Annotated in this window: 49 protein-coding genes, 1 pseudogene and 1 other annotated feature; of the genes and pseudogenes, 9 read left to right on the plus strand and 41 right to left on the minus strand. The window is 35.8% G+C overall.

Annotated features, from left to right (window positions below):
- From HMPREF2597_RS08215 to tadA, 4 genes are all read right to left on the minus strand, one after another.
- On the minus strand, positions 1-3,540 hold a 3,540-nt coding region (locus HMPREF2597_RS08215), incomplete at its 3' end, for a Rib/alpha-like domain-containing protein (RefSeq protein ID WP_256337091.1).
- Between the two features lie 255 nt (positions 3,541-3,795).
- Positions 3,796-4,362, minus strand: coding sequence for an NADPH-dependent FMN reductase (locus HMPREF2597_RS08220; RefSeq protein ID WP_002459914.1), 567 nt, complete (start codon positions 4,360-4,362; stop codon positions 3,796-3,798).
- A 15-nt stretch (positions 4,363-4,377) separates the two neighbouring features.
- Positions 4,378-5,247 (minus strand): Cof-type HAD-IIB family hydrolase, encoded by an 870-nt coding sequence (locus HMPREF2597_RS08225; protein WP_002459915.1) that lies wholly within the window; start codon positions 5,245-5,247, stop codon positions 4,378-4,380.
- A 123-nt stretch (positions 5,248-5,370) separates the two neighbouring features.
- A complete protein-coding gene (gene tadA, locus HMPREF2597_RS08230) occupies positions 5,371-5,847 on the minus strand; it encodes a tRNA adenosine(34) deaminase TadA (RefSeq protein ID WP_002479449.1) in 477 nt (158 codons plus the stop codon).
- Positions 5,848-5,910: 63 nt separating this feature from the next.
- Here tadA and HMPREF2597_RS08235 point away from each other — a divergent pair, with 63 nt between their 5' ends.
- Both HMPREF2597_RS08235 and HMPREF2597_RS08240 read left to right on the plus strand, forming a co-directional pair.
- Entirely contained in the window at positions 5,911-6,528 is a 618-nt protein-coding gene (locus tag HMPREF2597_RS08235) for a deoxynucleoside kinase (protein WP_002479450.1), read from the plus strand.
- Positions 6,521-7,195 carry a deoxynucleoside kinase gene (locus HMPREF2597_RS08240; protein ID WP_002479451.1) on the plus strand — a complete coding sequence of 225 codons (675 nt, stop codon included), beginning with the start codon at positions 6,521-6,523 and terminating at the stop codon, positions 7,193-7,195. The genes HMPREF2597_RS08235 and HMPREF2597_RS08240 overlap by 8 nt, the downstream gene beginning before the upstream one ends.
- Before the next feature lie 188 nt (positions 7,196-7,383).
- On the opposite strand, the gene HMPREF2597_RS08245 is transcribed toward HMPREF2597_RS08240, so the two are convergent.
- On the minus strand, positions 7,384-8,076 hold the full coding sequence (locus tag HMPREF2597_RS08245; RefSeq protein ID WP_002459919.1) for an HAD family hydrolase: 693 nt from the start codon (positions 8,074-8,076) through the stop codon (positions 7,384-7,386).
- A gap of 599 nt (positions 8,077-8,675) precedes the next feature.
- Between HMPREF2597_RS08245 and HMPREF2597_RS08250 the strand changes: the two genes are divergently transcribed.
- The 3 genes from HMPREF2597_RS08250 to HMPREF2597_RS08260 all read left to right on the plus strand — a co-directional run bounded on the left by HMPREF2597_RS08250 (position 8,676) and on the right by HMPREF2597_RS08260 (position 12,278).
- Positions 8,676-9,794, plus strand: a complete 1,119-nt coding sequence (locus tag HMPREF2597_RS08250; RefSeq protein ID WP_002479452.1) for an alanine dehydrogenase — start codon at positions 8,676-8,678, stop codon at positions 9,792-9,794.
- A gap of 95 nt (positions 9,795-9,889) precedes the next feature.
- Positions 9,890-10,930 (plus strand): bifunctional threonine ammonia-lyase/L-serine ammonia-lyase TdcB, encoded by a 1,041-nt coding sequence (gene tdcB, locus HMPREF2597_RS08255; protein WP_002459921.1) that lies wholly within the window; start codon positions 9,890-9,892, stop codon positions 10,928-10,930.
- 28 nt (positions 10,931-10,958) lie between these two features.
- The gene (locus HMPREF2597_RS08260) at positions 10,959-12,278 is read left to right on the plus strand and encodes an APC family permease (protein WP_070817266.1); all 1,320 of its coding nucleotides are present in this window, start codon (positions 10,959-10,961) and stop codon (positions 12,276-12,278) included.
- An 809-nt stretch (positions 12,279-13,087) separates the two neighbouring features.
- Here the strand turns inward: HMPREF2597_RS08260 and HMPREF2597_RS08265 are convergent.
- The gene (locus HMPREF2597_RS08265; protein ID WP_002459923.1) at positions 13,088-14,164 is read right to left on the minus strand and encodes a branched-chain amino acid aminotransferase; all 1,077 of its coding nucleotides are present in this window, start codon (positions 14,162-14,164) and stop codon (positions 13,088-13,090) included.
- Between the two features lie 220 nt (positions 14,165-14,384).
- A complete protein-coding gene (locus HMPREF2597_RS08270) occupies positions 14,385-15,338 on the minus strand; it encodes an NAD-dependent epimerase/dehydratase family protein (protein WP_002479454.1) in 954 nt (317 codons plus the stop codon).
- Between the two features lie 699 nt (positions 15,339-16,037).
- Between HMPREF2597_RS08270 and HMPREF2597_RS08275 the strand changes: the two are divergent.
- Positions 16,038-16,662, plus strand: a pseudogene (locus HMPREF2597_RS08275) (LysE/ArgO family amino acid transporter).
- Positions 16,663-16,711: 49 nt separating this feature from the next.
- Here HMPREF2597_RS08275 and HMPREF2597_RS08280 read toward each other — a convergent pair.
- The 4 genes from HMPREF2597_RS08280 to HMPREF2597_RS08295 form a co-directional block, all read right to left on the minus strand.
- On the minus strand, positions 16,712-17,131 hold the full coding sequence (locus tag HMPREF2597_RS08280) for an NUDIX hydrolase (protein ID WP_002479457.1): 420 nt from the start codon (positions 17,129-17,131) through the stop codon (positions 16,712-16,714).
- A 10-nt stretch (positions 17,132-17,141) separates the two neighbouring features.
- Entirely contained in the window at positions 17,142-17,648 is a 507-nt protein-coding gene (locus HMPREF2597_RS08285; RefSeq protein WP_002459927.1) for a GNAT family N-acetyltransferase, read from the minus strand.
- Between the two features lie 118 nt (positions 17,649-17,766).
- Positions 17,767-18,729 (minus strand): ornithine cyclodeaminase family protein, encoded by a 963-nt coding sequence (locus HMPREF2597_RS08290; protein WP_002479458.1) that lies wholly within the window; start codon positions 18,727-18,729, stop codon positions 17,767-17,769.
- Between the two features lie 102 nt (positions 18,730-18,831).
- On the minus strand, positions 18,832-20,022 hold the full coding sequence (locus tag HMPREF2597_RS08295; protein ID WP_002479459.1) for a glycine C-acetyltransferase: 1,191 nt from the start codon (positions 20,020-20,022) through the stop codon (positions 18,832-18,834).
- Between the two features lie 569 nt (positions 20,023-20,591).
- Here HMPREF2597_RS08295 and HMPREF2597_RS08300 point away from each other — a divergent pair.
- Positions 20,592-21,758, plus strand: a complete 1,167-nt coding sequence (locus HMPREF2597_RS08300; RefSeq protein ID WP_002479460.1) for a M20 family metallopeptidase — start codon at positions 20,592-20,594, stop codon at positions 21,756-21,758.
- Positions 21,759-21,872: 114 nt separating this feature from the next.
- Here the strand turns inward: HMPREF2597_RS08300 and tuf are convergent, their stop codons facing one another.
- From tuf to HMPREF2597_RS08435, 28 genes are all read right to left on the minus strand, one after another.
- Positions 21,873-23,057, minus strand: a complete 1,185-nt coding sequence (tuf, locus tag HMPREF2597_RS08305; RefSeq protein WP_002459931.1) for an elongation factor Tu — start codon at positions 23,055-23,057, stop codon at positions 21,873-21,875.
- Positions 23,058-23,275: 218 nt separating this feature from the next.
- Positions 23,276-25,357, minus strand: coding sequence for an elongation factor G (fusA, locus tag HMPREF2597_RS08310; protein ID WP_002479461.1), 2,082 nt, complete (start codon positions 25,355-25,357; stop codon positions 23,276-23,278).
- A 119-nt stretch (positions 25,358-25,476) separates the two neighbouring features.
- Positions 25,477-25,947 (minus strand): 30S ribosomal protein S7, encoded by a 471-nt coding sequence (rpsG, locus tag HMPREF2597_RS08315; RefSeq protein WP_001137495.1) that lies wholly within the window; start codon positions 25,945-25,947, stop codon positions 25,477-25,479.
- Positions 25,948-26,017: 70 nt separating this feature from the next.
- Positions 26,018-26,431, minus strand: a complete 414-nt coding sequence (gene rpsL, locus HMPREF2597_RS08320; protein WP_002459933.1) for a 30S ribosomal protein S12 — start codon at positions 26,429-26,431, stop codon at positions 26,018-26,020.
- A gap of 89 nt (positions 26,432-26,520) precedes the next feature.
- Complete coding sequence (locus tag HMPREF2597_RS08325; protein WP_002479463.1) at positions 26,521-26,781, minus strand: ribosomal L7Ae/L30e/S12e/Gadd45 family protein; 261 nt, start codon at positions 26,779-26,781, stop codon at positions 26,521-26,523.
- Between the two features lie 261 nt (positions 26,782-27,042).
- Positions 27,043-30,639 (minus strand): DNA-directed RNA polymerase subunit beta', encoded by a 3,597-nt coding sequence (rpoC, locus tag HMPREF2597_RS08330; protein WP_161510814.1) that lies wholly within the window; start codon positions 30,637-30,639, stop codon positions 27,043-27,045.
- Between the two features lie 185 nt (positions 30,640-30,824).
- Positions 30,825-34,379: a DNA-directed RNA polymerase subunit beta gene (rpoB, locus tag HMPREF2597_RS08335; RefSeq protein ID WP_002459936.1), complete on the minus strand. Its 3,555-nt coding sequence runs from the start codon at positions 34,377-34,379 to the stop codon at positions 30,825-30,827.
- 201 nt (positions 34,380-34,580) lie between these two features.
- Positions 34,581-35,189 carry a class I SAM-dependent methyltransferase gene (locus tag HMPREF2597_RS08340; RefSeq protein ID WP_002479464.1) on the minus strand — a complete coding sequence of 203 codons (609 nt, stop codon included), beginning with the start codon at positions 35,187-35,189 and terminating at the stop codon, positions 34,581-34,583.
- A gap of 275 nt (positions 35,190-35,464) precedes the next feature.
- Positions 35,465-35,833 (minus strand): 50S ribosomal protein L7/L12, encoded by a 369-nt coding sequence (gene rplL, locus HMPREF2597_RS08345; RefSeq protein WP_002459938.1) that lies wholly within the window; start codon positions 35,831-35,833, stop codon positions 35,465-35,467.
- Positions 35,834-35,870: 37 nt separating this feature from the next.
- Complete coding sequence (gene rplJ / locus HMPREF2597_RS08350; protein WP_002459939.1) at positions 35,871-36,371, minus strand: 50S ribosomal protein L10; 501 nt, start codon at positions 36,369-36,371, stop codon at positions 35,871-35,873.
- Between the two features lie 39 nt (positions 36,372-36,410).
- Positions 36,411-36,559 (minus strand) — a sequence feature (ribosomal protein L10 leader region).
- A gap of 86 nt (positions 36,560-36,645) precedes the next feature.
- A complete protein-coding gene (gene rplA / locus HMPREF2597_RS08355) occupies positions 36,646-37,341 on the minus strand; it encodes a 50S ribosomal protein L1 (RefSeq protein WP_002479465.1) in 696 nt (231 codons plus the stop codon).
- Positions 37,342-37,556: 215 nt separating this feature from the next.
- Positions 37,557-37,979, minus strand: a complete 423-nt coding sequence (rplK, locus tag HMPREF2597_RS08360) for a 50S ribosomal protein L11 (protein WP_002459941.1) — start codon at positions 37,977-37,979, stop codon at positions 37,557-37,559.
- Between the two features lie 200 nt (positions 37,980-38,179).
- A complete protein-coding gene (gene nusG, locus HMPREF2597_RS08365) occupies positions 38,180-38,728 on the minus strand; it encodes a transcription termination/antitermination protein NusG (protein ID WP_002459942.1) in 549 nt (182 codons plus the stop codon).
- 17 nt (positions 38,729-38,745) lie between these two features.
- On the minus strand, positions 38,746-38,940 hold the full coding sequence (gene secE, locus HMPREF2597_RS08370; RefSeq protein ID WP_002459943.1) for a preprotein translocase subunit SecE: 195 nt from the start codon (positions 38,938-38,940) through the stop codon (positions 38,746-38,748).
- A 93-nt stretch (positions 38,941-39,033) separates the two neighbouring features.
- Positions 39,034-39,177: a 50S ribosomal protein L33 gene (rpmG, locus tag HMPREF2597_RS12450; RefSeq protein WP_002459944.1), complete on the minus strand. Its 144-nt coding sequence runs from the start codon at positions 39,175-39,177 to the stop codon at positions 39,034-39,036.
- Positions 39,178-39,273: 96 nt separating this feature from the next.
- The gene (locus HMPREF2597_RS08375) at positions 39,274-39,816 is read right to left on the minus strand and encodes a sigma-70 family RNA polymerase sigma factor (protein WP_002479466.1); all 543 of its coding nucleotides are present in this window, start codon (positions 39,814-39,816) and stop codon (positions 39,274-39,276) included.
- Between the two features lie 110 nt (positions 39,817-39,926).
- The gene (locus HMPREF2597_RS08380; RefSeq protein WP_002459946.1) at positions 39,927-40,454 is read right to left on the minus strand and encodes an NYN domain-containing protein; all 528 of its coding nucleotides are present in this window, start codon (positions 40,452-40,454) and stop codon (positions 39,927-39,929) included.
- A complete protein-coding gene (gene rlmB / locus HMPREF2597_RS08385) occupies positions 40,454-41,200 on the minus strand; it encodes a 23S rRNA (guanosine(2251)-2'-O)-methyltransferase RlmB (protein ID WP_002459947.1) in 747 nt (248 codons plus the stop codon). Before rlmB ends, HMPREF2597_RS08380 begins: the two co-directional genes overlap by 1 nt.
- 2 nt (positions 41,201-41,202) lie before the next feature.
- Positions 41,203-41,598, minus strand: coding sequence for a Mini-ribonuclease 3 (locus HMPREF2597_RS08390; protein ID WP_012991025.1), 396 nt, complete (start codon positions 41,596-41,598; stop codon positions 41,203-41,205).
- 1 nt (position 41,599) lies between these two features.
- Entirely contained in the window at positions 41,600-43,000 is a 1,401-nt protein-coding gene (cysS, locus tag HMPREF2597_RS08395) for a cysteine--tRNA ligase (protein WP_002479468.1), read from the minus strand.
- Positions 42,984-43,631 (minus strand): serine O-acetyltransferase, encoded by a 648-nt coding sequence (gene cysE, locus HMPREF2597_RS08400; RefSeq protein WP_172412359.1) that lies wholly within the window; start codon positions 43,629-43,631, stop codon positions 42,984-42,986. The genes cysS and cysE overlap by 17 nt, the downstream gene beginning before the upstream one ends.
- Positions 43,632-43,987: 356 nt before the next feature.
- Positions 43,988-45,445 carry a glutamate--tRNA ligase gene (gltX, locus tag HMPREF2597_RS08405; RefSeq protein WP_070817267.1) on the minus strand — a complete coding sequence of 486 codons (1,458 nt, stop codon included), beginning with the start codon at positions 45,443-45,445 and terminating at the stop codon, positions 43,988-43,990.
- A gap of 323 nt (positions 45,446-45,768) precedes the next feature.
- Positions 45,769-46,836: a PIN/TRAM domain-containing protein gene (locus HMPREF2597_RS08410; protein ID WP_002459952.1), complete on the minus strand. Its 1,068-nt coding sequence runs from the start codon at positions 46,834-46,836 to the stop codon at positions 45,769-45,771.
- 34 nt (positions 46,837-46,870) lie between these two features.
- On the minus strand, positions 46,871-48,238 hold the full coding sequence (gene radA, locus HMPREF2597_RS08415) for a DNA repair protein RadA (RefSeq protein WP_002459953.1): 1,368 nt from the start codon (positions 48,236-48,238) through the stop codon (positions 46,871-46,873).
- A 230-nt stretch (positions 48,239-48,468) separates the two neighbouring features.
- A complete protein-coding gene (locus HMPREF2597_RS08420; protein WP_002459954.1) occupies positions 48,469-50,928 on the minus strand; it encodes an ATP-dependent Clp protease ATP-binding subunit in 2,460 nt (819 codons plus the stop codon).
- Positions 50,929-50,941: 13 nt separating this feature from the next.
- Complete coding sequence (locus HMPREF2597_RS08425; protein WP_012991027.1) at positions 50,942-51,955, minus strand: protein arginine kinase; 1,014 nt, start codon at positions 51,953-51,955, stop codon at positions 50,942-50,944.
- Entirely contained in the window at positions 51,948-52,505 is a 558-nt protein-coding gene (locus tag HMPREF2597_RS08430) for a UvrB/UvrC motif-containing protein (protein ID WP_002459956.1), read from the minus strand. The genes HMPREF2597_RS08425 and HMPREF2597_RS08430 overlap by 8 nt, the downstream gene beginning before the upstream one ends.
- 26 nt (positions 52,506-52,531) lie before the next feature.
- Positions 52,532-52,993: a CtsR family transcriptional regulator gene (locus tag HMPREF2597_RS08435; protein WP_002459957.1), complete on the minus strand. Its 462-nt coding sequence runs from the start codon at positions 52,991-52,993 to the stop codon at positions 52,532-52,534.
- 153 nt (positions 52,994-53,146) lie between these two features.
- On the opposite strand from HMPREF2597_RS08435, the gene HMPREF2597_RS08440 reads away from it, so the two are divergent.
- On the plus strand, positions 53,147-54,361 hold the full coding sequence (locus HMPREF2597_RS08440) for a NupC/NupG family nucleoside CNT transporter (RefSeq protein WP_002479471.1): 1,215 nt from the start codon (positions 53,147-53,149) through the stop codon (positions 54,359-54,361).
- Between the two features lie 230 nt (positions 54,362-54,591).
- Here HMPREF2597_RS08440 and pdxT read toward each other — a convergent pair whose 3' ends face one another.
- A complete protein-coding gene (pdxT, locus tag HMPREF2597_RS08445; protein WP_002479472.1) occupies positions 54,592-55,146 on the minus strand; it encodes a pyridoxal 5'-phosphate synthase glutaminase subunit PdxT in 555 nt (184 codons plus the stop codon).
- 3 nt (positions 55,147-55,149) lie between these two features.
- Complete coding sequence (pdxS, locus tag HMPREF2597_RS08450; RefSeq protein ID WP_002459960.1) at positions 55,150-56,037, minus strand: pyridoxal 5'-phosphate synthase lyase subunit PdxS; 888 nt, start codon at positions 56,035-56,037, stop codon at positions 55,150-55,152.
- A 97-nt stretch (positions 56,038-56,134) separates the two neighbouring features.
- Between pdxS and HMPREF2597_RS08455 the strand changes: the two genes are divergently transcribed.
- Positions 56,135-57,517: a MocR-like pyridoxine biosynthesis transcription factor PdxR gene (locus HMPREF2597_RS08455; protein ID WP_014533365.1), complete on the plus strand. Its 1,383-nt coding sequence runs from the start codon at positions 56,135-56,137 to the stop codon at positions 57,515-57,517.
- Positions 57,518-57,671 lie beyond the last annotated feature (154 nt).

The raw sequence follows: 57,671 nt of genomic DNA on the forward strand, positions 1-57,671 counted from the left end.
ACCAAAGTCTTTTGTGATTGGTGTTACTTTTGGTTCGTGTCTACTGCTATCTGGATCACCAACATTAACAGGAACATTCACATGATCTTTCGAGCCATCTGGATATGTCACTGTCACTGGTACATTGTGTGTACCTGGGGTTTGACCATTTGGTATTTTACTTTGGTCATCAATTGTGACTTCTGGTGTACCTTTTGAACTTGGGTAATCTGGTACTGTTACTGCTTTTTTAACTTCGTCCGCTGTTGTTGGCGTACCAAATGGTTTGTTTATTGGTGTAACATGTGGTTCGTACGTACTATTTTCAGGGTTTCCAACATTAACAGTAACATTGGCATGATCTTTTGAGCCATCTGGATATGTCACTGTTACCGGCACTGTATATGTACCCGGTGTTTGACCATTTGGTATTTTACTTTGGTCATCAATTGTGACTTCTGGTGTACCTTTTGAACTTGGGTAATCTGGTACTGTTACTGCTTTTTTAACTTCGTCCGCTGTTGTTGGCGTACCAAATGGTTTGTTTATTGGTTTAGTAGATGGTTCATAAGCATCTTTTAAAGGGTTTCCTGTTACAACAGTAACTGTGGTTTTATCTTTTGAACCGTCTGGGTACGTTACAGTTACTGGAATAACTACTGTACCTGGGGTTTGACCATTTGGTATTTGATTTGGATTATCTACTGTTATTGTTGGTATACCAACACTTGTAGGATAACCCGGCACTTTAACTGAATTTTTAACTTCATCTGCTGTTGTCGGCGTACCATAATCATGATTAATTTGACCAGGCGTTGGTTCATATTTTTCTTTGTCTTGACGTTGATATTTAACTAATACTTCTGTTGAGATTGTAGAGGCATTAACACTTACTGCTGCCACTGAAGGTGTCGTTGTTTCATGATAACCTTGTTCAGTTAACTCATTTGCTTTTGGTGAAGTTTGTTCAGGCCAAGTTGTAGCTCCTGAATTTTCTGGAACCCAAGCATTCTCAGCTGATGTCGTATCAATTGTGCCATTGCCGTCTTCATCATAGCCAACAATGCGACCATTTACTACGTTAACAATTGGTGTGCGCGTAAATTTAACTGTTTGAATAACTGGTGCATGTAACACTTTACTTGTATTTTCAGCATCTACATATTTAATTGTTCGAGTGACTGATTTTGTTAATGATGCTAAATCTGTGTAACGTGGCCAAACGATACTAGGGTTATTTGGGTCAATCGGTTGACCTGGATGACCAGGATTTTCTGGTGTTACAGATACATATGCATTAGTGTACTTATAAACTACACGTGTCGGTGTTTCTGCGATTTGACCTGTTGCATTTGAAGGTGCATCAGCAGGAACTTTACTTAATACATAAAGGATACCGTCTTTTTCAATCGTATTTGGCACTTTATCACTTGGAACTGTGTATTGATTACCTACGATGTTAGTTAATTGAGCAGAACCATCACGAATGACTTCATCAGCTTTTAGTTTTTCATTTGAGTCTTTAATTTCATAACCTACTGATACTGTACCGAATTTTGCATTCGCATATTGTGCTACAACGTTCACTGGAGAATGTTCGATTGTACCAGAAGTTCTTGTGTTTTGATAATAATTACTTTTTGTTAAATATTGGTTAAACACATAATATTTACCATCTTTTTTAATAAGATAAGGTGGCGTAATATCTGTGACTTTTTTATTTGAACCGTTTGTAGTCGTAATTGTTGCATGACTATTATCAGGATTACCAACTTGAGCTTCATTAAAGTTTGGTTGTGGATTATGTGTATTAAACTCATCCACAGATGCTAAACCATGTTCAACAGCTGGATCAGCTGAAATTAATAGGTTGCCACTGCCATCAATATATCTTGATGTAACATCATAGAATGCAAGACTAGCTCCAGTATTCAGCTTAGTACGATCACCAACTACATTCCAGTTTACTCCTGCAGTTGTAGTGTATGTGTCTGTCAATCTTTGTCCATCTTTTGTAACTTCAAATGTTGCTCCCTGCTCACTAATTGAAGATTTGTCAGGGCTTAAATAGTTCAACGTTGTGCTGTTAACTTTTCGTTCTACACCCATATTTTTAAGTAGAAAAACATATACCTTGTTTGGATCTAATTGACCAGAAACAAGTTTAAATACTAACTTATTAGGTTGAACACTTTCTACACGAACTTTAGCAATTCGTGATGGATCCTCTTTAGGTGCTTTTAATACAACATCATTTTCATTGGCTACTGAATTGGAAGCATTGCTTGCTACCTCTACAATCATAACGCCTGTTTCATTAAAATCTCCAACCTTTTCAAATGAGTTCATACCTGTATCTGGTAATGTCACTGTAAACGTTGTATTTGTTGTAAATGTTTTACCATTAGTATTTAAACGTAAATTTTCCCATTTACTTTTAACGGTGCCATCTTTGTCAATGTTAATGTCACCACTAGTATCTATAACAGCTTTGTTTAAATTAACTGGTGCCGGTGAAATTGCTTGTCCGACCACTGTATAATCTTTAGATGCTATCACTTGATCATTAACTAAAATTGCACCTGTCACTCTTTTATCTTTAGTTACTTCTGGGAATCGTAATCCATCTTTATTACTAAATGAAAAGTGTAGATTTTTTAATTTTTCTACTTCTTTTGTAAATTTATAAACCCCTTCTAAAAATGTACCTCTACTTTGTAAATGCCAAGAGCGTTTTTCGTCGATTGTACCTGGGTTACGTTGAGAGAAGAATGGTATTTGATTCGTATTAGGGTTGTTATATAAGCTTTTGTATGAATCACGGATTGCAAAAGTAGTGCCATCATCTGCTTTTAATTCTTTAGGTAAACGTGTATCTTCACCTAATTCTTTAATACCTATTTTAAATGTGTCGCCTTCATGAAAAACGCCTTCTTTAAAATTAAGCGTATAGTCATAGCTGATACCAGTTGTCGTATTGACACGGTCGTCAACATTTACATGTCCACTAGCTGTAATTTTCCCACCATCAATAGACACCGTATTTCCTCCATCACGGAAGCTACTTGTGCCATATCCTGGAATTGCTTGTCCATTACGTGGATCGTGTTTACCGGTATTAGCGATAGCGTTAGTTCCTTTTTGTGGTTCTGTATTATTCGCTTTGTATCCACGTGTTTCTTTTTTGTCTTGCGTTGTTGCTTTATCGCTTACAACTTTGTCTTCTTTCGGTGCGGCTGTTGGTGTTATTGCTTCTTTATCAGTAACAGCTTTAGCAGTGTTTGGCGCTTCAGAAGTTTTCACTTCATTTTGTTGTGTACTTGCTGCTGGTGTTGCTTCTGTTGCTTTAGCTGTGTCTGATTTAGCTACATTAGCAACATGTTCAGCTTGTTGAGCTTTATCAGCACCATGTACTTCAGCTGCTTTAGCAACGCCTGCCGTACCAAAGATTAATAAAGATGCTACGGTTACACTCGCTGCACCTAATTTGAATTTACGAATTGAGTATTTATTTTGTTTTATCGGACTCAAACCTAAATTCTTGTTTGATTTGGACTTCATTGATGATCACTCCTTGTTGTTTAAGTCTAAAAGTCACTCTATTAATTATATTATCACCTAAATATATGCCAAACAATACATAATAGAATATTTTTATTTAATTTTTAATTAATATAGTATACTGTTGTTAACCAATCTATATAAAACTGTTCAAGTCTTCTAAAACAACCATTCCAATATAAAAACACACCCCTAAAAATTAGAAATTAAATCTAACTTTTGGGGTGCGTATCAAAACTGAAATGTTTTGTCTTATTATTTTAAATGTTCGTATGGGCTATTGTTAGCAAATGATACAATTTGATCAACAAATAATTTAGCACGTAATTGGAATTCATCATCTTGTAAATAGTATGTACCATCAGCTGCTGTTCCATAATCATGATCGTGTGTTGCAATTTGTGTTGGCACTGCAATACCTAGTAAACTGCGTACAATTAAACGTAGATGAGATAATGGTTCTGACGTTAAAATGCCACCACTATTGCCTATTAATCCAATTGGCTTCATTTTGAAGTGATCCATATTCAAGAAATCTAACGCGTTTTTTAAAATACCAGAATAGGAACCATGATACGTTGGTGTGCCTAGAATCATAAAATCTGCTGCCATAGCTTTTTCTTGTAACACTTTAGCATTTTCTTTGATTGTGTTAGCAGCTTGTGTTGTTCCTGAAAAGTCTAATTGATGTAATGGCTTTTCTGCTAAATCAAAGATTTCGCATTCTACCTGGTGATTATCAAAAAGCTGTTGTAAGTATTTTGCCAGTGCATTCGTATGAGAATTGACACGTGCACTACCCACAATAATTAATCCTTTCATTCTAAAAAACACTCCTTATTTATTTTCGCTTTGCAATAATTTCATTATGGCTTTACCTACACCACTTTGTTCATTGGTGTCTGTTACATATACTGCCGCATCTTTCACTGCTTGTGTGGCATTAGCCATCGCTACTGGATACCCTACACGTTCTAGCATTGACATGTCATTTAAATTATCACCAATTGCCATAACATCTGCTAAATCTATACGTAACTGTTCAGCAATCGTTTCTAATGCGATACCTTTTTGTGCATCAGAGTGCGTAATTTCTAAATTGCCTCTTGCTGATGATGAAACTGCTAAATTTGGTGATTGTGCTAATAATTGTTCTATCTTAGTTAATTTTTCTAGGTCTGGATTAAATGCTAATATTTTCATAATAATCTCGCCTGGAATTTCTTCGATATCATCATAATTTTTAACAATGTTAAGCGTACCATTATCGATGCGTTTTTGAATTCCCGCTCTAATCTTATCGATATCACCTTGTTGACCCGCATGCTTAGCTATATCCATGTATATTTCTAAATCTTTATCTGGATTTTCTGTATAAATCCCTCTATTGGTGTAGATTTGATAATACGTATCGTGATCTTTTAACACATTCTGAATGCGCTGTGTTAACTCATGATTAAGATGGGATGTATGCAAAATGTTAAATGTCTCATCTCGTACTTCTGCACCATTTAAACAAATAAATGGTACACATAAATCGGTTTCCGCAATTGGTGTACTTGCCTCATAGAAAGCTCGGCCTGTAGCAATCACCACAGTTACACCTTGTTGTTGCGCATATTTAATTGCTTTAATATTTTCTTCAGAAACTTCATGAGCAGCATTTAGTAGTGTGCCATCCATGTCTGTAGCTATTAACTTTATCATTCATTAACCTCATTTCATTTTTTGTAGTTAAGTTAATTTATGTTTTATATACTATAAAATGATGTCCAAAAATTGTAAGTATCTCTTACCCTTCTTATTCTAACAAACTTCACACACTTTGTATTATGACTTGAATTGTCTTCTCTTTTTTTCTCTAAGCCGTTGAAAAAATGATCGCAACAATTGACCACATTCTTGTTCAAGTACACCTGTTTTGACAATAGCTTGATGATTAAGTTGTGGTTGTTCTAATAAATTCATCAAACTACCACTACAGCCGCCTTTAGGATCAATCGCACCGTAGACTACTCGAGGTATACGACTCATCACAATCGCACCTGCACACATCACGCATGGTTCTAAAGTGACATAGAGCGTGCACGCTTCTAAACGCCAACTACCTAATACTTCTGAGGCGCGTTCAATTGCAATATGTTCTGCATGTGCAGTAGGCTGTTGTGAGGTTTCACGTAAGTTATGTGCACGTGCAATCACTTGTGTGTCTTTAACTATCACGGCGCCAATGGGAACTTCTCCAATAGCCTCAGCTTTTCGAGCCTCTGCTATAGCTATTTTCATGTAATATTCATCGTTTCTCATATGTCTGCTACCTCACTTATGATACAATATTCAATATCTATTTTAACATTTGGAGAAGTGATTATGAACAAACCTTTTATTGCGATTGAGGGGCCAATCGGCGTTGGTAAATCGTCTTTGGCTCATCAATTAAGCCAAACACTTGATTATTATGAAGAAAAAGAAATCGTTGATGAAAATCCATTTTTATCAGATTTCTATGAAGATATTAGTAAGTGGAGCTTTCAAACTGAAATGTTCTTCTTATGTAACCGATATAAACAATTAAATGATCTTAAAACATTACAACATGGTGTTGTCAGTGATTATCATATTTATAAAAATAAAATCTTTGCCCGTAATACGCTCAACGCTAGTGAATTCGATAAATTTGAACGTATTTACGACATTATTACTGAAGATTTAGTATTACCCAATATGATTATCTTTCTTGATGCTGAGCTAAGTGTATTGAAACAACGAATTGCGCAAAGACAACGCAGCTTTGAATCTCATATAGAAGATAATTACTTATTGACATTGCAACAAGAATACCACCACTTTTATGAAACGCTAAAAGCACAGGGTGCTCGCGTTATTCAAATTGATACGACACATATCGATTTTGTACATAACCCTGAAGATTATGCTGATATATTAACTCAAATTAAACCTTTGCTAGGAGAATTGACAAATGACTAAGACACTTATTCCTCGAGACGCTGTTATAACAATTGCTGGTACAGTGGGTGTTGGTAAATCCACACTGACACGGGCACTAGCAGATAAACTCAATTTTAAAACGTCCTTTGAAAATGTCGACCAAAATCCGTATCTTGATAAATTTTATGATGACTTTGAACGTTGGAGTTTTCACCTACAAATCTATTTTTTAGCTGAACGCTTTAAAGAACAAAAACGCATGTTTGAATATGGCGGTGGGTTTATACAAGACCGCTCTATTTATGAAGATGTTGATATCTTCGCTAAAATGCATCAAGAACAAGGAACAATGAGTCCTGAAGATTTCCAAACTTATTCCGAACTATTTAATGCCATGGTCATGACACCTTATTTTCCTAAACCAGACGTTTTAATTTATTTAGAGTGTAACTATGACGAAGTCATTGAACGCATTAAACAACGTGGACGTGATATGGAAATCAACACAGAACCTGATTATTGGAAAAAATTATTTAAACGTTATGAAGATTGGATTAATAATTTCAATGCTTGTCCTGTAATCCGAGTCAATATTAATGACTATGATATTCATGAAAATCCAGATTCATTAAATCCTATTATTGAAAAAATTGCACATGTTATTCAAACGCATCGTCAAGTAGATACTAGACATTGGACGAATTAAGCAAACAAAGTGAACAGCCTGGGATAAAATTCCTAGAAAAATAGGGAGCAGAACTACGAATTCGTAGTCCCGTCCTGGCAAGATTGACTAGGATTGAAAATAGCTTGGTATCAGCGTATTTTCAATCCAGTTCAACTACACCAATATAAAGTTCATAGCCTAAAACATAATGATGCCCCAAATTTTCTTTATTGATGTTTTTCTATAATATCAAAAACTTGTGATGCATCCTCCACAATTACATCTGCGTTAGTTAATTCTTCTCGTGTAGCTATACCAGATAACACACCAATTGCTAATCCCAAATGTGCATTGGTAGCAGTCTTCATATCATTATTTGTGTCTCCTATAATTGTAACCGCTTCTGGTTTCACATCAAAAGCTTCAAATAACGGTGCTAACACTTTTGGGTCTGGTTTTTCTGCTGCATGCGTTTCCGTAGAAATAACTAAATCAAACAGTTCACTTGAGTTTGTCTCTTCTAAAAACTGAAGTGTTCCCTTTTTCGTATCACTCGTTACAATACCAATTTTATACCCTTTAACACGCAACTGCTGAATTGTCTCATAAACACCAGTAATCCAGTTATGTTCAGGTTGACGTTCATCTATTAAACTTTGGCTTGCCGTACGTGTCCATTTAGAAACATCTTGTCCAGCAAGATCACCAAATGCCGTTATGATTTCATCTAATGAACCTGAACCCATAACCGAACTGGGAACAATAGCATCATCTATAATACCCAATTGACGATGCGCTGTTTCTTTATGTGCTACTGGGAAAGTTTCTAAAAACTGATCCACCAATCGCAATCCAATTTTTTCCCAACTTTTATCAAATTCAATTAACGTACCATCTTTATCAAATAATATCCATTCCATATAATGAGACACGCTCCCAATATGTTATTTATCTAAGTTTATGTCTATTGTAATATAAATATGAGGCTCACAACAAAAATATGCTATTTTATTAAGTTACAAAATCTTTGGACTTCCTCGTAATCATCTTAACTATTCAACGCTGTAAAAATTCAACCTAGTCAACCATCTCTTTATGAATCACGATACCCTTTTGTATTGTAGGAATCCCTCTATTCCATGTAACGATTTAGCTACCTTTTTATCATTCTCACCTTTTTACAAAATTTCCGAATTTTACTTAATTAAAAAATAAATCTAATTGAAATAGTTATAAAATAAAAAACATCATATCACTTAGGATTACTTTTTATTTCATCTCAAAAAATTCTAAGTTCAAATTTATTTTTAGTTTAAAATTACAATTAATCTCAAAATATCAAAGATTCATAATTTTCTTATTTAAAAGAATTTTCACGAACTAAAATGTATTTATACCTATGTGTATCAAGGAATCGGGCATGTTTAATGTAAAATTACTATATATGAAAGCGTTTGACAAATGGTGCTCTCGCGATGTATATTTTTTGTGAAAAAAATCACAAAGGAGCGTTTTAATAGTGAAAATTGGAATTGTAAAAGAACTTAAACCCGGAGAAGGTCGTGTCGCTTGTACACCAGAAAATGCTGAAAAATTAGTAAAAGCTGGTAATCAAGTGATGGTTGAGCATGATGCAGGTGTAGGCTCAGGCTTTTATGATGATGCATATGAAGCTGCTGGTGCAACAATCGTTACGCATGAAGAATGTTGGACAGCAGACTTGATTGTCAAAGTTAAAGAACCTGATGCAAAAGAATTTAAATTTTTCAAAGAAGGACAAGTCATCTGGGGCTTCCAACATCTTGCATCATCTAAAGAAACGGTAGAGGCTATGCAAAAAGCAGGTGTCACAGCTATTGGTGGCGAAACAATAGAAAAAGATGGTGCTGCACCTTTACTTGCACCTATGAGCGCAATTGCTGGTCGCCGTTCTATGTTAATGGGTGCTTATTATTTAGAAGCTCAACATCAAGGTGAAGGTATTCTCATTTCTGGTATAGATGCAATTTCAGGTATTCCATCAGGTAGAGTTGTTATTTTCGGTGGAGGATCAGCTGCAGTAAACGCTGCTACAATCGCTTTAGGACTACAAGCAGAAGTTACAATTATCGAGCTTAAAGACGAAAGAATTGAATGGTTAGAACAACATTTCAAAGATGATAAAGTTACCGTTGTTAAATCAACACAAGAAAATTTAGCTGAACATATTAAAACAGCTGATGTCTTTATTTCAACAATCTTATTACCTGGTCAAAAACCACCAAAATTAGTTACTCGTGACATGGTTAAATCAATGAAAACCGGTTCAGTATTAATCGATATCGCTATTGACCAAGGTGGTACGGTTGAAGGTATTCACCCAACAACAATTAGTGATCCTGTTTATGTAGAAGACGGCGTTGTTCATTATGCCGTGCCAAACCAACCAGGCGCTGTTCCACGTACATCTACTATGGTGCTAGCTGCTGGTAATATTGACTACTTAATGGCAATTAGTCAAAAAGGTATCGACCAAGCAATTAAAGATGATGCCGTATTAGCAACAGGCGTTAACATTTATCGTGGTCATGTAACTAACCAAGGACTTGCAACTTCTCATGATATGACTTATGAAGAACTATCTTCTGTTTTAAAATAAAATACTTTAGCACTTAGTTAACACATTGTATTTAAATCATAGTTCCAAAATATAATTTTACAAAAATATAACTTAAATTAAAGGATGTTTTATCTATGACGATGAATAGTGAAGTAATAAAAACAGCAGGTTACTGTGATATACGTACCATTCAAGAAGCTAAAATGAAATTAAAAGGTATTGCTCGACAAACTCCTCTTATACAATCTATGTATTTAAGTAATAATACAACTGGTGGTAACGTTTATTTAAAACTAGAAAATATGCAATTTACAGGTTCTTTTAAATATAGAGGTGCTGCTAATAAAGTTATGCATCTTACTGATGAAGAAAAAGCTAAAGGTATCATTACAGCATCAGCAGGAAACCATGCGCAAGGTTTAGCTTTAACAGGGAAATTACTTGGCGTTGATGTTACAGTTATTATGCCAGAAGAAGCACCTATTTCTAAACAAGAGGCTACACGTGGTTATGGTGCCAAAGTTATTTTAAAAGGTGAAACCTTTAATGACTCTCGATTATATATGGAAGAGTTGGCAAAAGAAAAAGGAATGACAATCGTACATCCTTATAACGATCCAGAAGTTATGGCTGGTCAAGGTACGATTGGCTTAGAAATCTTAGATGCGATTTGGGATGTTGATACCGTGATTGTTCCAGTTGGTGGCGGCGGTCTTATTTCTGGTGTCGCAACTGCTTTAAAATCATTTAATTCATCTATCCATATTATTGGTGTACAATCCGAAAATGTTCATGGTATGGCTGAATCAATTAAACAAGGTGAAATCGTTTCACAATATAATGATCATACAATCGCTGATGGCACAGAAGTTGCTATTCCAGGTGATAAAACATTTGAAATAACAAAAGAATTAGTAGATGAATTTATTTTAGTTTCTGAAGAAGAAATTTCTAATGCGATGAAAACACTTATGCAACGAACCAAAATTATTACTGAAGGTGCTGGTGCATTACCAACAGCCGCATTACTTAGTGGAAAAATAGACCCTCGCTGGGTTAAAGATAAAAATGTTGTTGCCCTAGTTTCTGGTGGTAACGTTGACTTAAGTCGTGTATCAAATATTATTGATCACTTATTAAAACCTGCAGATACTAGTAAAGGTGTCGTTGGCTAGTTCAATCCCGTAAATTGGAGGTCGCACCATGAATACAAACTCAACAGATTTAAAGAAAAATATTGGTTTTTTTGCAGCACTTTCTCTTGTTATGGGATCTGTAATTGGATCAGGTGTATTTTTTAAAGTATCCAATGTAACAGAAGTAACAGGCTCAACAAGTATGGCTATGCTTGTATGGTTCTTAGGTGGTCTCATGACCATTTGTGCGGGACTAACAGGTGCTGAATTGGCTGCGGCTATCCCAGAAACGGGAGGCCTCACCAAATATATTGAATATACCTATGGTGATTTTTGGGGCTTTTTATCCGGGTGGGCTCAAGCCTTTATTTACTTCCCAGCCAATATCGCAGCACTAGCGATTGTCTTTGGGACACAACTGATTAATTTGTTTCATTTGAGTCCAGCTTGGATTATTCCCATTGCCTTTCTTAGTGCTGTATCAATATTAGCATTTAACTGCATGGGTTCTAAAGTCGGTGGTATTCTACAATCCGTAACTTTAGTAATCAAACTTATTCCTATTGCCGTTATCGTAGTATTCGGCTGGTTCAATAGCAGCAATGTAGACTTCTCATTGTTCCCTATAGAAAACGGCACGCATTCAGGTTTCTTCACAGCACTTGGTAGTGGATTGCTAGCAACGATGTTTGCATATGATGGCTGGATTCACGTAGGAAATATTGCAGGAGAACTTAAAAATCCACGCAAAGATTTACCTGGCGCTATCGCAATAGGTATAGGTTGTATTATGCTAGTATATTTATTAATAAATGCTGCATTTTTAATGACATTACCTATTTCTCATATTGCCGGTAACTTAAATGCTGCCAGTGATGCTTCTAACCTATTGTTTGGACCAATTGGCGGTAAACTGGTTACCATTGGTATTTTAATATCAGTCTATGGAACAATGAATGGTTATACTATGACAGGCATGCGTATTCCATACGCAATGGCGCAAAATAATCGCTTGCCATTTAAACGTCTATTCTCAAGCTTAACACCTACAAAAGCACCATGGTTTGGTGGCATGATACAAGTAATCATTGCTACAGTAATGATTTTACTTGGCGCTTTTGATACGATTACAAATATGCTGATATTCGTTATATGGTCATTTTATTGTATGGCATTTATAGCCGTATTCTTGTTACGACGTCGAGAACCAGAGTTGCCCCGTCCGTACAAAGTGCCATTGTATCCATTTATTCCTGGTATCGCGCTTATTGCCGGTATATTCGTTCTAGTTAATACCTTAATTACACAACCGATACTAGCGTTTATTGGGATAACTATTACGTTAGCAGGTACCCCAATATATCTTTATACTAAAAAAACAACTTAGTAGTTGTAGCTAGTATTATAGAAATTAAATATTTATTTATGTAATGGCAACAAATATATTGATACAAATCGAGAACACTCTCCAAACCATGTTATGGATGAGTGTTCTCTCGTTTTATAACTTTAAAATATTACTACACAGTCTACGTATTTTATTATTTAAATAAAATAATTAACCATTGTTTAACGGTTCTATAATAAATCAAAGAGCTTGTTCCCTTTTTGGGAAACAAGCTCTTTAATTAGTGTACTAAACCAAGACGCATCATTTGAGGCTCAGTATACTTAAGGAGTTTTTTCGTTGGTTATCTTCTAGGTTCACCGTTGACAAGAATACTACGTAAGAAATCAATAACTTTAGTTATGAAACCAAATAAATCATTCATTTTGCTCACCTCAATATATTATTGTCACTTTTATTTTAATCTCTTCTAAAATCTTTTTGGTTAATTTTTCCTACACAACCACTCTATATACCAAGCTGTAATTATGATTCAATAATGACACAAAAAAGTATGCGTTGTTGATAAAAAACATTCAGTACCTAAGTATGAATGACATTGTTTTTCTAATCAAAGCTATAATTTAATAAAAATGTTAAATCTTCTCTTTTTATTTCAAGAAATTTAAAGCAGGTTGAACATAAATCCTAAAATACTTGATACTTAAAAGCATTGAGCTTTGTCTTAATGACACTTCATATGAATAATGAAGGGAGCGAGAATACGAATTCATAATGAATTCTATCCCGCTCCCTCTTCAACTTGTCAGAGACATTGATGTCCCATCCTGTTTAATTCTAATAACCTATTAATATTTAGGAACAACCACACGCCAACCGTGTTTATCTTCCAATTTACCACTTTGAATGCCTGTGTAAGTATCGTATAATTTTTTAGTAATTTCTCCTGGTTCGTTATTGTTAATTACAATTTCACGGTCTTCATAACGTAATGTTCCTACTGGTGAAATTACTGCTGCTGTACCTGAACCAAACACTTCAGTTAAAGCACCTTTATCGTATGCTTCAAATAATTCATCAACGGATACTTTACGTTCTTCAACTTCATAGCCTAATTCTTTAGCTAATTCGATGATTGATTTGCGTGTAATACCAGGTAAGATACTACCATTTAATGCTGGCGTAACTACTTTTCCGTTTTCAACGAAGAAGATGTTCATACTACCTACTTCTTCAACATATTTTTGTTCAACACCATCTAACCACAATACTTGATCATAACCTAGCTTATTCGCATTACTTTGTGCGAGTAAACTTGCAGCATAATTTCCTGCTACTTTAGCAAATCCAACACCACCGCGTACGGCACGTACATATTCATCTTCGACATAAATCTTTGTTGATTTCAATGTGTCTCCACCATAATATGCACCTGATGGTGATAAAATAATTAATAATTTATATTGGTGTGATGGGCGCACACCAAGGATACCTTCCGTTGCAAAAACAAATGGTCGAATATATAATGATTGACCTTCTCCTTCTGGTACCCAGTCGCGTTCTACATCAACTAATTGTTTTAATCCCTCTAATAATACATCTTCATCAATTTTCGGCATCTCTAAACGTGCTAAAGAATCGTTAATACGTTTAAAGTTTTGGTCTGGACGGAATAAGACAACCTCATCATTCGTTTTATATGCTTTTAACCCTTCAAAAACGGCTTGTCCATAATGTAAACCTTGTGCGGCTGGTGATACTTCTAATGGTGCATACGGTACGATTTTTAAATCATGCCAACCTTTATCGATATCATAGTCATAACTGAGCATGTAATCTGTGAAATATTGTCCAAATCCTAAACCAGCAGTATCTGGTTTTTCTTTAAGTGCTTGACGTTCTACAAATTTTACTTTTTCTGACATGAATATTGCCTCCTAAAAATTTCCGTTATCAATAATTATATGTAATTATAGCAATCTCAACGGCGTCTTTCAATAAATTTTCTAAAAATTCAAAATATATCAGAATATTAACCGTTATTTAACAAGCATAACAAAACTCTTACCCCTTAAGCATTTTTCAAGCTTATGAGGTAAGAGTTATCCTATTTTTTATTGATATGCATCGTGTTTGAAGATATATTTATATTTTGTCTTTCGCTTCAATTGCTCGAAGCATAATCTTAGTCATCTTAGGTAAATCGTATTGAGGATTAAAGCCCCATTCATTGCGTGAACAACTTGTATCAATACTGTCAGGCCAAGTATCCGCAATGCCTTGACGATCTGGATCCACTTCATAATCTAAAACAAAATTTGGATAGTATTGTTGAATCGCTTCTTTGAGCATTTCTGGTTCAAAGCTCATTGCACTAAGATTATAACCATTGCGTGTTACTAAATTTTCACTATCTGCTTCCATTAGTTTGATGATGGCATCAATCGCGTCATCCATAAACATCATATCCATATATGTGTCTTTAGCTATATAGCTAGTGTAACGCCCTTCACGAACAGCTTTAAAGTATATTTCAACAGCATAATCAGTCGTGCCGCCCCCTGGTTCTTTAACATAAGATATAAGCCCTGGAAATCTGACACTACGTGTATCTACACCAAACTTTTCATAGTAATATTGGCATAATAATTCTCCAGCTACTTTATTCACACCATACATCGTTGTTGGTCGTTGGATGGTCACTTGTGGCGTATTTACTTTTGGTGTTGAGCTACCAAAAGCACCTATTGAACTTGGCGTAAAGAAGTGCAAGTCATATTCTCTTGCTGCTTCTAGCGCGTTCATAAGTCCACCCATATTTAATTCCCATGCTAATAACGGTTTTTTCTCAGCAGTCGCTGATAATAAAGCAGCCATATGCATCAATGAATCTGCTTCAAAATCCTTAACAATCTCAAACATACGATCCTTATCAGTCACATCTAAAATTTCAAAAGGACCATCTTTCACAGGTGAATCTGCTTCAGGCTCTCTAATATCAGTAGCTAAAACATTGTCTGTGCCATAAATTTCTCTGCATTTACCTACTAATTCCGTACCAATTTGTCCTAAAGCACCCGTAATCATTATTCTTTTCATAAAAATATACGCTCCCTTTGTTTTTGCTAAAAGTATTTTTGTCCTTACTATATGTACATTGCCTGTATTTACACAAATATTATAATATAAAAACGCTTACATGTATATACACAAAGTACATTTTTACTAACTAATTTTAAAATATTAGCTTTTTAATTCATCAAATATTCAATTTATTATAAATATGATTGTTATTAAGTGATATTTCGATACTCATTAAACATTCGAAACTAGGTTCTTTTCATTCAATAATGAATCCTGATATAAAAATTCACAGTAATTACATATTGTTTTTTGATTTACGTTGTGCTAAATTAAAATTTATAAATAAAAGGCAGTCCTAGTTTTACTTCATTGCCTTGCGATTTTACAGTTCATTGTAAAACTATTTATAAACTTTTGACGCCGGGTAGAAAACAGGGACAATAATATGTATGTTTTCTACCCAACAATAGCAATTGGGAATATGCTGCACTTTTAAGTGTACGCTATTCCTTGATGTCTATTGCATTATCTTTATTAATTAGCAATTACTTAATCCACTAATTTTTAGCCATCATAATCTTCTAAATCTAAACTCATTTATTGCGACTGACTCATTTTTAAGCGCATAAGATGTGAGGCATTTCCGACAATGTCTTTACCACTTATTGAACTTATAATATGCTGAGTAAATTCTTGAAAGGACGTGTTACTCAGATGTTTCAAGCAATCTCCCATGGCTTTTTATTAGCATTAGGCTTAATTTTACCTTTAGGCGCACAAAATGTCTTTGTGTTTAATCAAGGCGCTAATCATAAGCATTTCATAAGCACACTGCCTGTCATTATCACAGCAGGATTGTGTGATAGCGTGTTAATATTGCTAGCCGTTCTAGGCGTATCACTTATCTTAATCTCACTGCCTATGTTACAACTCGTCATTTTTCTTGTTGGCTTCATTTTTTTATTATATATCGCTAGGTCATTGTCGCGTGAACAACCGGCTGATTTAAAATCACAACCTCCTATGTCTGCTAAAGAAGCAAATTAGTTTTACTTTATCAGTATCATTACTTAATCCACATGCTATTATGGATACTATTGGAGTCATTGGTACAAGTTCAACATTATATCAAGGTCTAGACAAATGGTGGTTTACATTTGCAACAATAAGTGTTTCTTGGTTTTGGTTTATTTTATTAGCAATTATTGGTAAAGTCATCGGTCATCTCGATAAAACAGGTAAATATATCACCCTGTTAAATAAGATTTCAAGTCTCATTATTTTAATTGTTGCCTGTATTATTGTTAAAAATATGATTCAGTTAATCATAAAGATATGAAAAGATGATAAATGGCCTATTGAGACAGACATTCTATCATCCTTTATTTTTACGATACATAACCTTCATAATCGTAAGTTGCTCTATTTTTCAACAGTTCTGCTAAACTTTGTTGATAATAAATTAATTTCTCATCCGCTTCTCTTATCGTCATCCAACGTACTGTGGATATTTCATTTGGCACCTGGATTTGAGTCGCAAATGACGTAACCGTTACACGAAACATAAAGAATAGTGTGTGGACATCCATGGATCGTGACTTGCCCTCATTAATACTTAATATATCACCAATTTGTCCTTCCAAACCTGTTTCTTCCATAATTTCTCTCTTTAGAGCCTCTACTAACGTTTCTTCCGGCTCAACTTTACCTCCAGGGAATGACCAACCTCCACCGTCTGTGTTATGTACAAGTAAGACTTGTCCATCTTCATTTTGAATTAATGCATATACAACTTTTAATTCTTTCATATTTTAACCTTCAATCATTCGGAATTTCAAAACGGCTGACTAACTGCCCATTTTTCTTAATATAAGGTGCTATTTCATAGCCAGCACAATGCTTTATAACTGCTTGAGACGCATAATTTTTAGGATTGCACGTCATTAAAACTTTATCAACATTCAATTCTTTCAATATTTTCTTCGCTTCTTTGAGCATATATAAAGCGATGCCTTGACCTCTCTGAGATTTCACTACACCATAACCTACATGACCGCCTATATTGGTCAAACGTTGATTTAACTGATGTCGAATATCTACCGCACCAACAATTTCATCATTTTTAAAACAAAATAGTGTTGTTGTAGGAACCCAATCCTTATGTACACCTTTGTTATTCAATTCCTCAACCATATGTTTAAAGGAAGTGTAGTTGGCTAAATCAGTATTGTTAGGCACAATCGGTTCATTGTTATGATACCACGCTTCTACATAATGTCTTAAAGCAACTTCATCTTTGTTGCGTAATGGTCTCAGTTCTAACATACAAAATATCTCTCTTTCATTAATTTAATTGCCGTTATTAGCTTTAGTTTAGACTAACAATCTTTACGTTTGGTGTTGTGTTAATTTATTTTTATTGAAGCACTTGTTTCAACATATTTTATGATTTATTGCTGTTTTTTAGTGCTTTCTTATAAAAATAATGTGCAACGACAATATCGACAATTGCTAATCCAACTGATTTAAATAGCGTTACTTCTTTATTGTCTTCACGTCCTAGAATGTTTCCCGCTACAATATCACCTAACTCTCCATACAGTGAGTTTACTGTAATTAAACCTTCATCTTGTGGTACTTTTAAATCCCCTGTCTCTTCCATGGCTGCTTCAACCGATTCTACAACAATTTTATTAGCAACTAACATTGATTCTGATGGTAATTCTTGCATATCTGGCTTAAATGAACCTACCGCATTTAAATGCACTCCAGGCTTTAGTGAACGAGAATAAACTGGGTAACTAGAATTCGTAGCAGTTACAATAATGTCGGCTTTTTCCATAGCATCATCGGCCACATTAAAAACTTTTGTTGTAACGTGATATTTTTTAGCAACTGTATCTGCGAATTGATTGGCTTTTTCTTTAGTACGACTTGAAAAATGAACAGTATCTATATTTCTCACTGCCATAACTGCAGCCACTAATCCTTGTGCTTGGTCCCCTGCACCTATCACGCATAATGTTTTAGCTTCTTCACGTGCTAAGTATTTAGTTGCAACACCGGAAATAGCACCTGTGCGAATTTTGGTTAAATAATTCCCATCTAACACAGCTAGTGTTTCTCCAGTCTCATAGTCACTTAATAATACAGAACCAGTAATTGTTTTTTTACCTTTTTCAGGATTTTCTGGTGCAAATGTTACAGTTTTGATACCAACAATTTTTAACTCATCTGAAAGCGCAGGCATAACCAAATATTTATTTTCATTATTAAATGGTAATACATAGCGTAATGGTGTTTCTGTCTTTCCCTCTGAAAAAGCTTTCAGTGCATGAGCAACTTCATCGATCACTTCTTTCATATTCAATAATTGCTGTTGATCTTGTTCATTTATAACTAACATTCCCAGACCTCCATACAAGTGTGTTTACGCATTTCAGTTTAGCATTTCACTCCATAAAAAACATCCACTAGCTTTGTAGCCAGTGGATAATGATAGTTTACACTATTCGATTGTGCCTAATGCTTTACCTACTTTTTCATAAGCCGCAATTGCTTTATCTAACATTTCTTTCGTATGCGCTGCAGTAGGCATATTTCTTACTCGACCAGTGCCACGTGGTACTGTTGGAAAGACGATTGATTTTACATATATACCTTCGTCTTTTAAGCGTTTACTAAATTCTTGAGTTTCTTTTTCATCTCCAATAATAACCGGAGTAATTGGTGTCTCTGATTCACCTGTATTAAAGCCAAGTTTTGCTAGTCCGTCTTTTAGGTATCGTGCATTATCCCAGAGTTTGTCATGCAATTCAGTAGAAGCCATTAATTTTTTTACAGCTTCTGTAATAGCTTTCGTATCACCAGGGGCTAATGATGTAGAGAATAAAAATGGTCTAGATTGTGCCTTTAACCAATCTATTAACGCTTTCGTACCTGCTACGTAACCACCAACAACACCAATGGCCTTAGAAAGTGTACCGATTTGGAAATCAATCTTATCTTGTAAACCAAAATGTTTAACGGTTCCAGCACCATTACCCATAACTCCTGAACCATGTGCATCATCCACATAAGTGATTAAACCAAACTCTTCAGCAATTTCTACAATTTCAGGTAACTTGGCAACATCACCATCCATGCTAAATACGCCATCAGTAATATACATTACTTTATTATATTTACCAGATTCAACAGCCTCTTTAGCTTTAGCTCTTAAGTCATCCATATCTGAGTGATTTACACGAATGATTTTAGCTTTAGATAATCGGCAACCATCAATAATTGAAGCATGGTTTAATTCATCTGATAAAATCGCGTCATTTTTGTTCATGACTGCCGAAATTGCAGCCATATTGCAATTAAAACCAGATTGATATGCGATGGCTGCTTCAGTTCCTTTAAATTGCGCTAATGTTTCTTCTAACTCATCATGTAAGTCTAATGTACCATTAATTGAGCGTACAGCACCTGCGCCTACACCATGTGAATCGATTGCAGATTTAGCTGCCGTTTTTAAATCTTCGTTAGTAGCCAGTCCTAAGTAATTATTTGAAGATAGGTTAATATACGTTTTACCATTAATAGTAATTTCAGGACCATTGGCACCTTCGATTGAATCGATTTCATTATATAAACCGTTGTCTTTTAAATATTGAATATTTTCTTCTAAAAAGTTGTGTAATGATTGAACCACAAATATGTCCCCCTTGTATTCGAATTTCACATTTATCATACCTTATTTTAATCGCTCATGAAAGCCTTATCATTATTGCAGTATGATTATTTTTTCATTTATTAAATCAATCCCTCAGTTTGGGATATAACTGTAACGAATTAAAATAGCACTGTCAAAGTATTTCTTTCGAGTGTTATTTCTAACTAAAGGGATTAAAACTGAAGTTTCTATATAATAGTTTATGATGCCTCATGTTATCGTTTTTATACATAAAGTAGCTCGTTCATTTTGTTTAGTAACATTGATTAAATGCTATAAAAGTTCCTTGTTTTTTAAAGTATTTTAAATATGAAAACTCATATAAATATCCTGTATTTTAGTGAGACACTTAAGTGAACAGGACAATCTGAAACTTCCCCTAAGCAAGCGAGTCAATCATACGGAATATTATTATGAAATTTATGTCCAGCCTAATATAAAAATGGCATAATCAATTTTATAAATAAAAGATTTTTATTCACATCTATATCGCTCGTGCAGAGTCTGATATACTAAGAAATACGAACATAATGGAGGAAGTGAAACACGTGTTAGATTGGTTTCAATTAGCGAGTCATAAAGAAAATCGAATGATTCAAATGCGTCGCTATATGCATCAGTATCCCGAACCATCATTCGAAGAAACTTGGACTCATAATTATATTTTAAATCAACTTAGCCATCTTGACTGTGATATCGAAGCCCCAGTTGGCCGCAATGGTATTAAGGCGACTTTCAAAGGGAATGAAGAAGGCCCTACTATAGCCTTTCGCGCTGATTTCGATGCATTACCTGTAACAGAATTGAATGATGTGCCTTACAAATCGCGACATGAAGGCTTTATGCATGCTTGTGGTCATGATGGTCATACCGCTATTTTACTTGGTGTAGCAGAAATTATTCATGAGCATCGTCATTTGTTAAAAGGGAATGTCGTCTGCATATTCCAATATGGTGAAGAGATCATGCCTGGCGGTTCTCAAGAAATGATAGAAGATGGCTGTTTACAAGATGTTGATAAAATTTATGGCACACACTTATGGAGTGGTTATGAAACAGGCACGATTTATTCTAGACCCGGTGCAATCATGGCAAGCCCTGACGAATTCTCAGTTACCATAAAAGGCAGAGGTGGACACGGTGCAAAGCCACATGAAACGATAGATCCTATCGTTATTATGGCTGAATTTATATTAAGTGCACAAAAAATTATTTCTCGTACGATAGACCCTGTTAAAGAAGCTGTATTAACATTTGGTATGATTCAAGCTGGTTCATCTGATAGTGTTATTCCTGATAGTGCTTTCTGTAAAGGTACCGTGCGAACATTTGATACTGACATACAAGAACACGTCGAAATGCGCATGGACAAACTACTACAGGGACTAGCTTTAGCCAATGATATTACTTATGATTTAGAATACATTAAAGGCTATTTACCAGTGCATAATCATCCACAAGCATATGCTCAAGTGAAACAAGCATCGAATGACTTGCACTTAAGATTTAATGAGTCTGATTTAATGATGATTGGAGAAGACTTTTCTCACTATTTAAAAGTGCGACCAGGCGCCTTTTTCTTAACGGGATGTGGCAATGTAGATAAAGGAATAACAGCACCTCATCATAATCCACATTTTGATATTGATGAGTCCGCATTTAAGTATGCGGCCAGTGTCTTCTTAAAAATACTAGAATTAGAACATGTTTTTTAACTGAAAAAGCTACGCCATCAAAGATACAATCAAGTATCGTCATGGCGTAGCTTTTACTTATATAACAATTCTAAATCTAAAAAAGCCCCCTAAAGGGAGCTTTGAATAATTAAATTATTCCATAATTTCAGTTACAACGCCTGATCCTACAGTACGTCCACCTTCACGAATTGAGAAACGAGTTCCGTCTTCGATAGCGATTGGAGCGATTAATTCAACTGTCATTTCAACGTTGTCACCAGGCATAACCATTTCTGTACCTTCTGGTAAGTTAACAACACCAGTTACGTCTGTAGTACGGAAATAGAATTGTGGGCGGTAGTTTGAGAAGAATGGTGTATGACGTCCACCTTCATCTTTAGATAAAACATATACGTCAGCTTTAAATTTAGTGTGAGGTGTAATTGAACCTGGAGCAGCTAATACTTGTCCACGTTGTACATCTTCACGAGCAACACCACGTAATAACGCACCGATGTTGTCACCAGCTTCAGCATAGTCTAATAATTTACGGAACATTTCTACACCAGTAACCGTTGTTTTAGTAGTATCGTGGATACCAATAATTTCAACTTCTTCACCGACTTTGATTTGACCACGTTCAACACGGCCTGTAGCAACAGTACCACGACCAGTGATTGAGAATACGTCCTCAACTGGCATCATGAATGGTTTGTCAGAGTCACGTTCTGGAGTTGGAATGTAGTTATCAACTGCATCCATTAATTCTAAGATTTTAGCTTCGTATTTTTCGTCGCCTTCTAAAGCTTTTAATGCTGAACCAGCGATTACAGGCACATCGTCACCTGGGAAGTCATATTCAGTTAATAAATCACGAACTTCCATTTCTACTAATTCTAATAATTCTTCATCGTCAACCATGTCAACTTTGTTTAAGAATACTACTAATGCTGGCACACCAACGTTACGTGATAAAAGAATGTGTTCACGAGTTTGTGGCATTGGACCATCTGCAGCAGAAACTACTAAGATACCGCCGTCCATTTGAGCAGCACCAGTGATCATGTTTTTAACATAGTCAGCGTGTCCTGGGCAGTCAACGTGCGCATAGTGACGTTTATCAGTTTGATATTCGATGTGTGCAGTATTGATTGTAATACCACGTTCTTTTTCTTCTGGAGCGTTGTCAATCATGTCGTATGATTGTGCTACAGTGTCACCATTTTTTGCTAATACAGTTGCAATTGCAGCTGTTAAAGTAGTTTTACCATGGTCAACGTGACCGATAGTACCAATATTGGCATGTTCTTTTGAGCGATCGAATTTTTCTTTTGCCATTATTAAATCTCTCCTCTTCTAGTTAAAAGTTATTTCAATATTATCTCTCATGACAGTTTCTCACCATCATGAGAATATAATAGATTGAGTTGCCTCAAAGAAATTCATAATTCCTTTATAATGCATTTTCTACAAAAAATCAATTGTAAAAGCGTGAGCAAAGTTGTTTTAACTCAAAGTGTATTTTAACCTAGTTAGCACGGTTAAAACAAGTTAAATTATTCGCCTTTGTTTTTCTTAATGATTTCTTCAGAAATTGATTTTGGAACTTCTGCATAGTGGTCAAAGTACATTGTGTAAGTACCGCGACCTTGTGTGTTAGAACGTAATGATGTTGCATAACCGAACATTTCTGAAAGCGGTACATAAGCGTTAACAACTTGTGCATTACCACGAGGTTCCATACCATCAACACGTCCACGACGAGCTGTTACGTCACCCATGATATCACCCATGTATTCTTCAGGCATTTCGATTGTAACTTTCATCATTGGTTCTAAGATAACTGGATCACATTTTTTAGCAGCTTCTTTAAGCGCTAATGATGCAGCAATTTTGAAGGCCATTTCTGATGAATCGACATCATGGTATGAACCATCAAATAATTTAGCTTTAACATCAATTAGTGGATAACCAGCTAAGACACCATTTTCCATAGCATCTTTTAGACCTGCTTCAACTGATGGAATGTATTCACGAGGAACTACACCACCAACGATTGCGTTTTCGAATTCGAAACCAGCGCCAGTTTCATTAGGTGTAAATTCAATGTGAACATCACCGTATTGACCACGTCCACCAGATTGACGAGAGAATTTACCTTGAACTTGTGCAGCTTTTTTGAATGTTTCACGGTAAGAAACCATCGGCGCACCTACATTACATTCAACGTTGAATTCTTTTTTCATACGGTCAACCAAGATGTCTAAGTGTAATTCACCCATACCACCAATGATAACTTGTCCAGTTTCATCATCGGTATGTGCATGGAATGTTGGGTCTTCTTCTTGTAATTTAACTAAAGCTGTTGTCATTTTATCTTGGTCAGCTTTAGATTTTGGTTCAACTGATAAGTGGATAACAGGTTCTGGGAATTCCATTGATTCCAAGATAATGTCATTTTTCTCACCACATAAAGTATCACCTGTACCTGTGTCTTTAAGACCTACCGCAGCAGCGATATCGCCTGAGTACACGGTACTAATTTCTTGACGTGAGTTTGCATGCATTTGTAATAAACGACCTACACGTTCACGTTTACCTTTTGTAGAGTTTTTCACGTATGAACCAGATGATAATGTACCTGAGTACACACGGAAGAATGTTAATTTACCAACATAAGGGTCAGTCATTACTTTGAAAGCCAATGCAGCAAATTCTGCATCATCGTCTGCTTTCGCGATAACTTCTTCGTCTGGATTTTCAGAACGGTGACCAATGATTGGTTTAACATCTAATGGTGATGGTAAATAGTCAATTACTGCATCTAGCATTAATTGAACACCTTTATTTTTGAAAGCTGTACCGCAAAGTACTGGGTAAAATTCTACATTTGTAGTAGCTTCACGAATCGCTTCTTTTAATTCAGGAACAGTAATTTCTTCGTCACCAAGATATTTTTCCATTAACTCATCGCTTGTTTCAGCAACGGCTTCAATTAATGTTGCACGTGCTTCTTCAGCTTTTTCTTTATGGCTATCTGGGATTTCGATTTCTTCAATTTCAGTACCTAAATCATTGTTGTATTTGAAACATTTCATTTCGACTAAGTCGATGATTGCTTCAAAGTCATCTTCAGCACCAATTGGTAATTGGATAGGTTGTGCATTTGCTTGTAAGCGATCATGTAATGTGCTTACAGAGTAGTCAAAGTTCGCACCTAATTTATCCATTTTGTTTACGAATACAATACGAGGTACGCCATAAGTTGTAGCTTGGCGCCATACTGTTTCAGTTTGTGGTTCTACACCTGATTGTGCATCAAGTACAGTAACCGCACCATCAAGTACACGTAAAGAACGTTCAACCTCAACAGTGAAGTCTACGTGTCCTGGTGTATCGATGATGTTAACACGGTGACCATTCCATTGCGCAGTTGTAGCAGCTGACGTAATAGTGATACCGCGATCTTGCTCTTGTTCCATCCAGTCCATTTGTGAAGCACCTTCATGTGTTTCACCAATTTTGTGGATACGACCTGTGTAATAAAGAATACGTTCAGTCGTAGTTGTTTTACCAGCATCAATGTGAGCCATGATACCGATGTTACGAGTATTTTTCAAAGAAAAGTCTCTTGCCATGTATTTTTTCTCCTTCCAGTATTTACTGAATAAGTACTTTAGATATGGCGATGCCCTAAGCATGTACCAGCACTGGTAAACCAATGGATTGGAGCACGCTCAGGGTAAAAGCTTTCATTTTACCAGCGGTAGTGCGCGAATGCTTTGTTCGCTTCAGCCATTTTGTGAGTATCCTCACGTTTCTTAACTGCACCACCTGTATTATTAGCTGCATCTAAAATTTCGTTAGCTAAACGATCTTCCATCGTTTTTTCACCACGAAGACGCGCATAGTTTACTAACCAACGTAAACCTAATGTTGTACGACGTTCTGGACGAACTTCAACTGGTACTTGATAGTTAGAACCACCTACACGACGAGCTTTAACTTCTAATACTGGCATAATATTATTGATTGCTTCTTCGAATACTTCTAATGCATCTCGACCGCTGCGTTGTTCAACTAAGTCGAAAGCAGAATAAAGAATTCTTTGTGCTGTTCCACGTTTACCGTCTAACATAATTTTGTTAATCAATTTCGTAACTAACTTAGAGTTATGAATTGGATCTGGTAATACGTCTCTTTTAGGTACTGATCCTTTACGAGGCATAATTAAAATCCTCCCTTCACATTATAGTATATTTTTAGTTTTCTCATTTAAAATTTACACAATCTTAAACTTAGTTTTTAGGTTTTTTAGTTCCGTATAATGAACGACCTTGTTTACGTCCATCAACACCTGAAGTATCAAGTGCACCACGTACAATATGGTAACGCACACCTGGTAAGTCTTTTACACGTCCACCACGAACAAGTACAACACTGTGTTCTTGTAAGTTGTGTCCGATACCAGGGATGTATGCGTTGATTTCAATGTTATTTGATAAACGCACACGTGCATATTTACGTAACGCTGAGTTAGGTTTCTTAGGAGTCATTGTTCCTACACGCGTACAAACACCACGTTTTTGAGGTGAATTTAAGTCAGTAAATTGTTTCTTTTTACTGTTGAAACCTCTATTTAAAGCTGGTGAATCTGATTTCTTAGATTTGCTTTGTCTTGGTTTACGTACTAATTGGTTAATAGTTGGCATTGAGTATGTCCTCCTCTCTTCACTTTTTAATCCCACACATCCAGGTGGTTCATTTTAAGGTTAAATAAAAGTTAGTAAGCAAATACTTACTAATTCTCATTCAATAATGCAACAATTGTCGCATTAACATTAATACCTACATATTTGCCAAGAGCTTGTTTACTCTCGAAATAATAAACAGGTATATTTGTGTGATTGACATAGCTAAACACGCGAGATAATAAAAATACTTCGACGTCTTTTGCAATAATCAATGCTGTAACTTGATCTTTCTTTAACGCCTTGAGCGTTTCTTTAAGACCAACTACAACGTGTTGTTTGTTAAAGCGTGCAACTTTTTCATTAGACATGAACATCCTCCAAAGTTCTGCTTGCATCAACCTTTACAATAATAACACTTAACTTTATTACAGTCAATATATAATAGCAAAATTGATTGAAAATCATAGTGTCAGAAACAAATATTTCCAACAAGTTGGGACCACACTCAGAAGTGTCGACTAAGCAAGTGAGCTTTCAATACAAGTATTGTAAATAAAATAGCTAGTAAATGACGTTACAAAAACCGCATTTACTAGCTAATTTTTCAGGAAATGTCCCAGTCAATTTTATTATTTGTCTGTTAATTGTTCTTCTGTTTGTTCAGCTACTGGAACAGTGGTTTTATCGTATTTAACGCTACTGTATCGTCTCATACCTGTACCAGCTGGGATAAGTTTACCAATAATAACATTCTCTTTAAGTCCAAGTAAGTCATCACGTTTACCTTTGATAGCTGCATCTGTAAGGACACGTGTTGTTTCTTGGAATGAAGCCGCTGATAAGAAGCTTTCTGTTTCAAGAGATGCTTTAGTAATACCTAACAACACTGGTTTGGCTGTTGCTGGGCGTTTACGTTGTTTAAATGCATCGCGGTTTGCGTCTGTAAAGTGGTGAATATCTACAAGTGAACCTGGTAATAATTTAGTGTCGCCAGCTTCGATAATACGCACTTTACGTAGCATTTGTCTAACCATTACTTCAACGTGTTTATCATCGATTTCTACACCTTGCATACGATAAACTTTTTGTACCTCTTTAAGCAAGTAACTTTCAGTAGCATTTAAACCAGCCACAGCTAAGAAGTTTTTCGGCTCAATTGAACCTTCTGTTAATACTTCTCCTCGTTCAACTGATTGTCCTACTTCTACTTTTAATCTTGAAGTACCTGAAGCAAGGTAAGATCTTGTTTCGTTTGCGCCTTTAACAACAATTTCTTGTTGACGGTCTTTCGCTAATTTAATATCTTCAACAACACCTTCGATTTCAGTAATCACAGCTTGTCCTTTTGGATTACGCGCTTCGAAAATCTCTTGGATACGTGGAAGACCTTGAGTGATATCGCTACCTGCTACACCACCTGTGTGGAATGTACGCATTGTAAGCTGCGTACCTGGTTCACCAATTGATTGAGCAGCAATTGTTCCAACTGCTTCACCCACTTCAACTTTTTCACCTGTCGCAAGGTTTTTACCATAACATTTTTCACATACGCCGTGACGTGTGTTACAAGTAAATGCTGAACGGATGTACATTTGCTCAATACCTGCATCGGTAATTTTCTTCGCGATTTCAGCTGTAATCAATTCATCAGGACGAATGATAATTTCATCCGTTTCAGGGTGACGAATTGTTTCTTTAGAATAGCGACCTTCGATACGTTCGATAAACGGTTCAATCATTTCTGTACCTTCTCTAATATCAGATACAAGTAAACCACGGTCAGTGCCACAGTCTTCTTCACGTACAATAACATCTTGTGCAACGTCAACAAGACGACGAGTAAGGTAACCAGAGTCAGCTGTTTTAAGCGCTGTATCGGCAAGACCTTTACGTGCACCATGGGTAGAAATGAAGTATTCTAATACGGTTAAACCTTCACGGAATGAAGAAGTGATTGGCAACTCAATAATTTTACCTGATGGCGCAGCCATTAAACCACGCATACCAGCTAATTGCGTAAAGTTAGATGCGTTACCACGCGCACCTGAATCACTCATCATAAAGATTGGGTTTGTTTTCTCAAGTGATTGCATTAATTCGCCTTGAATTTGGTCTTTAGCATCTGTCCAAATTTCAACGACTGCATTATAACGTTCATCTTCTGTTATTAAACCACGATTGAATTGTTTTGTTACTCGATCAACAAGTTTTTCATGTTCATCTAAGATATCTTTTTTGTCTGGTAATACAACGATATCTGCGACACCTACAGTAATACCTGCTTTTGATGAAAATTTGAAACCTAAGTCTTTCATACGGTCAAGCATCATTGATGTATCAGTAATGCTAAATCTATTAAAGACTTCAGCAATAATATTACCTAAGAATTTTTTGTTGAATGGCTCAGTCAATTCTTGTTCTTCAAAGAATGCTTTAAGTCCACCTTCACCTAATTGTGATGGATCAACAAAATATTTATCAGGTGTTTTGTCTTCTAAATTTGCTTGTGATGGTTCATTAATATACGCAAATGATTCTGGAATAATTTCATTAAAAATGACTTTACCTACAGATGTAGCTAAGATTTTTTTATTTTGTTCTTCAGTAAATGTCGGGTTGTTAAATGACCCAGCATGTACACCGATACGTGTATGCAAGTGTACATAGCCATTGGCATATGCTTTTAACACTTCGTTTGTATCGTTAAAAATAGCACCAGTATTAATTGCATCTTTGCGCTCTAAAGTAAGGTAGTAGTTACCTAATACCATATCTTGTGATGGCGTAACAACTGGTTTACCATCTTTAGGGTTCAAAATATTTTGTGCAGCCAGCATAAGCATACGTGCTTCTGCTTGAGCTTCTTTAGATAATGGTACGTGAACAGCCATTTGGTCACCATCAAAGTCCGCATTGTAAGCTGTTGTTACAAGTGGGTGAAGTCGAATTGCGCGACCTTCTACTAATGTTGGTTCAAATGCTTGAATACCTAGTCTATGAAGCGTAGGCGCACGGTTTAACAGAACCGGATGTTCTCTAATAACATCTTCTAATACATCCCAAACTTCATCATCCATGCGTTCAATTTTACTTTTCGCATTTTTAATGTTTGTGGCAATTTCACGTTGTACTAACTCTTTCATAACAAAAGGTTTGAACAATTCGAGCGCCATTTCTTTTGGCAAACCACATTGGTACATTTTCAAGCTTGGACCTACTGCGATAACTGAACGTCCTGAATAGTCAACACGTTTACCGAGTAAGTTTTGACGGAAACGACCTTGTTTACCTTTCAACATATGAGAAAGAGATTTCAAAGGTCTGTTACCTGGTCCAGTAACTGGGCGTCCGCGTCGTCCATTATCAATTAAAGCATCTACTGCTTCTTGCAACATACGTTTTTCATTTTGCACGATAATACCAGGCGCACCTAAATCTAATAAACGTTTTAAACGATTATTACGATTAATGACACGACGATATAAGTCATTTAAGTCACTTGTAGCAAAACGGCCCCCGTCTAATTGAACCATAGGACGGATTTCTGGTGGAATAATTGGAAGTACATCTAAAATCATCCACTCAGGTTTATTGCCAGAATTTCTAAAAGATTCAACAACTTCTAAACGTTTAATTGCACGTGTCAATCTTTGACCAGTTGCTGATTCTAATTCATCACGTAATTGCTTAAGCTCTTCATCAAGGTCAATTTCATGTAATAAATCTTTAATGCCTTCTGCACCCATTTTAGCAACGAATTGTCCTGGATATTTGTCATAGTAGTCTCTAAATTCAGCTTCAGATAATAAAGTTTTCTTTTCTAAACCAGTTGGACCTGGATCGACGACAACATATGAAGCGAAATAGATAACTTCTTCTAATGCTCTAGGAGACATGTCTAATAACAGACCCATACGACTTGGGATACCTTTGAAGTACCAAATATGAGATACAGGAGCTGCTAATTCAATATGTCCCATTCTTTCACGACGAACTTTAGATTTAGTGACTTCAACACCACATCTATCACAAACCATGCCTTTATAACGCACACGTTTGTATTTACCACAACTACATTCCCAATCTTTAGTTGGGCCGAATATTCTCTCACAGAATAAGCCATCTTTTTCTGGTTTTAACGTACGATAATTAATTGTTTCTGGTTTTTTCACTTCACCATATGACCATGAACGAATTTTTTCAGGTGAGGCTAAACCGATTTTCATATAATGGAAATTATTTACATCAATCAAGGAGCCTACCTCCTTCAATTTAGATTAGCTGTGCCATTTGATTGATTTACATCTATTGAAATTAAGGAAAGGTTAGGATGGATGCAACTCAAAACACATTATGTTTAAACATCCGTAGCACTTGTTCCTAACACCATTCCTTATATCTTATATATTGACTAATCAGCAGTTTCTTCTTGTTGAGATTGTGGCGCATCTTTTTGTTGCAAATCTACTTTGCGCTCTGTTGTATCTTCATCTTCAACATCTGCCATTTCGATTTCGTTATCGTGCTCATCCATCACTTTCACATCTAAACCTAAACTTTGAAGTTCTTTCATCAATACACGGAATGATTCAGGAACACTTGGTCTAGAAATGTTTTCACCTTTAACGATAGCTTCGTATGTTTTAACACGGCCTACCGTATCATCAGATTTATAAGTAAGGATTTCTTGCAATGTATAGGCAGCACCATAAGCTTCAAGTGCCCATACTTCCATCTCACCGAAACGTTGTCCACCAAATTGTGCTTTACCACCAAGTGGTTGTTGTGTAACTAATGAGTATGGACCTGTTGAACGAGCATGTAATTTGTCATCAACCATATGTGCAAGTTTAAGCATGTACATAACTCCAACTGAGATACGGTTGTCGAATGGCTCACCTGTACGGCCATCATATAATACGGTTTTACCGTCACGTGCCATACCAGCTTCTTCAATTGTTGACCATACATCTTCATCGTTAGCACCATCAAATACTGGTGACGCAACATGAATACCTAAGTTTTTAGCAGCCATACCTAAATGCAACTCTAGAACTTGTCCAATGTTCATACGTGATGGCACACCAAGTGGGTTTAACATAATATCAATTGGACGTCCATCTGGTAAATAAGGCATGTCCTCTTCTGGAACAATCTTAGAAATGACACCTTTGTTACCATGACGACCACACATTTTGTCCCCAACGTGTATTTTACGTTTCTGCACAATATATACGCGTACTAATTGGTTAACACCTGGAGAAAGTGTGTCATCTCCTTCTTCACGGTTGAAGACTTTAACATCTAGCACAATACCGCCAGCACCATGTGGTACACGCAATGAAGTGTCACGCACTTCACGTGCTTTTTCACCAAAGATTGCATGTAATAGACGTTCTTCAGCTGTTAGCTCTGTGACACCTTTAGGCGTTACTTTACCTACTAAAATATCGCCATCTTTAACTTCTGCACCTACATAAACAATACCGCGATCGTCTAAGTTTTTAAGTGCACTTTCAGAGACGTTAGGAATATCACGTGTGATTTCCTCAGGTCCTAATTTCGTATCACGTGCTTCTGATTCATATTCTTCAATATGAATAGATGTGTAAACGTCATCTTTGACTAAACGTTCACTCATGATGACAGCATCTTCATAGTTATAGCCGTCCCAAGTCATGAAACCAACTACAACGTTGCGGCCTAATGCCATTTCACCAAGCTCCATTGATGGACCGTCAGCTAGAATTTCATTGTATTCTACAACGTCGCCAATAGAAACAATTGGACGTTGGTTATAACATGTACCAGAGTTAGAGCGTTTAAACTTCGCTAATGGATAGCGATCAAGTTCGCCTTCATATTCTTTTCCATTTTCTTCAATTAATCGACGCACTAGGATTTCATTAGATTCAACGTGTTCTACACGACCTCTGTATTTTGCAGTAATCGCAGCACCAGAGTCACGAGCAGCAACATGCTCCATACCTGTTCCTACGAACGGCGCTTCAGGGTTCATCAACGGAACTGCTTGACGTTGCATGTTTGCACCCATCAATGCACGGTTAGAGTCATCGTTCTCTAAGAATGGAATACATGCTGTCGCAGCTGAAACAACTTGTTTAGGAGACACATCCATGTAGTCCATTTTTTCTTTAGCCATAACAGTATTATTACCGCGGAAACGGCATACTACTTCATCATCTAAGAAACGACCATTTTCATCAAGGCGAGAGTTCGCTTGTGCAACGACATAACTGTCTTCTTCATCAGCAGTTAAGTAGTCAATTTGATCTGTGATTGCATTTGTATCAATATCTACTTTACGATAAGGCGTTTCAATAAAGCCAAACTCGTTGACACGCGCATAACTAGATAATGAGTTAATCAAACCAATGTTTGGACCCTCTGGTGTTTCAATCGGACACATACGGCCATAGTGAGAATAATGCACGTCACGAACTTCCATTTGTGCACGTTCACGTGTTAAACCACCAGGTCCTAACGCAGATAAACGACGTTTGTGTGTTAATTCTGCTAATGGGTTAGCTTGGTCCATGAATTGTGATAATTGAGAACTACCAAAGAATTCTTTAATTGATGCAATAACTGGTCTAATATTAATTAATTGTTGTGGTGTGATAGATTCTGTATCTTGAATTGACATTCTTTCACGCACAACACGTTCCATTCTTGATAAACCAATACGGAATTGGTTTTGCAATAACTCACCAACTGAACGTAAACGACGGTTACCTAAATGATCGATATCATCCGTGTAACCAATGCCAGCTAATAAGTTGAAGAAGTAACTCATAGAAGAAATAATATCTGCAGGTGTGATACATTTCACTTCTGAATCTGGTAAAGCATTACCAATTATCGTTGTTGTACGACCTTCTTCATCATTTGGTACATAGACTTTGATTGATTGAATTTCAACCGGTTCGTCTATTACTGTTCCTTCTAATTCGAATACTTCACTATTCGCATTTGTTTCAAGAACGTCCATAATTTCGTCTAATTTGCGACGATCTAATACAGTACCTTCTTCAGCAACAATTTCACCTGTTTCGCTGTTTACGATAGGCTCTGCTAATTTTTGATTAAATAAACGGTGTTTTAGATGCAATTTTTTGTTCGCTTTATAACGTCCAACGCTTGCTAAATCATAGCGTTTCGGATCGAAGAAGCGAGAATATAATAAACTTTTTGCATTTTCAACTGTTGGTGGTTCACCAGGACGTAAACGTTCATAAATTTCTAATAACGCTTGTTCAGTGTTTTCTGTTCCGTCTTTTTCTAATGTATTACGCAAGTATTCGTTATCTCCTAACAACTCAACAATTTCTTGATCAGTTGAAAAGCCTAATGCGCGTAATAAGACAGTTAATGGCAATTTACGAGTTCTATCAATACGAACATAGACAACATCTTTAGCATCTGTTTCGTATTCTAACCAGGCACCACGGTTAGGAATGATTGTAGCATCATAATTTTCTCGTCCGTTTTTGTCAATTTTTTCATTAAAGTAAACGGATGGTGAACGTACTAATTGCGATACAATAACACGCTCTGCACCATTAATAACAAACGTACCTGTATCTGTCATTAATGGGAAGTCTCCCATAAATACTTCTTGCTCTTTAACTTCACCTGTTTCTTTTATAACGAGACGCACTTTAACACGAAGAGGTGCAGCATAAGTAGCGTCACGATTTTTCGATTCTTCTAAATCATACTTTGGTTCACCTAATCTGTAATCTACAAACTCTAATGATAGGTTACCTGTGAAATCTTCAATTGGTGAGATATCACGGAACATTTCTAGTAAACCTTCTTTTAGGAACCAATCATAAGATTTAGTTTGAATTTCTATTAAGTTTGGTAATTCTAATACTTCTGAAATTCTCGCGTAGTTTCTACGTTTACGATGTCTTCCATATTGGACAACTTGACCTGCCAAACAGATTCACCCCTCAAATATTGTGTGCTACCGTCCATTTAAAAGTGTGCTAACAAGACAAAAAGAAAACGGCAACACTAAAGATGACACCATTTCCGTTTCATGTTATTCCTGTTCCACTTACTCTTATTAGGTAAAAGTACACACTTATTGAACATAAATTTTTACATTTTATAACTATATCAGAATACGAATATTAAATCAACCTTTTGAACTTCTTAATATATAATATCCTTTATTCTTTGTGACGACTTCTACATTATCAAATAGTTCAGCCAATTTCTTTTTAGCGGATGACATACCTTGTTTCTTTTGTATGACAACGAACAGCTCACCCTGTGTCCTTAACCTGTCATATGCTTCAGCAAAAATTCGATGAACAACTTCTTTACCAGCTCTAATTGGCGGATTAGTTAAAATATAATCACAAGCGTTATGCTTTACTGCAGAAAGACCATCGCTTTCTTTAATAATGACATTATCAATTTGATTATGCTTACTATTTTTTTCAGCTAGTGCTAATGCGCGTTGGTTAACGTCAAGCATTGTCACTTTATGGTGCGGACAGACCTTTGCTATGGTTAGGCCAATAGGACCATATCCACATCCAACATCAACAATCGACTTACTCGGACCAGGCGGATGTTCATTCAAAAACGTTTGAATTAGCAAGTCAGAGCCGAAATCTACCTTATCTTTAGAAAAAACACCTGCATCTGTCACTAGCTGTAATTTATCGTGCTGATATGAGTAAACAATGGTTTGTTGATTACTTTTAACGTCTGGGCACTCATCATAATAATGACTCATAAGCCCACCCCTTTCCTTTATAGATTTGTATTAAAGAATTATCACCGTGTATTTTTACGTCATGAGCATAAAAAGTACATATTATTCGTGTATTTTTTCATTTTTCTTGAACTACTTGGATGCGTTAATTAAGTACCACTGTATTCTGAAAATGAACTAAACCCCGTTATCGTGATAACGGGGTTTTCATTTCTCAAAGCATTTAGGTTAAGTCTTCCTACATTCAAACGATGTATCTCATTTATCTTAACCTATATTAAGTTTAGACGAGAGAACTATTTTAATTCTACAGTCGCGCCTACTTCTTCTAATTGTTCTTTAAGTTTTTCAGCTTCGTCTTTAGCAAGGCCTTCTTTAATTACTTTAGGAGCGCCATCTACTAATTCTTTAGCATCTTTTAATCCTAAGCCAGTTGCTTCTTTAACTGCTTTAACAACTTTGATTTTAGATGAACCAGCTGAAGTTAATTCAACATCAAATTCAGTTTTTTCTGCTGCTGCGTCTCCGCCACCAGCTGCACCTGCTGCTGCTACTGGAGCTGCTGCAGTTACACCAAATTCTTCTTCAATTGCTTTTACTAAATCGTTTAATTCTAAAACTGACATTTCTTTAATTGCTTCAATGATTTGTTCTTGATTAGCCATTTTATAATTCCTCCGTTATTTTAAAATTTATGCGCAATTACTCAGCGCTTTCTTCTTTTTGTTCTCCAACAGCTTTAACTGCATAAGCGAAGTTGCGGACTGGAGCTTGTAATACTGATAAAAGCATAGATACAAGACCGTCGTGTGAAGGTAATGAACCAACAGTTTTAACTTCTTCTGCTGATATAATACTACCGTCCATGACACCTGTTTTGATTTCTAAAGCTTCGTGTTCTTTTGCAAAACCTGCGATAACTTTCGCTGGTGCTACAACATCTTCAGTTGAAGTTGCAATTGCTGTAGGACCTGTTAAGAAATCGTTTAAGCCTTCGATACCTGCTTGTTCAGCTGCACGACGAACCATTGTGTTTTTGTATACTTTATACTCAACACCAGCTTCACGTAATTGTGAACGCAATTCTGTTACTTCTGCAACTGTTAAACCACGGTAATCGACAACGACAGTTGATACTGAATTTTTAAGTTGATCAGCAATAACGTCAACAAGTTGTTTTTTTGCTTCAATGATAGCAGACATTCAGACACCTCCATTTAAATTTGTTCGGTGCTTTTTTTAATAGCAATAAAAAAAGCACTTTCTACCCACGGCAAAAAGTGCTTGAAAGATCAATTAATCATCACGTTCAAGTCAATTTTAGCCTCGGTAGGATTGATTTTTAAGTTATAATTAACTCCTACTGTCTTAGGTAAAATAATCACAATAATTAATATAACGTTGTTATTGTAATATGTCAATCGTTTTTTTAAAAAAAGACTAGCAAAAGTTGCCAGTCTTTGAAGTCATTATATAATTATAATTTAAATGATGAAGTATCAACTTTAACGCCAGGACCCATTGTTGTAGTAACAGCAACGGATTTGAAGTAAGTACCTTTAGCTGAAGCTGGTTTTGCTTTTGCTAAAACGTCTTGTAATGCGTTAAAGTTTTCAATTAATTTATCAGTATCAAATGAAACTTTACCGATAGTAGCGTGAACAATACCTGCTTTTTCAGCACGGTATTCAACTTTACCTGCTTTGATTTCTTCAACAGCTTTTTTAACGTCCATCGTAACAGTGCCAGTTTTAGGGTTAGGCATTAAACCTTTTGGTCCTAATACTCTACCTAATTTACCAACTTCACCCATCATGTCAGGTGTAGCAACAACTACATCGAAATCAAACCAACCTTGTTGGATTTTTTGAGCATATTCTGCTTCACCTACATAATCTGCGCCTGCTTCTTCTGCTTCAGTGATTTTATCACCTTTCGCAAATACTAATACACGTTGTGATTTACCAGTTCCGTTTGGTAGTACAACTGCACCACGGATTTGTTGATCATTTTTACGTGTATCAATACCTAAACGGAATGCAACTTCAACTGATGCATCAAAGTTAGCTACGCTAGTTTCTTTAGCTAAGCTAATTGCTTCCTCAACACTGTAGTGTTGCGTACGGTCAATTTTGCTAGCTGCTTCTTGATACTTTTTACCTTTTTTAGCCATTATTCTTCCTCCTTTAGTGGTTTTAGCGGAATTTCCTCCCACATTTCACTTGCGTATCACACAAGTTAAGAGCAGATAACTGATGATATCTATGTTACTTTTGGGAGACGATGTTCACCCAATTTCACTTAAATCCATCGAAGACAATAGCGTTGGTTGCCATTTCGTTATCTGCTGTTATCGTCTATCAATTCATTTCAAGTTTAAATTCTTAATTATTCTACAGTAATACCCATGCTACGAGCAGTACCTTCAATAATACGCATAGCTGCTTCTTCGTCTGCAGCGTTTAAATCTTGCATTTTAGAATTAGCAATTTCACGTACTTGTTCTTTAGTAACTGTAGCAACTTTTGTTTTATTAGGTTCACCTGAACCTTTTTCTACGCCAGCTGCTTTTTTAAGTAGTACTGGAGCCGGTGGAGTTTTTGTAATAAATGTAAATGAACGATCTTCATATACACTGATTTCTACCGGAATGATTAAACCTGCTTGTTCTTGCGTACGTGCGTTGAATTCTTTACAGAATCCCATGATGTTCACACCTGCTTGACCTAATGCTGGTCCAACTGGTGGTGCTGGATTTGCTTTCCCTGCAGGAATTTGTAATTTAACTACTTTTTCTACTTTTTTAGCCACGATGTGCACCTCCTTGATATCGTGATGTGGTCACAGGGCTCAGTTTTGCCCTCCCACTCAAACATTTCGTGACGAAATGAGCGTCTTAAAAACGCGACCACATTATTTTAACACCTTTTCGTTACAAAAATCAATAGTAATATTTCAACATTTAAAGCGTTCAACAATTATTAACACAGTTCCAGTATTGAGGCTTTACTTTAAAGCTTTTCTACTTGATCAAATTCAACTTCTACTGGTGTTTCTCTGCCAAACATATCTACTAACACAGTTAATTTAAATTTATCTGCTTCAATCTCTTGAACTTCTCCAACTTGATTAGAAAACGGACCTGATTTGATACGCACTTGCTCGCCAATCTCTAATTCTATATCTATTGTTTTTTCTTTAAGACCCATTTGTTTTAATATAAAACGAACTTCGTCAGGTAGTAATGGATTCGGCTTAGATCCTGCGCCTGCAGAACCAACGAATCCAGTAACGCCAGGAGTATTTCGCACGACATACCATGATTCGTCTGTCATGATGAGTTCCACTAAAACGTATCCTGGAAATGTCTTTTTAACTACTTTTTTAGCTTTGCCATCTTTGACTTGAGTCTCTTCCTCTTCGGGTATGACAACTCTAAAAATCTGTTCTGTCATATTCATTGATTCGACTCTTTTTTCTAAATTCTTTTTAACTTTATTCTCATATCCAGAATATGTGTGCACTGCATACCAGTGTTTAGCACCAACTACTTCAGACATGTTGTCACTCCTTACTTTTATCTAAATAATTCAATAAGATTTCCGATACCGATATCTAAAACATAGAAAAAAGCCATAAAGAATAGCACTGTAGATACTACAATAACAGTGTATTTGAATAACTCTTCTTTCGTTGGCCAACTTGTTTTCTCCATTTCAGACTTAACGCCTTTGAAAAAGTTATCTTTTTCTTTGTTTTTGTCTTTAGCCATCAAAAACAACCTCCATACTCTCACTCATTAACTAGCCTATACGTTGTCTCATGTTGCAACATCGAATAACCACTTTTCATAGCACTAAAAGTATTATTTCGATTCTTTATGTACTGTATGTGAGTTACATCTTGGACAATATTTTTTAAGTGTTAACCTTGATGCTGAGCCATCTTTCTTTGGAACATGATAATTTCTATTGCCACAAACATCGCAATTTAAAGGGACTTTTTTCACATTTATTCACCCTTACACATTTTAATACCAATATACTATACCTATATTTAGGCTTAAATGTCAAACGAAGCTATGAAACAATATGACCAATAAAACTCATTCCGTAGTCTTTAATATCACTTTATATAATTTCATTTTACAACGTTGTATACTATTGTAAACCGCTTTGCGTTGTAACTTAAGTATTCGTGCAATTTCTAATGGTTTATATCCTGCAATCAGCGCGTAAAACACCCTTTTTTCTACCTTAGTAAAATACTTCGTGTGTTCAAATATATTCATTAAATCTGCGCGTTGTAACATTTTTATTTCAACAGGATTCACATGTTGATTGTAATATACGTTTACATGACTCTCTTTAATCATGCTTTGTATTCGTTTATGATAGGCATATTGTTTACGTAAATAATCATATTTAACTGACCTAATAACACAATTCACATAATACTCAAATGGTTTATCTTGTTGTGTGTCATAGCGATCAATTACCAAGTAAAGTTTAATTAAGACCTCTTGATATAAATCGTCGATATCATTTAGGTAATAATCTACCTTTTTAAGCTTATTAATAATAATGGGTTTCCACAAATTCACAAGTTCTGCAAAAGCATCATCTTTATTGTCACACTCTCGGTACATTTTAAACGCGCTTTCAAGATGTCTACCAGTTATGTTTGTCGCCTACTTTCCAATAAGAGTTATGTGCTAAATTTTATACCCTGATATAGGATTTCGGCAATATCACAATACTAGTGTTTGTGATGATGACCTCGACGTATTTTTTCAAATTCAGTAAGTATATCATCAGATAACGGTATTCGAGTTCTAGGTTTTGATTGACTAAAGTCATCTAACGACTTTGTTACTGTTATTTCCATTTCTTTTAATTCGCGCCACATTTCTCGAGATGATACACGATAAGCACCTGTTCCAAAAATTGCATGCTGTTCGCTCATATCACTCGTCACAACCGTAATATGCGTTGTATGTTTATTATATAAGTCATAGACATAACGTTCGATATAGCTATCTGCGGTTTCTTTTTCTTTTGTATAAATAATCTTTACACCATGATACATATATTCACGTTCAATACCTGATTGTTCATATGCATCGAAGACACATACCACTTCATCAGCTATCACAGCGCTATAATTCGCTATGGCATCCAACAATTGTTCGCGTGCTTCTTCAAGGCTTTCTTTAGCAATGGTCATCAACTCTGGCGATTGGCCAATCATATTATAACCGTCTATAACTAAATATTTTTGCTTCATTATTTGTCTCCATATGAATGACGTTTACGATATACTTCATACATCATCAAACCAGCTGCCACGGATGCATTTAAACTATTCACGTGACCGACCATTGGAATTTTAATATAAAAATCACATTTATCTTTAACTAGACGGCTCATCCCTTGGCCTTCACTACCAATGACAATTGCTAATGACATATCAGCTGCCATGTCTCTATAGTCTGTGGCATTATCTGCTTCTGTTCCTACAATCCAAAAACCATGCGCTTTCAAATCATCAATTGTCTGAGATAAATTAGTTACACGCATTACAGGTATATGCTGAATCGCTCCTGTAGATGCTTTAGCTACAATTTGTGTTAACGCTACTGAACGACGTTTAGGAATAATAATACCATCCACACCTGTTGCATCTGCTGTCCGCAAAATAGAACCTAAGTTATGTGGATCTTCTAATCCATCTAAAATAATGACCGTAGATAGGCTTTCCTTTTGTTGTTGCATTTTAATAAAATGGTTAAAATCGGCGTATTCATATGGTGCAATCAAGGCTGCAACACCTTGGTGAGGCGCATCTGACATATGATCTAATTTAGATTTTGGCACTGTTTGCACGACTAATTTTTGAGTTTTTGCGTTTGTTAAAATTTCTTTGATTTGTTGTTTTTTAATACCTTCTTGAATCAGTATTTTATTTATTGTATGACCAGTGACAATGGCTTCCTTTACGGCATGACGACCTACTATTATATGATCTTCCAATGCTATCTTACCTCTCTTTCGTCAACAATGTGAATGATTTCTGTTAATAGTGAATTAAGACGCTGCTCTCGTTGCTCTAAGTATAAGAAGCCAATCACTGCTTCTATTGCAGAGCTTTTACGATACGTTTGAATATCAGTATTTTTAGCTTTTGTATAGCTTTTAGCATTGCGACCACGCCGAACGATATCTAATTCTTCTTCTGTAAACCACTGCTGTGCTAATAATTTTTCTAGTGTTTGTGCCTGACTTTTAGCTGAGACATAGCGTTTAGCTGCTTGATGAAGACGATTAGGTTTGCTGCGTAATTTCAACACAATATATGCTCTAACATGTTGATCTAAAACCGCATCACCCATGTAAGCTAATGTTAGTGGATTTAATAATTTTATATCCATATTAGCCACGTTTGTATCTCACACCTTGAGGCGTGTCTTCCAAAATAATATGTTGTGCCTTTAATGTATCTCTAATTTCATCTGCTCTCGCAAAATCTTTATTTTTACGTGCTTCATCACGCTCAGCAATCATTTGCTCTATCTCTTCATCTAATAGTACATCTGCTTCTTGACCTTTTAAAGGAACGCCTAGTACATCACTAAATATTTGATACACTTCTTTAAAACGCTCGATTACTGCCGTTGAAGTTGATTTCTCCAACACATATTTATTGGCTAATTTCGCTAAATCATACCATGCAGTTACCGCATTAGCTGTATTAAAATCATCATTCATCACTTGCTCAAATTGTTTTAATATTGCATCAATTTGTTCAATGTAGTCTGTTTGTTCAACAATATTGGTAGCTATTGTTTCACGCTCTTCTATTAATTGATAGCTATTGCGAATGCGTTCTAGGCCGCTTTTAGCTGCACTAACAAGTTCCATATTATAGTTGATTGGACTGCGATAGTGTACGCTAATCATAAAGAAACGCAAGACATCAGGATCAATTTCCTTGATGATATCATGCACTAATATAAAATTCCCCAATGACTTACTCATTTTCTCATTGTCTATGTTGATAAAACCGTTATGCATCCAATAATTTGCAAATGGTGCATGATTATGTGCTTCTGATTGCGCAATTTCATTTTCATGATGAGGAAATTGTAAATCGGAGCCTCCAGCATGAATATCAATGGTCTTACCAAGTTCATGATATGCCATCACAGAGCACTCAATATGCCACCCTGGGCGCCCTTCTCCAAAGGGACTAGACCAGCTAATTTCACCAGGCTTAGCTTTTTTCCATAATGTAAAGTCTAAAGCATCTTCTTTTTGTTCACCCGCTTCAATGCGAGCGCCTACTTTTAAGTCGTCAATAGACTGATGGCTTAATTTACCATAGCCATCAAATTTACGTGTTCTAAAATAGACATCTCCATGACTTTCATAGGCATAACCTTCGTCGACTAAATTTTTAATGAATTCAATGATATCTTCCATATGGTCCATCACACGTGGATTTGAAGTGGCTTTCTTAACATTTAAAGCACCAACATCTTCATAAAATGCTTGAATATAACGATCAGCAATTTCAGGAACGGATTCATTCAGTTCTTGTGAACGTTTAATAAGTTTATCATCAACATCAGTAAAATTTGAGACGTAGTCTACGTCATACCCTTGGTATTCAAAGTAACGACGTACTACATCATAGTTAATCGCTGGTCGTGCATTCCCTATATGAATATAGTTATATACGGTCGGCCCACAGACATACATTTTAACTTTCCCAGGTTCTATGGGTTTGAATACTTCCTTTTGACGTGTCAATGTATTATATAATGTAATCATCTTTAATCTCTCCGTTCTTGGCTTTTTCTAGTTGTTTTTCTAGCTGCTTAATTTGCTCATATAATGGATCCGGTAAGTTACGGTGATCAAATGTTTTCCCGATTCGTTTACCCTGTTGTTTTACAATATGCCCTGGAATACCCACTACAGTTGTATAACTAGGCACAGATTGCAATACTACTGAGTTTGCGCCAATATTGACGTTCGACTCAATTTGAATATTGCCTAAAATTTTCGATCCAGCTGCAATTAAAACATTGTCTCCAATGTCTGGATGGCGTTTACCCTTTTCTTTTCCAGTTCCACCTAACGTAACGCCTTGATAAATCGTGACGTTGTCTCCAATCGTACATGTTTCACCAATGACTACACCCATGCCATGGTCAATAAATAGGCGCTTGCCAATTTGTGCACCAGGATGTATTTCTATACCAGTAAAAAAGCGTGAAATTTGTGAAATAATACGTGCTAGTACATATCTTTTCTTATTATATAATTTATGTGCAATTAAATGACTCCATACCGCATGAAGCCCAGCATACGTAGTGATTACTTCAAATGTTGTTCTTGCTGCTGGATCTTGCTCAAAGACCATTTTAACGTCGTCTCTCATTCTTCTTAGCAAGATAATCTCCTCCCCGATTTCATAATAACTTATTTCTTTCCTTGCCCATTTAATAACATCAATTTGTTCTTTAAACGTTTCTTATGAAAAAACGCCTCTAACAAGTATGATGTTAGAGGCGCTTTTGCACGGTTCCACTCTTAATTCAGTAAAGCAATATCAGTATATCACTTTACTCTCGTTTATATTATTCAATTGTCTACACAAAGGTGCATTCCATAACTATTGTGATGTACTTTCACCAACCGTACATTCTCTATAGCACAATATCATTATTTACTAATCCTTTGTGGACGATACAACTCTAATCATATGTCGTTTAGCTCAAAATTTCAAGTAGTTCCTCACTCGAACATGACTTCCTATGATACATATTGTTTCAGACGACTTAACACCTTGTCTTTACCTAACACTTCAATTGTATTTGGCAGTTCAGGACCATGCATTTGTCCAGTAACAGCAACACGTATTGGCATAAATAATTGTTTACCTTTAATACCTGTTTCTTTTTGAACTTCTTTGATTGTTTTTTTGATTTCTGCAGCTTCAAATGGTTCTAGCGCTTCGAGTTTGCCATACAAATGTTGCATTAATTCAGGAACTTGCGCACCATTGATTACTTCTTGTTCTTCTGCACCTAATTCTGGCATATCTTTAAAGAACATTTCGGACAATGGCACAATTTCTCCTGCATAGCTCATTTCTTTTTGATACAAGGCAATTAATTTTCGACCCCATTCGCGATCTTCCTCACTTGGTTGCTCAGGAATTAGATTTGCTTTGATTAAATGTGGTAACGCGAGTTCAAATACTGTTTCAGTATCTTTGGTCTTCATATATTGGTTGTTAACCCATGCTAATTTTTGTCTATCAAACATTGCTGGTGATTTAGATAAACGCTTTTCATCAAAGATTTTAATAAACGTTTCCTTAGAAAAGATTTCATCTTCACCTTCAGGAGACCAACCTAACAATGTAATAAAGTTAAACAATGCTTCTGGTAAATATCCTAAGTCACGATATTGCTCGATAAATTGTAAAATTTGACCATCGCGTTTACTTAGTTTCTTGCGCTCTTCATTGACGATTAATGACATGTGTGCGAAACGCGGCGGTTCCCAACCAAACGCATCATAAATCATTAATTGTTTTGGCGTATTTGAAACATGATCATCTCCGCGAATAACATCTGATATTTCCATATAGTGATCATCGACAGCTACTGCAAAATTGTATGTTGGCACCCCGTCTTTTTTAACGATAACCCAATCACCTATATTATTTGAGTCAAATGAAATTTCACCTTTAACCATGTCATTAAATGTATACGTATGATTTTGAGGTACACGAAAGCGAATAGCTGGTTGACGTCCTTCCGCTTCAAATTGTTGACGTTGTTCTTCTGTTAAATGCGCATGTTGTCCACCGTATCGAGGCATCTCGCCACGCGCGATTTGCGCTTCACGTTCTGCTTCTAATTCCTCTTCTGTCATATAACATTTATAAGCTTTATCTTCATCTAGTAATTGTTGAATAAGTGGGTTATAAAAATCTGCTCTTTCAGATTGACGATAAGGGCCATAACCTTTGTCTTTATCTACAGATTCATCCCAATCAAAGCCTAACCATTTTAAATTATTAAATTGTGAAGCTTCTCCGTCTTCCAAATTACGTTTACTGTCCGTATCTTCTATACGAACAACGAAATCTCCATCATAATGTTTCGCAAATAAATAATTAAATAGCGCCGTTCTGGCATTGCCAATATGCAAATATCCAGTTGGACTTGGTGCGTATCTTACTCTAACGCGATTACTCATTATATTCACTCCTACGTCATTTATTTCTTGTTTTCATCACTTACGCAACACTTCGCATATCTTTTAAGTTAATAAGAAAAAGCTATTCTTAAAAATCAACTTTCCGCTACATTAATTCTTAGTGAATAACTTTCAGGGCCATGTTCAGTTGGTAAGACAATATTTTCTCATATATTGTAGCACTTATTCAGTACTTTGATAAGTACCATGTTTTGTCATATCCTTGCCTTATAACAAAAAAGTTTCATGTAATTCGTACACACTAAATTTTGCTCGTATACGTTTCACATGAAACTGTTAATGTTTAATGATTGGTTTGTTAATCACAGGTTATCATCAATTTTTTTAGCAAAGACAATACGACCTGATGACGTCTGCAACAGACTAATTACTTCTAATTCTACTTGCTGACCAACCAACTGTTTTGCATTATCTACGACGACCATTGTCCCATCATCAAGATAGCCAACACCTTGTCCAGGCTCTTTCCCCATCTTTGTGAGTAAGATGTTTAAGTAATCACCTTGATGTACATTGGGTTTAATTGCTTCTGATAAGTCATTCACATTGAGTGCTTGAATGCCTTGAACATGACAAACTTTATTTAAATTAAAATCCGTCGTAATGACATGCGCATGATACGACTGTGCTAATTTAACTAATAGGGTATCAATATCGCTGTGTGACTTTTGCGGATGGATTACACGCGTTGGATAGTCTAAATCATAGAGTTGATTTAATACGTCTAAGCCACGTTGTCCCTTTTCTCGCTTAACGCTGTCATTGGCATCAGCGACAATCTGCAACTCATTAATTACACCTTGTGGAATTAAAATTTCACCATCTATAAATCCACAGCGAATCACTTCTAGTATTCTCCCATCAATAATAGCACTTGTATCTAACAGTTTAGGCACCGCACTACGATGACTTTGCGACATTGAACGCGCCATATTTTCGGGTAAAAATAGCAACATTTCGTCTCGTTTCTTTAAACCAAATTGAAATCCTAAATAACATAAAATTAATGTAATAATAATTGGTATAAAATGATTAAATATCGAGTTGCCAATCATTTCTAAAATAAATGATGCCATAACTGCAATAAGTAATCCTATAATAAGACCAATTGTCGCAAATAGTATTTCAACAGCACTTCTCTTCATAATCCACTGTTCCATAGTGCGGATTAATTGTGTTACTTGGTTAATGAAAAAACCAAAAATAATAAAGAATATGAGCGCACCAAGCAACCCATCTATATAATGATTTTTTAAAATTGGATAACTTGTAACCCCTATATCATTGACGACTTCTGGAATAATAAGAATTCCTAGAGCAGCACCAACAATAAAGTAGATGATTACTACTATAAATTTAAGTATATCCATTCAACTTTTACCTCTTTGGCTGTGTATGAAAATTTTAAGCTTTGAAAGCATATTTCAATGCCTCATGTACTGTCGAAACACCTATGACTTGTATATTGTCAGGAAATGTCCATCCGCCGATATTTGTTTTAGGGAGTATCACACGTTTAAATCCTAGTTTAGCTGCTTCTTGAACGCGTTGTTCAATACGTGACACACGTCTGACTTCACCAGTCAAACCTACTTCTCCAATATAACAATCTAAACCATCAACCGCTTCATCTTTAAAGCTTGATGCAGTTGCTACAATTACACTTAAGTCTACAGCCGGTTCTGTTAATCTTACACCACCTGCCACTTTAATATATGCATCTTGTTGCTGCAATAAATAATTTTCTTTCTTTTCAAGCACTGCCATAAGCAGGCTCAGACGGTTATGGTCAATACCTGTTGCCATACGTCGTGGATTATTAAACGTTGTTGGGGTCACTAAAGCTTGTACTTCAATAAGTAATGGTCGTGTTCCTTCCATTGTCGACACAATTGTTGAACCCGGAACATTTGTTGAACGTTCTTCTAAAAACATTTCGGACGGGTTTTTGACACCTTTCAAACCACTTTGCTTCATTTCGAAAATACCCATTTCATTTGTTGAACCAAAACGGTTTTTAACAGCACGTAAAATACGATACGCATGATGTTCATCACCTTCAAAATAAAGCACTGTATCTACCATGTGTTCTAACAATCGTGGACCAGCTATCTGCCCCTCTTTAGTCACATGTCCTACAATAAATGTGGCAATATCCATCTGCTTCGCAATATTCATCAAACTTTGAGTACTCTCACGCACTTGAGAAACAGATCCGGGTGCCGATGCAATCTCAGGATGGTAAATCGTCTGAATAGAGTCCACCACTAAAATATCTGGCTTAGTTTCTGAAACGGTTTGGTGAATAACTTCTAAATCTGTCTCAGCTAACACATTTAATTGACTAGAGTCTTCCTCTAAGCGTTCTGCTCTCAATTTTGTTTGATTTAATGATTCCTCACCTGTAATATACAGCACGTTTAATTGTTGCGAAAGCGAGGCACAGATTTGTAGTAATAGTGTTGATTTCCCGATACCTGGATCTCCACCAATCAACACTAAAGAACCACTAACAATCCCCCCACCTAACACACGATTAAACTCTTGAGATTTCGTTTGCACACGTGGTGTCGATTCATGTTGAATACTGTTTAATTTTTGAACTTTTCCGGTAGCCGTTTGTGCTTTAACCCCATGTTTAGGATGTGCAGCCTTCTGTTCTATAATCTCTTCCATTTGGTTCCAAGCACCACAATTAGGACATTTACCCATCCATTTAGGAGATTGATAGCCACATGCCATACACTCAAAAATGATTTTCTTCTTGGCCACTTTCGCACCTCCACAATTTTCATTAAATCCATTTTATACATTGCACACGGTTATGACAAATGTTTAGAGATTCAAATAGATAGGAAATCATCATTTAACAAATAATATATCAAATAACTACAATAAAATTATTTTTTACCTATAGTTTATGTACATTTATTCATTTTATATTAAAAATGAAAAAAACGCTCGCTAAATCTATCTAGCGAGCGCATTAATTTCTAGTCTTTCTATGCTTGAGTCATTTCTTCTTCAGAATTAGCAGTTCTATCATGAATATCATATTTAAACTCCGTACCATCATGATCGATAGTCACTGCTTTACCTTCGATTTGATTACCTTCTAAAATTAATTCACTTAAATTATCTTCAACTGTTTTTTGAATTGCACGAATGAGTGGACGAGCACCATATTCCGGATCATAACCTTCTTCAGCAATAACTTCTTTCGCTTTGTCTGTTACCTCAATTTGAATATCTTGTTCTGACAAACGTTGCGTTAATTTATTAACCATCATTGTGACAATTTCTTTTAATTCGTCTTTAGATAATTTATGGAAGACAATAATATCATCCACTCGGTTTAAGAACTCTGGACGGAAAGCATTTTTAAGCTCTTTCATCATTGTTTTACGAATTGTCTCATAATCCTGACCTTCGCTTGCACCACCAAATCCAGCAAATCGTTGATCTTGTAGCTCTTGGGCACCAACGTTTGATGTCATGATAATTACAGTATTGCGGAAATCTACACGACGTCCTTTCGTATCTGTTAAATGTCCATCATCTAATACTTGAAGTAAAATATTAAATACATCTGGATGCGCTTTTTCGATTTCGTCAAATAAAATAACTGAATATGGTTTGCGTCTTACTTTTTCAGTTAATTGACCACCATCATCGTGGCCTACATATCCTGGAGGCGCCCCAACTAAGCGACTCACAGCATGTTTTTCCATGAATTCACTCATATCAACACGAATCATCGCATCTTCTTCACCAAACATTGTTTCAGCTAATGCACGTGCTAATTCTGTTTTACCAACCCCTGTAGGTCCTAAGAAAATGAAACTACCAATTGGACGCTTAGGATCCTTCAAGCCGGCACGTGCACGACGCACAGCTTTACTAATTGATGTCACAGCGTCATTTTGACCTATGACACGACCATGTAATGTCGCTTCGAGATTTAATAGTCGATCTGATTCTGTTTCATTAATTTTTGTTAAAGGAATTCCGGTCCAACCGGCGATAACTTCAGCAATATCTTCTTGCGACAATTCTGTGTTACTACCACCTTGCGCATTTTGCCATTCTTTTTTGGCATCTTCATATTGCTTTTCTAATTTAGATTGTTTGTCTCTAAGGTTGGCTGCATTTTCAAATTCTTGAGCGTGAACTGCAGCATCTTTTTCTTTTTTTACAGTTTCAATTTCTTGTTCAATTGATTTTAAATTTGTTGGTGTTGTGTGACTTCTTAATCTTACTTTAGAACTTGCTTCATCAATTAAATCAATGGCTTTGTCAGGCAAGAAGCGATCTGAAACATAGCGGTCACTTAATTTTGCGGCCGCATCTAAAGCTTGATCTGAAATGTTAATACGATGATGTGCTTCGTATCGATCACGCAATCCTTTTAAAATTTCGATTGTATCTTCAACTGACGGCTCATCAACTTGTACCGGTTGGAAACGACGTTCTAAAGCGGCATCTTTTTCAATGTTTTTACGATATTCATCTAAAGTAGTTGCACCAATGCATTGTAACTCGCCGCGTGCAAGTGCTGGTTTTAAAATGTTTGAAGCGTCAATAGCCCCTTCTGCACCACCTGCACCAACGAGCGTGTGTAACTCGTCAATAAATAGAATCACGTTGCCGGCTTGATGAATCTCTTCCATTACTTTTTTCAAGCGTTCTTCAAACTCACCACGATATTTCGTACCTGCTACAACCGTACCCATATCTAATGACATCACACGTTTGTCTTTTAACGTTTCTGGCACTTCATTATTTATGATTGCTTGTGCTAAACCTTCAGCAATAGCTGTTTTACCTACACCTGGTTCACCAATAAGCACAGGATTATTTTTAGTTCGACGGCTCAAGACTTCAATCACACGTGTAATCTCTTTTGTTCTACCGATAACCGGATCTAATGTGCCATCTTTAGCAATCACCGTTAAGTCACGCGCTAAGCTATCTAACGTTGGTGTATTATTAGATTTATTTGTTTGTGCATTTTTCGTACCCATCTCTGGACTACCTAATGCTTTCACAACTTGAGCCCGTGCCTTCGTAATATTTAAATCTAAATTTGCAAAAACACGTGCCGCTACACCTTCATTTTCACGAATTAAACCTAATAAAATATGTTCTGTACCAACAAAATTGTGATGAAGTTTTCTAGCTTCATCCATTGATAATTCAATGACTTTTTTAGCTCTAGGTGTATATCTTAACGTCCCAGCTTGTTCTTGTCCGTGGCCAATAAGTTTTTCGACTTCGGTAATCACTTTATCTTCAGTAATATTAAAACTTTCTAATACTTTGGCAGCAATACCTTCAGGTTCCTTCATTAAACCTAATAACAAGTGTTCAGTACCAATATTTGAGTGGTTCAAACGAATAGCTTCTTCTTGTGCATGTGCTAAAACACGCTGCGCACGTTCAGTTAATCTACCAAATAACATATCTATTTACCTCCTATATGGTCTGAGCTCTTAAAATATCTGCACGTTTCTCATTGACGGATTTCTCATCGTCCTCGTCTTCATCGTTATACAAGAAAGCAGATTGAATACTCACCATTAATTCATTAAAATTAAAATCTTGCAATTGTACATATCCTAAATCAATTCCTAATTTCACTTCACTAAGTCGATAGGATGCTTCTTCCATAGAAATCATTCTACAATTTTGTAATATACCAAGCGAACGATAAACACGATCCAATGTTTCAATTTGGTTATATGTGTGTAACCGTTCGCGAATTTGCATTTCTTCATTAATAATTTGATTAACAACTTCTGTTAAATTATCGATGATGTCTTGTTCTGTTTTCCCTAAAGTTAGTTGGTTTGAAACCTGATATATATGTCCATAGACCTGCGAACCCTCTCCATATATACCACGAATTGTAAAGCCAAAACGATTAATTGTTTGAGCAATACGATTCATTCGTTTCATTATCGATAATCCAGGTAAATGTAACATAATACTTGCTCTCATGCCCGTTCCAATATTGGTTGGGCATGTAGTTAAGTACCCTAAATGTTCATCGTAACTAATATCTAACGCTTTATCGAGTAAATCATCAATATCAGATGCTTTCGTATATAATTCAGACAAAGATAACTCAGGTGACATCGCTTGTATGCGTATATGATCTTCTTCATTAATCATAATACTAAGAGATTCATCCTCGTTAGTCATCACTGCCGATGCTGGTTGCTTAATTAGTTCAGGACTGACTAAATGTTTCGCAACAAGTTGCAGCTTACTTTGCTGGTCCATGCGATCTAGACGTTGTAAATCTAGATCTGGCAATGCATCCTGAACTTCATTAATAACTCGAAAACCTTCTTGTTCAGATGGAAACATAAGTGGGTGTACATGATTTTCAAGATTACGTGCTAAGCGAATTCGTGATGACATAACAACTGGTGCTGTTTCGATATTGGTCAATATATCATCAGGATTAATATTATAATCATTCATCATGTAACACCTCACTCTGTTGCTTTAATGCTTTTATCTCATCTCTTACAAGAGCAGCTTCTTCAAATTTTTGTTCATCTATTAATACATTTAAATATTGTGATTTTTCTTCAATTTGTTTTTTTATTGCTAATTTTTGATGTGATGAATGCGGCGTTTTCCCAACATGTTCATACTGTCCACCTTGCACCCGTCTCACAATATCAATAATGTCATCTTTAAAGGTAGCATAGCATTGTGCACAGCCAAACTTACCAACATGCGCAATATCTTTTAAGGTCATATGACAAGTTGGACACTGTTTTTCTTCTTGAAAAGCAACATTTTGAAAATCAATACCATGTTTTGTAGCTAAATGTTGTAATATTTGCTTTACAACAAATGCTTCTTCAATATCATCTTGATACTGGTGATGAGATGTGTAATTCTGATTCCATGGATTTTCTCCTTGTGCACAAACAGGACAAACCCATTTCTCACTGGTTCCATTTTTACTTTTAACCGTAAGCTTTACCTCTGCTTCATTTAAGTGGCAATTTTCACAAAGCACGTCTTAACACCTCGCATTTTTCAGTATTAATAGTAATTAATCACCGGTAAGATTCGTTTTAAAATATTTGCTCGGATAATATCTCTAGACATGACATCCATTTTTAATGTTTCACGGTCAATGACAGCTTGTATCATTTTAGCTTCTCTTTCACTAATCAAACCTTTTTCAAGCAAGCCGTCAATAACATAGTAACCTTGCTGCTGTGAAATGGTTGGTCCAATTAATTGAAGCAAGTGATTAATATACCCCGTTGCATCTTTATTTTCAATTTTCGTGATTCGGATGTATCCACCGCCTCCACGTTTACTTTCTATTTCATAACCATGCTCATTGGTGAATCTGGTTTTAATAACGTAATTTAATTGAGAAGGCACACAATCAAACCGCTGTGCTATATTGGCTCGTTGTATTTCAACAGCGTCTCCATTCGTTTCTTCAAACAATTTTTTAATGTACTGCTCTATGATGTCAGACATATTGTGCATGCTTATCACCCCTTTTGACCTTCTTTGACTATATTATATGACCAACTTTGACCATTTTCAACCAATTTGTTTTTCAATTTAAAAAATAAAGGTGTTTGTTCACATCTATTTATTGTATGATAAGATTTAGAAAAAAGATTAAGGAGCAGGTCTATGCATATTCTCATTGGGATAATTGGAATCGTTTTCTTCTTAGCGCTTGCCTTTGCATTTAGCTCAGATAGAAAGCATATTCGTTGGAAGTACGTCGCTTTGTTACTTGTGATTCAATTTATATTCGCCTTTATTTTACTTAAAACGACGGCAGGTATACATGTCATCGGAGGAATTTCAAACGGCTTTAATTATTTACTACAAAAAGCTGCAGAAGGCGTTAACTTTGTCTTTGGTGGATTTAAATTTGTTAATCCTAAAAACCCTCCATTCTTCTTTAGTGTTTTATTACCGATTGTATTTATCTCTGCGTTAATCGGCATACTACAATACACTCGCATCCTACCACTCATTATTAATTGGTTAGGCTGGTTAATTTCTAAAATCAATGGCATGGGACGTTTAGAATCTTATAATGCCGTCGCCGCAGCCATCTTAGGGCAATCTGAAGTTTTTATTTCTTTAAAAAAACAATTACCTTACATACCGAAACAACGGTTATATACATTAACCGCTTCAGCTATGTCTACCGTTTCAGCTTCAATTATTGGCGCATACTTTACTTTAATTGAACCAAAGTATGTCGTAACGGCAGTTGTACTTAACCTTTTTGGTGGTTTCATTATTGCATCAATTATTAATCCTTATAAAGTGAATGAAGAAGAAGATAAATTATTAGTAGATGAAACAGAAACTAAAAATCAATCTTTCTTTGAAATGTTAGGAGAGTACATTTTAGATGGATTTAAAGTAGCGGTTATCGTTGGGGCAATGCTCATTGGCTATATCGCCATTATCGCATTACTAAACGGTATCGTTAGTGGTCTTTTAAGTGTCATAACGCATGGCGCTGTCTCTTGGGATTTCCAAACTTTAATTGGCTTTGTCTTTGCACCTTTAGCCTTTCTATCTGGTGTTCCATGGAACGAAGCTGTACAGTCTGGTTCAGTTATGGCAACAAAACTGCTTTCTAATGAATTTGTTGCTATGCAATCATTAGGTAAACTATCAGATATTTCAACGCACGCTAAAGGCGTAACTTCAGTATTCCTAGTATCATTCGCTAACTTTAGCTCAATTGGAATTATTTCTGGTGCCATTAAATCACTTAACTCTGAAAAAGGTGATATTGTTGCTCGCTTTGGCTTAAAATTATTATTCGGTGCTACACTAGTTTCATTTATCTCCGCAACAATTGCTGGATTCTTTATTTAAATAAATATTAAACAGCCATATTATCGTTTTGTGATGCTATAAGAGCCTATATCGTAGGCATCTTGTAGCATCATTTTTTTATACTTTCTTGCTATCTCTTATAAAAAAGCGAATATTTTAAAATAGCTATTTAATGTAGAGCAAATCTTGCATCGCATCATTGTCTCATATTAATAGCTTATATTAAAAAAGAGCACTCATTTTTTGAGTGCTCTTTCAACAAGACTATGTTATTTGACCATATGTTCAATAAAGTATTGCGTAACTCTATAATCATCCGTTAACTCAGGATGGAATGATACACCTAAATAGTTCCCTTGTTTAACTGCAACAATTTTATCGCCAACAGTACTTAATACTTCTACGCCATCTTCTACGCTAGCAATATGTGGTGCTCTAATAAAAACACCTTCTATATCTTCAGCAATGCCTTTAATATCAAGTTCTGATTCAAAACTATCTACTTGTCTACCAAACGAATTACGTTCTACAGTGATATCCAATTTTTTTAAATATCCCGTTTCACCTTCGACATGTTTAGCTAATACAATTAGGCCCGCACATGTGCCAAACATAGGTAAGTCAGATTGTTGTAATTTTTCTTTAAAACCATATAAATCCATCAATCTTCTAAGTGTGGTTGACTCACCACCAGGAAGAATCAATCCATCAATTTCTTCTAGTTGTTCTACTCTTTTAATTGCTATGCCTTCGTGACCACTTAATTCAATATGACGAATATGTTCACGCACAGCGCCTTGCAATGCCAATACACCTATCTTCATATCTTACCAACCACGCTCTTGCATACGTTCTTCTAATGAAATTTTATTTATATCTAAGCCTTTCATTGCTGTTCCTAATTCTGCAGCCAATTTACCAATTAACTCATAATCTTGATAATGTGTCGTCGCTTGTACAATCGCTTTCGCAAATTTTTCAGGATCTTCTGATTTGAAAATACCTGAACCTACAAAGACGCCATCTGCACCCAATTCCATCATTAAAGCAGCATCCTGAGGTGTTGCTACACCTCCAGCAGCAAAGTTAACAACTGGTAGGCGACCATTATCCTTGATTTGTTTCAAGATTTCATATGGCGCACCTAATTCTTTAGCATACGTCATAATTTCATCGTCGTTCATTACTACTAAACGACTAACTTCAGCATTTACTTTTCTCATATGACGTACTGCTTCAACAATGTTTCCAGTTCCAGGTTCACCTTTCGTACGTAACATTGCTGCACCTTCACCAATACGACGTGCGGCTTCACCTAAATCACGACACCCACAAACAAACGGTACAGTAAACTGGTCTTTTCTTAAATGATATTCTTCATCAGCTGGTGTTAATACTTCAGATTCGTCAATATAATCGACCCCCATAGCTTCAAGCACACGCGCTTCAGTAATGTGTCCAATACGTGCTTTAGCCATAACCGGTATAGAAACAGCGTTCATTACTTCTTCAACAATTTTAGGGTTAGCGCTACGTGCTACCCCTCCTGCCGCTCTAATATCAGAAGGCACACGCTCTAATGCCATAACAGCAACCGCTCCAGCTTCCTCCGCGATTCTAGCTTGTTCTGCATTAACAACGTCCATAATGACGCCGCCTTTTTGCATTTCAGCCATACCTCGTTTAACTCTTTCAGATCCTACAATTTTAGACATGTAAATTGCCCCTTTTCTAATTGATTAAATCCATTCTAAACGATAAACTGATATTGAAAAAGGTTCAATTTTATAATAAATAAAGAGGCCAGATGATATGAAGAAGAAAACTGCACTATACCAATCACTCTATGAAAAATTAAAAGCCCAAATTATTGAAGGTCATTATCAGGCAAATGAAAAGTTTCCTTCAAAGCGACAATTAAGTGAACATTTATCACTTAGTCATACAACAATCGAACATGCCTATCAACTTTTACTAGATGAAGGATTTATTTATGCCAAACCACGTTCAGGCTATTATGTATCAGATATCGAATCACTGCCTGTCGTACCACAAACATCAGGATTTCATGAAATCAACTTCATTCAGAAGTCAACGCCAAAATCACATTACCGCTATGCCTTTAACTTGGCTGAAATAGATGCTGAAAACTTTCCATTGCATACATTAAGAAAATATGCTCGAGATGTTTTTGATGATAGTAATATAGACCTTTTACAACATGGACATCCACAAGGTGAATTGGCATTAAGACAACAAATTGCCCATTATTTATTTAACAGCAGAGGAGTTACTTGTCATCCAAATCAAATTATTATCGGCTCTTCTACAGAACAATTACTTGATATGATTACAGATGTACTATCAGATAGCTCCTTTATTATCGAACAACCAAGCTATCCACCAATTAAACAAACATTAGACAAGAAACAGATGCCTTATAAACAAGTTATAGTAGAAAAAGATGGCATCCAAGTCGATCCCATCTTTGAATACAATAATGATATTTTGTATATTACCCCTTCACATCAATTTCCAACGGGGCATATCATGAATTTAAAAAAACGCACCCAATTAATTCAATGGGCACAGCAGCAAGAAAAACGTTATATTATTGAAGATGATTACGACTCTGAGTTTAGATATTATGGCAAACCGATACCCGCTTTACAAAGTTTAGACACGAAAGGAAAAGTTATTTATATTAGTACATTTTCTAAGTCTCTATTTCCAAGTTGTCGTATAGCGTATATCGTTTTACCTTATCCAATATTAAACATATATAATCATCATCCATATAAAGAAGGAAATACAGTTCCCGTTCATATTCAACATATCGTCGAAAGATTTATGGCATCAGGCAGTTTTGAACGCCATCTAAATAAAATGAGAAAAATTTATCGCGACAAACTTACTTATATTTTAAATCAACTTGCACCTTACTCTAATCAATTAAAGATTGATGGCGCATTAACTGGCATGCATTTTACCATTCGGGTTATAAATGGGCTAACAATGGAACAATGTCTAGAAAACGCATCAAATATATCTCTTAAACTGGAACCCTATCACTTCGATGATGCTAATGAGCGCTATCCTACTTTTATTTTAGGGTTTGGTGGCATTTCAAATGAAGATTTGTCTAATCATGTCCAAGCACTAATAAGCGCACTCGTCATAAATGACTATGAGTGAGAATTTTGTAGACTTAAAAACTAAGTTTCAGTGCAAATGTTTTAAAATAATTTTAATCATTTAAAAAAGCAATAACTTTTTCATTTTTGAAGTATCGCATTTAATTTGTATTTTCTATAGGTCAGAATACGTCAGCTTCAATCGCTTTCTCTTC

It is taken from the genome of Staphylococcus sp. HMSC063A07 (genome assembly GCF_001836955.1).
Classification (GTDB): Bacteria; Bacillota; Bacilli; order Staphylococcales; family Staphylococcaceae; genus Staphylococcus; species Staphylococcus lugdunensis.

Excerpts from the sequence above, each read along its gene's own strand:
- rplA (WP_002479465.1), bottom strand. The coding sequence starts at position 37,341 with ATGGCTAAAAAAGGTAAAAAGTATCAAGAAGCAGCTAGCAAAATTGAC.
- pdxS (WP_002459960.1), bottom strand. The coding sequence starts at position 56,037 with ATGTCTAAAATTGTAGGATCTGAAAGAGTTAAACGAGGTATGGCTGAA.
- HMPREF2597_RS08380 (WP_002459946.1), bottom strand. The coding sequence starts at position 40,454 with ATGAAGCAAAAATATTTAGTTATAGACGGTTATAATATGATTGGCCAA.
- HMPREF2597_RS08410 (WP_002459952.1), bottom strand. The coding sequence starts at position 46,836 with ATGGATATACTTAAATTTATAGTAGTAATCATCTACTTTATTGTTGGT.
- tuf (WP_002459931.1), bottom strand. The coding sequence starts at position 23,057 with ATGGCAAAAGAAAAATTCGATCGCTCAAAAGAACATGCCAATATTGGT.
- rpoC (WP_161510814.1), bottom strand. The coding sequence starts at position 30,639 with ATGAAAATCGGTTTAGCCTCACCTGAAAAAATTCGTTCATGGTCATAT.
- HMPREF2597_RS08235 (WP_002479450.1), top strand. The coding sequence starts at position 5,911 with ATGAACAAACCTTTTATTGCGATTGAGGGGCCAATCGGCGTTGGTAAA.
- HMPREF2597_RS08340 (WP_002479464.1), bottom strand. The coding sequence starts at position 35,189 with ATGAGTCATTATTATGATGAGTGCCCAGACGTTAAAAGTAATCAACAA.
- HMPREF2597_RS08390 (WP_012991025.1), bottom strand. The coding sequence starts at position 41,598 with ATGGATATAAAATTATTAAATCCACTAACATTAGCTTACATGGGTGAT.
- HMPREF2597_RS08240 (WP_002479451.1), top strand. The coding sequence starts at position 6,521 with ATGACTAAGACACTTATTCCTCGAGACGCTGTTATAACAATTGCTGGT.
- HMPREF2597_RS08265 (WP_002459923.1), bottom strand. The coding sequence starts at position 14,164 with ATGTCAGAAAAAGTAAAATTTGTAGAACGTCAAGCACTTAAAGAAAAA.
- fusA (WP_002479461.1), bottom strand. The coding sequence starts at position 25,357 with ATGGCAAGAGACTTTTCTTTGAAAAATACTCGTAACATCGGTATCATG.
- HMPREF2597_RS08225 (WP_002459915.1), bottom strand. The coding sequence starts at position 5,247 with ATGATAAAGTTAATAGCTACAGACATGGATGGCACACTACTAAATGCT.
- rpsG (WP_001137495.1), bottom strand. The coding sequence starts at position 25,947 with ATGCCTCGTAAAGGATCAGTACCTAAAAGAGACGTATTACCAGATCCA.
- HMPREF2597_RS08420 (WP_002459954.1), bottom strand. The coding sequence starts at position 50,928 with ATGTTATTTGGTAGATTAACTGAACGTGCGCAGCGTGTTTTAGCACAT.
- HMPREF2597_RS08280 (WP_002479457.1), bottom strand. The coding sequence starts at position 17,131 with ATGAAAGAATTAAAAGTTGTATATGCATTAATTCAAAATGAAGATGGA.
- HMPREF2597_RS08245 (WP_002459919.1), bottom strand. The coding sequence starts at position 8,076 with ATGGAATGGATATTATTTGATAAAGATGGTACGTTAATTGAATTTGAT.
- HMPREF2597_RS08375 (WP_002479466.1), bottom strand. The coding sequence starts at position 39,816 with ATGTACCGAGAGTGTGACAATAAAGATGATGCTTTTGCAGAACTTGTG.
- nusG (WP_002459942.1), bottom strand. The coding sequence starts at position 38,728 with ATGTCTGAAGTAGTTGGTGCTAAACACTGGTATGCAGTGCACACATAT.
- gltX (WP_070817267.1), bottom strand. The coding sequence starts at position 45,445 with ATGAGTAATCGCGTTAGAGTAAGATACGCACCAAGTCCAACTGGATAT.
- cysS (WP_002479468.1), bottom strand. The coding sequence starts at position 43,000 with ATGATTACATTATATAATACATTGACACGTCAAAAGGAAGTATTCAAA.
- secE (WP_002459943.1), bottom strand. The coding sequence starts at position 38,940 with ATGGCTAAAGACAAAAACAAAGAAAAAGATAACTTTTTCAAAGGCGTT.
- HMPREF2597_RS08425 (WP_012991027.1), bottom strand. The coding sequence starts at position 51,955 with ATGAATGATTATAATATTAATCCTGATGATATATTGACCAATATCGAA.
- HMPREF2597_RS08220 (WP_002459914.1), bottom strand. The coding sequence starts at position 4,362 with ATGAAAGGATTAATTATTGTGGGTAGTGCACGTGTCAATTCTCATACG.
- HMPREF2597_RS08455 (WP_014533365.1), top strand. The coding sequence starts at position 56,135 with ATGAAGAAGAAAACTGCACTATACCAATCACTCTATGAAAAATTAAAA.
- tdcB (WP_002459921.1), top strand. The coding sequence starts at position 9,890 with ATGACGATGAATAGTGAAGTAATAAAAACAGCAGGTTACTGTGATATA.
- HMPREF2597_RS08270 (WP_002479454.1), bottom strand. The coding sequence starts at position 15,338 with ATGAAAAGAATAATGATTACGGGTGCTTTAGGACAAATTGGTACGGAA.
- HMPREF2597_RS08290 (WP_002479458.1), bottom strand. The coding sequence starts at position 18,729 with ATGTTAGTTATAAATGAACAAGATCAACAGCAATTATTGAATATGAAA.
- HMPREF2597_RS08440 (WP_002479471.1), top strand. The coding sequence starts at position 53,147 with ATGCATATTCTCATTGGGATAATTGGAATCGTTTTCTTCTTAGCGCTT.
- HMPREF2597_RS08435 (WP_002459957.1), bottom strand. The coding sequence starts at position 52,993 with ATGCACAATATGTCTGACATCATAGAGCAGTACATTAAAAAATTGTTT.
- rplJ (WP_002459939.1), bottom strand. The coding sequence starts at position 36,371 with ATGTCTGCTATCATTGAAGCAAAAAAACAACTTGTTGACGTTATTGCT.
- HMPREF2597_RS08285 (WP_002459927.1), bottom strand. The coding sequence starts at position 17,648 with ATGTTAGAACTGAGACCATTACGCAACAAAGATGAAGTTGCTTTAAGA.
- rplL (WP_002459938.1), bottom strand. The coding sequence starts at position 35,833 with ATGGCTAATCAAGAACAAATCATTGAAGCAATTAAAGAAATGTCAGTT.
- tadA (WP_002479449.1), bottom strand. The coding sequence starts at position 5,847 with ATGAGAAACGATGAATATTACATGAAAATAGCTATAGCAGAGGCTCGA.
- rpsL (WP_002459933.1), bottom strand. The coding sequence starts at position 26,431 with ATGCCAACTATTAACCAATTAGTACGTAAACCAAGACAAAGCAAATCT.
- HMPREF2597_RS08260 (WP_070817266.1), top strand. The coding sequence starts at position 10,959 with ATGAATACAAACTCAACAGATTTAAAGAAAAATATTGGTTTTTTTGCA.
- pdxT (WP_002479472.1), bottom strand. The coding sequence starts at position 55,146 with ATGAAGATAGGTGTATTGGCATTGCAAGGCGCTGTGCGTGAACATATT.
- HMPREF2597_RS08325 (WP_002479463.1), bottom strand. The coding sequence starts at position 26,781 with ATGTCTAATGAAAAAGTTGCACGCTTTAACAAACAACACGTTGTAGTT.